The sequence below is a fragment of the Micromonospora sp. NPDC005979 genome (assembly GCF_040614415.1).
Lineage (GTDB): Bacteria > Actinomycetota > Actinomycetes > Mycobacteriales > Micromonosporaceae > Micromonospora.
In genome coordinates this window covers 518,582-575,354 of the sequence record NZ_JBEXUR010000001.1, presented here as the reverse complement: position 1 = coordinate 575,354, position 56,773 = coordinate 518,582, and the positions used below count along the sequence as shown (strand labels likewise).

General features: G+C 71.0%; 52 protein-coding genes (2 of these 52 cut by a window edge). 15 read left to right on the top strand and 37 right to left on the bottom strand.

Annotated features, from left to right (window positions below):
* Both ABZ272_RS02335 and ABZ272_RS02330 read left to right on the top strand, forming a co-directional pair.
* Positions 1-476: the 3' portion of an SDR family oxidoreductase gene (locus tag ABZ272_RS02335; protein ID WP_355048076.1), read on the top strand. 370 nt of this gene lie to the left of the window's left edge; 476 of the gene's 846 nt are visible here — the last part of the coding sequence; the start codon falls outside the window, past its left edge; the stop codon is at positions 474-476.
* Between the two features lie 219 nt (positions 477-695).
* Positions 696-1,037 (top strand): metalloregulator ArsR/SmtB family transcription factor, encoded by a 342-nt coding sequence (locus ABZ272_RS02330; RefSeq protein ID WP_355048075.1) that lies wholly within the window; start codon positions 696-698, stop codon positions 1,035-1,037.
* A 34-nt stretch (positions 1,038-1,071) separates the two neighbouring features.
* Here the strand turns inward: ABZ272_RS02330 and ABZ272_RS02325 are convergent, their stop codons facing one another.
* Both ABZ272_RS02325 and ABZ272_RS02320 read right to left on the bottom strand, forming a co-directional pair.
* The gene (locus ABZ272_RS02325) at positions 1,072-1,890 is read right to left on the bottom strand and encodes an SAM-dependent methyltransferase (protein ID WP_355048074.1); all 819 of its coding nucleotides are present in this window, start codon (positions 1,888-1,890) and stop codon (positions 1,072-1,074) included.
* A 77-nt stretch (positions 1,891-1,967) separates the two neighbouring features.
* Positions 1,968-2,960 carry a PaaX family transcriptional regulator C-terminal domain-containing protein gene (locus ABZ272_RS02320; RefSeq protein ID WP_355048073.1) on the bottom strand — a complete coding sequence of 331 codons (993 nt, stop codon included), beginning with the start codon at positions 2,958-2,960 and terminating at the stop codon, positions 1,968-1,970.
* A gap of 276 nt (positions 2,961-3,236) precedes the next feature.
* Between ABZ272_RS02320 and ABZ272_RS02315 the strand changes: the two genes are divergently transcribed.
* Positions 3,237-4,625 (top strand): PHB depolymerase family esterase, encoded by a 1,389-nt coding sequence (locus tag ABZ272_RS02315; protein WP_355048072.1) that lies wholly within the window; start codon positions 3,237-3,239, stop codon positions 4,623-4,625.
* Between the two features lie 67 nt (positions 4,626-4,692).
* Here the strand turns inward: ABZ272_RS02315 and ABZ272_RS02310 are convergent, their stop codons facing one another.
* The 3 genes from ABZ272_RS02310 to ABZ272_RS02300 all read right to left on the bottom strand — a co-directional run bounded on the left by ABZ272_RS02310 (position 4,693) and on the right by ABZ272_RS02300 (position 8,175).
* Positions 4,693-5,307 (bottom strand): dihydrofolate reductase family protein, encoded by a 615-nt coding sequence (locus ABZ272_RS02310; RefSeq protein WP_355048071.1) that lies wholly within the window; start codon positions 5,305-5,307, stop codon positions 4,693-4,695.
* Between the two features lie 139 nt (positions 5,308-5,446).
* Entirely contained in the window at positions 5,447-7,723 is a 2,277-nt protein-coding gene (gene katG / locus ABZ272_RS02305) for a catalase/peroxidase HPI (protein WP_355048070.1), read from the bottom strand.
* Positions 7,720-8,175 (bottom strand): Fur family transcriptional regulator, encoded by a 456-nt coding sequence (locus ABZ272_RS02300; RefSeq protein WP_355048069.1) that lies wholly within the window; start codon positions 8,173-8,175, stop codon positions 7,720-7,722. The genes katG and ABZ272_RS02300 overlap by 4 nt, the downstream gene beginning before the upstream one ends.
* A gap of 515 nt (positions 8,176-8,690) precedes the next feature.
* Between ABZ272_RS02300 and ABZ272_RS02295 the strand changes: the two genes are divergently transcribed.
* On the top strand, positions 8,691-9,737 hold the full coding sequence (locus ABZ272_RS02295) for a glycoside hydrolase family 11 protein (RefSeq protein WP_355048068.1): 1,047 nt from the start codon (positions 8,691-8,693) through the stop codon (positions 9,735-9,737).
* A gap of 66 nt (positions 9,738-9,803) precedes the next feature.
* Here ABZ272_RS02295 and ABZ272_RS02290 read toward each other — a convergent pair whose 3' ends face one another.
* The 3 genes from ABZ272_RS02290 to ABZ272_RS02280 are packed head-to-tail and all read right to left on the bottom strand — an operon-like array spanning position 9,804 to position 12,991.
* Complete coding sequence (locus ABZ272_RS02290) at positions 9,804-11,543, bottom strand: multicopper oxidase family protein (RefSeq protein WP_355048067.1); 1,740 nt, start codon at positions 11,541-11,543, stop codon at positions 9,804-9,806.
* Positions 11,540-11,992: a DUF6220 domain-containing protein gene (locus ABZ272_RS02285; RefSeq protein WP_355048066.1), complete on the bottom strand. Its 453-nt coding sequence runs from the start codon at positions 11,990-11,992 to the stop codon at positions 11,540-11,542. Before ABZ272_RS02285 ends, ABZ272_RS02290 begins: the two co-directional genes overlap by 4 nt.
* A 9-nt stretch (positions 11,993-12,001) precedes the next feature.
* Positions 12,002-12,991 (bottom strand): carboxymuconolactone decarboxylase family protein, encoded by a 990-nt coding sequence (locus ABZ272_RS02280; RefSeq protein WP_355048065.1) that lies wholly within the window; start codon positions 12,989-12,991, stop codon positions 12,002-12,004.
* A gap of 144 nt (positions 12,992-13,135) precedes the next feature.
* Here ABZ272_RS02280 and ABZ272_RS02275 point away from each other — a divergent pair, with 144 nt between their 5' ends.
* Positions 13,136-14,263, top strand: coding sequence for a sensor histidine kinase (locus ABZ272_RS02275; RefSeq protein ID WP_355048064.1), 1,128 nt, complete (start codon positions 13,136-13,138; stop codon positions 14,261-14,263).
* A 16-nt stretch (positions 14,264-14,279) separates the two neighbouring features.
* Positions 14,280-14,942, top strand: a complete 663-nt coding sequence (locus tag ABZ272_RS02270) for a response regulator transcription factor (protein WP_355048063.1) — start codon at positions 14,280-14,282, stop codon at positions 14,940-14,942.
* A 36-nt stretch (positions 14,943-14,978) separates the two neighbouring features.
* Here ABZ272_RS02270 and ABZ272_RS02265 read toward each other — a convergent pair whose 3' ends face one another.
* From ABZ272_RS02265 to ABZ272_RS02250, 4 genes are all read right to left on the bottom strand, one after another.
* Positions 14,979-17,978: a glycoside hydrolase family 95 protein gene (locus ABZ272_RS02265; RefSeq protein ID WP_355048062.1), complete on the bottom strand. Its 3,000-nt coding sequence runs from the start codon at positions 17,976-17,978 to the stop codon at positions 14,979-14,981.
* A gap of 364 nt (positions 17,979-18,342) precedes the next feature.
* A complete protein-coding gene (locus ABZ272_RS02260) occupies positions 18,343-18,534 on the bottom strand; it encodes a hypothetical protein (protein WP_355048061.1) in 192 nt (63 codons plus the stop codon).
* An 80-nt stretch (positions 18,535-18,614) separates the two neighbouring features.
* Positions 18,615-19,805 carry an MFS transporter gene (locus tag ABZ272_RS02255; protein WP_355048060.1) on the bottom strand — a complete coding sequence of 397 codons (1,191 nt, stop codon included), beginning with the start codon at positions 19,803-19,805 and terminating at the stop codon, positions 18,615-18,617.
* 83 nt (positions 19,806-19,888) lie between these two features.
* Positions 19,889-20,380 carry a MarR family transcriptional regulator gene (locus ABZ272_RS02250; RefSeq protein WP_355048059.1) on the bottom strand — a complete coding sequence of 164 codons (492 nt, stop codon included), beginning with the start codon at positions 20,378-20,380 and terminating at the stop codon, positions 19,889-19,891.
* A 109-nt stretch (positions 20,381-20,489) separates the two neighbouring features.
* On the opposite strand from ABZ272_RS02250, the gene ABZ272_RS02245 reads away from it, so the two are divergent.
* Genes ABZ272_RS02245 through ABZ272_RS02235 form a run of 3 tightly spaced genes read left to right on the top strand, consistent with a single transcriptional unit; the run spans position 20,490 to position 23,293 of the window.
* Positions 20,490-21,539 carry an LLM class flavin-dependent oxidoreductase gene (locus tag ABZ272_RS02245; protein WP_355048058.1) on the top strand — a complete coding sequence of 350 codons (1,050 nt, stop codon included), beginning with the start codon at positions 20,490-20,492 and terminating at the stop codon, positions 21,537-21,539.
* Entirely contained in the window at positions 21,532-22,563 is a 1,032-nt protein-coding gene (locus ABZ272_RS02240) for an LLM class flavin-dependent oxidoreductase (protein WP_355048057.1), read from the top strand. The genes ABZ272_RS02245 and ABZ272_RS02240 overlap by 8 nt, the downstream gene beginning before the upstream one ends.
* Before the next feature lie 31 nt (positions 22,564-22,594).
* A complete protein-coding gene (locus ABZ272_RS02235) occupies positions 22,595-23,293 on the top strand; it encodes an NADPH-dependent F420 reductase (protein ID WP_355048056.1) in 699 nt (232 codons plus the stop codon).
* 13 nt (positions 23,294-23,306) lie between these two features.
* Here ABZ272_RS02235 and ABZ272_RS02230 read toward each other — a convergent pair whose 3' ends face one another.
* The 5 genes from ABZ272_RS02230 to ABZ272_RS02210 form a co-directional block, all read right to left on the bottom strand.
* A complete protein-coding gene (locus tag ABZ272_RS02230) occupies positions 23,307-24,032 on the bottom strand; it encodes a tetratricopeptide repeat protein (RefSeq protein ID WP_355048055.1) in 726 nt (241 codons plus the stop codon).
* A gap of 51 nt (positions 24,033-24,083) precedes the next feature.
* A complete protein-coding gene (locus ABZ272_RS02225; RefSeq protein ID WP_355048054.1) occupies positions 24,084-24,842 on the bottom strand; it encodes a GNAT family N-acetyltransferase in 759 nt (252 codons plus the stop codon).
* A gap of 84 nt (positions 24,843-24,926) precedes the next feature.
* Entirely contained in the window at positions 24,927-25,616 is a 690-nt protein-coding gene (locus ABZ272_RS02220; RefSeq protein ID WP_355048053.1) for a TMEM175 family protein, read from the bottom strand.
* A 211-nt stretch (positions 25,617-25,827) separates the two neighbouring features.
* The gene (locus ABZ272_RS02215) at positions 25,828-27,363 is read right to left on the bottom strand and encodes a pectate lyase (protein WP_355048052.1); all 1,536 of its coding nucleotides are present in this window, start codon (positions 27,361-27,363) and stop codon (positions 25,828-25,830) included.
* Positions 27,364-27,454: 91 nt separating this feature from the next.
* Positions 27,455-27,715, bottom strand: coding sequence for a hypothetical protein (locus ABZ272_RS02210; protein ID WP_355048051.1), 261 nt, complete (start codon positions 27,713-27,715; stop codon positions 27,455-27,457).
* A 493-nt stretch (positions 27,716-28,208) separates the two neighbouring features.
* Here ABZ272_RS02210 and ABZ272_RS02205 point away from each other — a divergent pair, with 493 nt between their 5' ends.
* Together ABZ272_RS02205 and ABZ272_RS02200 are read left to right on the top strand one after the other, a co-directional pair.
* On the top strand, positions 28,209-29,942 hold the full coding sequence (locus tag ABZ272_RS02205) for a cellulose binding domain-containing protein (RefSeq protein WP_355048050.1): 1,734 nt from the start codon (positions 28,209-28,211) through the stop codon (positions 29,940-29,942).
* 102 nt (positions 29,943-30,044) lie between these two features.
* A complete protein-coding gene (locus tag ABZ272_RS02200) occupies positions 30,045-30,980 on the top strand; it encodes a hypothetical protein (RefSeq protein WP_355048049.1) in 936 nt (311 codons plus the stop codon).
* A gap of 17 nt (positions 30,981-30,997) precedes the next feature.
* Here the strand turns inward: ABZ272_RS02200 and ABZ272_RS02195 are convergent, their stop codons facing one another.
* From ABZ272_RS02195 to ABZ272_RS02185, 3 genes are all read right to left on the bottom strand, one after another.
* Positions 30,998-32,071 (bottom strand): glycosyltransferase family 2 protein, encoded by a 1,074-nt coding sequence (locus ABZ272_RS02195; RefSeq protein WP_355048048.1) that lies wholly within the window; start codon positions 32,069-32,071, stop codon positions 30,998-31,000.
* A 39-nt stretch (positions 32,072-32,110) separates the two neighbouring features.
* Positions 32,111-33,895, bottom strand: coding sequence for a hypothetical protein (locus ABZ272_RS02190; RefSeq protein WP_355048047.1), 1,785 nt, complete (start codon positions 33,893-33,895; stop codon positions 32,111-32,113).
* Between the two features lie 171 nt (positions 33,896-34,066).
* Positions 34,067-35,530, bottom strand: coding sequence for an endo-1,4-beta-xylanase (locus ABZ272_RS02185; RefSeq protein WP_355048046.1), 1,464 nt, complete (start codon positions 35,528-35,530; stop codon positions 34,067-34,069).
* Positions 35,531-36,130: 600 nt separating this feature from the next.
* On the opposite strand from ABZ272_RS02185, the gene ABZ272_RS02180 reads away from it, so the two are divergent.
* A complete protein-coding gene (locus tag ABZ272_RS02180; protein WP_355048045.1) occupies positions 36,131-36,916 on the top strand; it encodes a hypothetical protein in 786 nt (261 codons plus the stop codon).
* 12 nt (positions 36,917-36,928) lie between these two features.
* Positions 36,929-37,210: a hypothetical protein gene (locus ABZ272_RS02175; protein ID WP_355048044.1), complete on the top strand. Its 282-nt coding sequence runs from the start codon at positions 36,929-36,931 to the stop codon at positions 37,208-37,210.
* Positions 37,211-37,319: 109 nt separating this feature from the next.
* Here ABZ272_RS02175 and ABZ272_RS02170 read toward each other — a convergent pair whose 3' ends face one another.
* The 15 genes from ABZ272_RS02170 to ABZ272_RS02100 all read right to left on the bottom strand — a co-directional run bounded on the left by ABZ272_RS02170 (position 37,320) and on the right by ABZ272_RS02100 (position 51,009).
* On the bottom strand, positions 37,320-37,706 hold the full coding sequence (locus ABZ272_RS02170; RefSeq protein ID WP_355048043.1) for an AtzH-like domain-containing protein: 387 nt from the start codon (positions 37,704-37,706) through the stop codon (positions 37,320-37,322).
* A gap of 40 nt (positions 37,707-37,746) precedes the next feature.
* On the bottom strand, positions 37,747-39,366 hold the full coding sequence (locus ABZ272_RS02165; protein ID WP_355048042.1) for a regulator: 1,620 nt from the start codon (positions 39,364-39,366) through the stop codon (positions 37,747-37,749).
* A 12-nt stretch (positions 39,367-39,378) separates the two neighbouring features.
* A complete protein-coding gene (locus ABZ272_RS02160; protein WP_355048041.1) occupies positions 39,379-40,071 on the bottom strand; it encodes a cysteine hydrolase in 693 nt (230 codons plus the stop codon).
* An 8-nt stretch (positions 40,072-40,079) separates the two neighbouring features.
* Positions 40,080-40,769 (bottom strand): isochorismatase family cysteine hydrolase, encoded by a 690-nt coding sequence (locus ABZ272_RS02155; RefSeq protein ID WP_355048040.1) that lies wholly within the window; start codon positions 40,767-40,769, stop codon positions 40,080-40,082.
* A gap of 38 nt (positions 40,770-40,807) precedes the next feature.
* On the bottom strand, positions 40,808-42,613 hold the full coding sequence (atzF, locus tag ABZ272_RS02150; protein ID WP_355048039.1) for an allophanate hydrolase: 1,806 nt from the start codon (positions 42,611-42,613) through the stop codon (positions 40,808-40,810).
* A 204-nt stretch (positions 42,614-42,817) separates the two neighbouring features.
* Complete coding sequence (locus tag ABZ272_RS02145; protein WP_355048038.1) at positions 42,818-43,606, bottom strand: Ig domain-containing protein; 789 nt, start codon at positions 43,604-43,606, stop codon at positions 42,818-42,820.
* 109 nt (positions 43,607-43,715) lie between these two features.
* A complete protein-coding gene (locus ABZ272_RS02140; protein ID WP_355048248.1) occupies positions 43,716-44,372 on the bottom strand; it encodes a GntR family transcriptional regulator in 657 nt (218 codons plus the stop codon).
* A gap of 144 nt (positions 44,373-44,516) precedes the next feature.
* The gene (locus ABZ272_RS02135; protein ID WP_355048037.1) at positions 44,517-45,440 is read right to left on the bottom strand and encodes a peptidase inhibitor family I36 protein; all 924 of its coding nucleotides are present in this window, start codon (positions 45,438-45,440) and stop codon (positions 44,517-44,519) included.
* A gap of 6 nt (positions 45,441-45,446) precedes the next feature.
* The gene (locus ABZ272_RS02130; RefSeq protein ID WP_355048036.1) at positions 45,447-46,331 is read right to left on the bottom strand and encodes a peptidase inhibitor family I36 protein; all 885 of its coding nucleotides are present in this window, start codon (positions 46,329-46,331) and stop codon (positions 45,447-45,449) included.
* A 34-nt stretch (positions 46,332-46,365) separates the two neighbouring features.
* A complete protein-coding gene (locus tag ABZ272_RS02125) occupies positions 46,366-47,223 on the bottom strand; it encodes a peptidoglycan-binding domain-containing protein (RefSeq protein ID WP_355048035.1) in 858 nt (285 codons plus the stop codon).
* A 185-nt stretch (positions 47,224-47,408) separates the two neighbouring features.
* A complete protein-coding gene (locus tag ABZ272_RS02120; RefSeq protein WP_355048034.1) occupies positions 47,409-48,332 on the bottom strand; it encodes an NBR1-Ig-like domain-containing protein in 924 nt (307 codons plus the stop codon).
* 77 nt (positions 48,333-48,409) lie between these two features.
* Positions 48,410-48,988, bottom strand: a complete 579-nt coding sequence (locus tag ABZ272_RS02115) for a dihydrofolate reductase family protein (RefSeq protein WP_355048033.1) — start codon at positions 48,986-48,988, stop codon at positions 48,410-48,412.
* Positions 48,985-50,184, bottom strand: coding sequence for an RNA polymerase sigma factor (locus ABZ272_RS02110; protein WP_355048032.1), 1,200 nt, complete (start codon positions 50,182-50,184; stop codon positions 48,985-48,987). Before ABZ272_RS02110 ends, ABZ272_RS02115 begins: the two co-directional genes overlap by 4 nt.
* Before the next feature lie 20 nt (positions 50,185-50,204).
* Positions 50,205-50,558, bottom strand: coding sequence for a YciI family protein (locus ABZ272_RS02105; RefSeq protein WP_355048031.1), 354 nt, complete (start codon positions 50,556-50,558; stop codon positions 50,205-50,207).
* 40 nt (positions 50,559-50,598) lie between these two features.
* Positions 50,599-51,009, bottom strand: a complete 411-nt coding sequence (locus ABZ272_RS02100) for a DUF6069 family protein (RefSeq protein WP_355048030.1) — start codon at positions 51,007-51,009, stop codon at positions 50,599-50,601.
* A 313-nt stretch (positions 51,010-51,322) separates the two neighbouring features.
* On the opposite strand from ABZ272_RS02100, the gene ABZ272_RS02095 reads away from it, so the two are divergent.
* Positions 51,323-52,837, top strand: coding sequence for a DUF1996 domain-containing protein (locus ABZ272_RS02095; protein ID WP_355048029.1), 1,515 nt, complete (start codon positions 51,323-51,325; stop codon positions 52,835-52,837).
* A 155-nt stretch (positions 52,838-52,992) separates the two neighbouring features.
* Positions 52,993-54,078, top strand: a complete 1,086-nt coding sequence (locus tag ABZ272_RS02090) for a hypothetical protein (RefSeq protein ID WP_355048028.1) — start codon at positions 52,993-52,995, stop codon at positions 54,076-54,078.
* Positions 54,079-54,150: 72 nt separating this feature from the next.
* On the opposite strand, the gene ABZ272_RS02085 is transcribed toward ABZ272_RS02090, so the two are convergent.
* Together ABZ272_RS02085 and ABZ272_RS02080 are read right to left on the bottom strand one after the other, a co-directional pair.
* Complete coding sequence (locus tag ABZ272_RS02085; protein ID WP_355048027.1) at positions 54,151-55,731, bottom strand: hypothetical protein; 1,581 nt, start codon at positions 55,729-55,731, stop codon at positions 54,151-54,153.
* Between the two features lie 506 nt (positions 55,732-56,237).
* Positions 56,238-56,773: the 3' end of an acyl-CoA synthetase gene (locus ABZ272_RS02080; protein ID WP_355048026.1), read on the bottom strand. It continues 862 nt past the right edge of the window; 536 of the gene's 1,398 nt are visible here — the last part of the coding sequence; the start codon falls outside the window, past its right edge — the gene reads right to left on this strand; the stop codon is at positions 56,238-56,240.

Below are 56,773 nucleotides of genomic sequence, written 5' to 3'. Positions count from 1 at the left end.
CCGGCATCCCCTGGACGATCCTGCGCCCGAGCTTCTTCATGCAGAACCTGCTCGGGTCGCTGGCCGGCGACCAGCTCTACGGTGTCTTCGGCGCGGCCCGGGTCGGCCTCGTCGACGTGCGGGACATCGCCGCCGTCGGGGCCGCGATCCTCGCCGCGCCACGGCCGCACGAGGGCATGATCTACACGCCCACCGGTCCGGAGAGCATCACGCTGGACCAGGCGGCGCAGGACATCGGCCGGACGATCGCCCGCCCGGTCCGGTACCTCCCGCAGAGCCCCGAGCAGACGCGGGACGGGCTCCTCGCGGCCGGTCTGGACGAGTGGTCGGCGGAGGTCCTCACCGAGTACCGGGTCGCCTACGGCAGCGGCTGGGGCGACTTCACCAACGACCACGTCGCCCGGGTGACCGGCCGACCGGCGCGGACCTTCGCCGAGTTCGCGCACGACCACCGCGAGCGGTTCGCGGCGGCCTGAGTCGTCGCGCCCGCGCGCCACGCCCAGCAGGGCTCCGCGACGCGGACGCCGCGGCGGGGCGATGCGCTCTCCGGTGACCGCGCCGGAGAGCGCATCGGCGGTGGCCCGCGCGTCGGTGTCGCGCGAAGCACATCATCGGTCCGGCGATTTGTCCGGTTCAGCCACTCGAACCGTCAATTTGGTGGAACGATGACTGTCGTGGGAACTGCCAATACCGCCATGCCTGCCATCTCGCCCCTCGCCGGTGAGCCGATCAAGCGCGCCGACGCCGAACGGCTTGCGGGGGTGCTGAAGGCGTTCGCCGATCCGGCCCGACTGCGCCTGCTCAGCCTGATCCAGGCCGCCCCGGACGGCGAGGCCTCGGTCACCGACCTCACCGCGCCGCTCAACCTCTCTCAGCCGACCGTGAGCCATCACCTGCGGATTCTCACCGAGGCCGGCCTCATCGAGCGGGAGAAGCGCGGGGTCTGGGCCTACTACCGCATCGTGCCCTCGGCGATCGCGGCGATAGCCGACCTGCTGACGCCGCCGCGCAAGAGGCCGACCAAGAAGACCCGCTGAGCGGTCGATTCGTCGGCGGCGGTGACGCCGGTCGTCAGCGGACGCGGGCGACCGCGCCGTTGAACGACACGTCCCGCACGGACGGGCGCGGCTGCGGCGCGTCGTCGGCGTGCCAGCGCGCCACCGAGACGATGCCCGGCTCGACGAGTTCCAGCCCGTCCAACAGGGCCGCGAACTGCTCGGTGCTGCGCGCCTGGAAGCGGCCGTCGCGGTTGTTGGCGGCCAACCCGGCGGTGACCGCAGGTGGCAGATGTTCCCAGGTCACATGCGAGGCGACCACGTAGCTGCCGGACGGCAACGCGGCGACGAGCCGATCGAGGATGCCCTTGGGGTCCTCGTCGTCGCGGACGAAGTGCAGGATGGCCACCAGCATCAACGCGACGGGCTGGGTCAGGTCCAACGTCGCGCGCAGGTCGGGATGGGCGAGGATCTCGGCCGGCGCGCGCAGGTCGGCGTCGAGGTACGTCGTCCGCCCCTCGGGCGTGCTGGACAACAGCGCGCGGGCGTGGGCGAGGACGATCGGGTCGTTGTCGACGTAGACGACACGGGCCGACGGGTCGACGGCCTGCGCGACCTCGTGGGTGTTGTCGGCGGTCGGGATGCCGGTCCCGATGTCCAGGAACTGCCGGACACCGCGCTGGGCCAGGAAGCGCACCGCGCGTCGCAGGAACATCCGATTCTCGATCGCGGCGAGCCGGATGGTGGGCATCGCCGCCGCGAGGGCGTCACCGGACGCCCGGTCGGCAGCGAAGTTGTCCTTGCCGCCCAGCAGGTAGTTGTACCTGCGCGCCGGGTGCGCGACCGAGGTGTCGATCCGGTCGGTGGCCGCCGGGCGTCCGCCGTGGTACGTCATCCGGCCTCCCCCCTCGCTGCGCGCCCTCCACAAGGTACACACGTCGACGGCGAGGCGGGTGCCCGCCGACGCCGCGCTCAGGAGGCGCAGCCCTCGCCCGCCTCGGCCGTCTCGACGTCGCGTACCCCGGCGAGGATGTCGGCGGCGGTGTGCGCGCGGATGCCGGACTGCGCCTCCTCGGCGAACCGGGCGACGACCGCTCGGACGTGCCGCTCGGCGGGCGCGGCGAGGCCGTCGTAGATGGCCTCGAAGAGTTCCCGCGCCGGCCGCCGGAGCCATCCGGCCGGCAGGAGGTCCAGGGGCAGCCGCGGGTCGAGGGTCGGAAAGCGGCGGAAGGTGTCCATGACCTCGGTACGCGTGCGCACGGCCGCCGCGCCGTCGACGCGCTCCGACCGCGCCTGCGGCACCAGGGGCGTCCACCGCCGGAGGAACTCCTCGTAGTGCCGGCCGATCGCCTCGATGTCCCAGGCGTCGATCGGTGAGCGCTGGGCGATGGCGTCGAGGTCGGCCTGCCGTCCCCGGAACACCGTGACGGCGCCCCGGGTGAACCGGGCGATCTGGGCTCTGCCCGGTGCGCTCAGCTCGTACGGCGAGATCCACAGCCCGTCGTACAGGGGCGCGTACCCGAGCCAGCGAAGTTGGCCGCGCAGGGCCCGCCGCTGCGCGCCACGGTCCTGGGGCAGAGAGAAGGCGACGATGGTCCAGCAGCCGTCCCACGCGACCACCTCGGTGGTCGCGGCCAGGATCCAACTCCCGCCGCTGGACAGGTTCGCGGCGGCGGCGCGGCTGAGCCGGTAGGAGCTGCGTCGGCCCTCCCGGCTGCCCTCCAGCACGCCGCGCCGGGCCAACCGGCTGATCGCGGCACGCGCGCCGGCCGTGCTCACGCCGGACTCGGCGAGCAGCGCGACGAGGGCCGCGGACGGGACCCGCGCACGGGTCCGCAGCGTGTAGTCGGCCAGCAGGGTCACCGCGAGGTCCTGCGGGGAGCTGCCGGCCTGCCGCCGGGGCAGTCGCGGCGGCTCGTCCCCGTCGTCGGGATAGATCTCCTCGATCGGGAAGGGGTTTGCCACAGGCGCTCCCGGCTCGACTCAGGGACGGTGCACCGACTGTAGACGGACCGCGCGGGCGGCGGCGTCGGCGCCAACGCCTTCTGATCGAGATGCATCGATTGACACTTCGGCGACCGCGAGGAACACTATCTGCTACGCGACGCCGTACGCAGCCGGGCACAGGGCGAGCACACGTAGTGGGCGAGGCGCGATCACCACGGGAGTCGGGCGCACCCGTGACCGCACAGCGCGCGACCCCACACCCACCCCGCACAGGTGATCGAAGGAGCCATCCCCGTGAAAATCCGAAGAAAACTGCTGCTCGGCCTGGTCACGTCACTGGTGGCGGCCGGCCTGGTGGCCCCCGCGCTCCAACCCGCGTACGCCGCCTCCCTCACCGAGGTGACCACGTTCGGCGACAACCCGGGCCGGATGCGCATGCACGTCTACGTGCCGGACACCCGCCCGACCAGGCCGGCGATCGTCGTGGCCATGCACGGCTGCGGCGGGTCCGGTCCCGGGTTCTACTCCGGCAGCGAGTTCGCCGCCCAGGCCGACCGGTACGGGTTCATCGTGATCTACCCGACGGCGACCCAGCAGGCCGGCTTCGGCAACTGCTTCGACACCTGGTCGGACGCCGCCAAGCGCCGTGGCGGCGGCAGCGACCCCGTGTCGATCATCTCGATGATCCGCTACGCGCAGCAGCAGTACGGCGGTGACCCCGACCGGGTGTACGCCACCGGCAGCTCGTCCGGCGGCATGATGACCAACCACATGCTGGCCCTCTACCCCGACGTCTTCAAGGCCGGCGCGGCGTTCATGGGTGTCCCCTACAACTGCTTCGCCAACGCGGCCGACTACCCGCCGGGCAGCAGCCAGTGCACCGGCGGGAACATGAACCGGACCCCGCAGCAGTGGGGTGACGCGGTGCGCGGGGCGTACCCCGGCTACACCGGTCCCCGTCCCCGGGTGCAGTTGTGGCACGGCACCAGCGACACGCTCGTTCCGTTCTCGCTCTTGCAGGAGACGATCGAGCAGTGGACCAACGTGTTCGGGCTCAGCCAGACACCCACCTCCACCGACACGCCGCAGACCAACTGGAACCGCCGCCGGTACGCCGACGCCAACGGAACCGTCCAGGTCGAGGCGTACAGCATCCAGGGTGCGGGGCACAGCCTGCCGGCCGGTGGCATGGCCGCTGCCGCCGTCGCGTTCTTCGGCCTGACCGCCCCGCCGAACCCGACCACCCCGCCCCCGAACCCCACGACGCCGCCGCCCAACCCGACCACGCCGCCGCCCAACCCCACGACCCCGCCGCCCAACCCGACGACCCCGCCGCCGAACCCGACGACGCCGCCGCCGAGTTCGGGCGCGTGCCGGGTGGGCGTCGCGATCAACGCCTGGAACAACGGGCTGACCGAGAACATCACCATCACCAACACCGGAACCAGCGCCGTCAACGGCTGGTCGCTCGTCTTCACCCTGCCCGGCGGTCAGAGCATCACCTCGGGCTGGAACGCGACCTACTCGCCCACGTCCGGCCAGGTGACGGCCCGCAACGCCGCCTACAACGCCAGCATCCCGCCGAACGGATCGGTGACCATCGGCTTCCAGGCCACGCACACCGGCAACACCGCCCGGCCAGGTGCGTTCACCCTCAACGGCGCGACCTGCGCGATCGCCTGACCGACAGCGAGCCGTTCCGACCAGGTCGAGCCGGCCCCGTCGCCCACGGCGGCGGGGCCGGTTCGACTCAGTTCCCGGACGGCACCTGGTCGACGACCTCGTCGTAGCCGACCGCGCCGGGCGCCGCCGTCGGCGCGTAGATCACGCGGAGCACGCCGGTCGGGAACGCCTCGGTCGCGGTGACCCGCAGGTGGTACGGCGTGTCGCCGTCGTCGAAGAGCCGCCGCCCCTTGCGGGCCGCCACCGGGTGTACCAGCAGACGCAGCTCGTCGACCAGCCCGGCGGCGAGGAGCTGCTGGACGACCGAGATCGACCCGGGGATGAGGATGCCCTTGATCCCGGGGTCGGCCTTGAGCGCGGCGACGGCCTCGGCGAGGTCGCCGGCGACGAGCTCCGAGTTGCGCCAGGAGAAGTCCAACGGCTGGCGGGAGACGACGACCTTACGGACGTCACCGAGCTGCTTGGCGAACCCGGCGTCCTCGCCGCCGGCGGCCTCCCGGTCGGGCCAGGCCCCGGCGAAGCTGTCGTAGGTCACCCGGCCGATCAGCAGCACGTCGGACGTGTCGTAGTCCTCGGTGACCGCGCGGCCCATGTTCTCGTCGAAGTACGGGAAGTGCCAGTCCGGGTCGATCTCGGCCACGCCGTCGGCCGAGATGAACAGCGTGGAGATGACCTTCGCCATCGCGGTGCTCCTTCATGTGAGGTGCTGTCGGGCTCATAGACGGGCACAGCATCGCAAACTCGTACGACGGTTACCGCCCTCCGCGCCGAACGCGGACGAGCCCCGGCCGATCGGCCGGGGCTCGTCGGGTGAAGCGGGATCAGGCGATGTCGAACCGGTCGAGCTCCATGACCTTCGTCCAGGCGGCCACGAAGTCACGCACGAACTTCTCGCGCGCGTCCTGGCTGGCGTAGACCTCGGCGAGGGCGCGCAGCTGGGAGTTGGAGCCGAAGATGAGGTCGACCGCGGTGGCGGTCCACTTCACCTCGTCCGTGGCCAGGTCGCGGATCTCGTACACGTGCTCGTCGGTCTCCGACGCCTTCCACCGGGTGCCCGGGGAGAGCAGGTTGGCGAAGAAGTCACCGGTGAGCACGCCCGGCCGGTCGGTGAGGACGCCGTGCGACGCGCCCCCGACGTTGTTCCCGAGGGCGCGCAGGCCGCCGACGAGGACGGTCATCTCCGGCGCGCTCAGGTTCAGCATGTAGGCACGGTCGATGAGCAGCACCTCCGGCTGGGTCTTCTCGCCGGCGCGCAGGTAGTTACGGAAACCGTCCGCGCGCGGCTCGAGGACCCGGAAGGAGTCGACATCGGTCTGCTCCTGGGTGGCGTCGGTGCGGCCCGGCCGGAACGGCACGGTCACCTCGACGCCCCCGTCGCGCGCCGCCTTCTCGACGGCGGCCGAGCCGGCCAGCACGATCAGGTCGGCAAGCGAGATCTTCGCCCCACCGGCGGCGTTGAACTCCTGCTGGATGCCCTCCAGCGCGCCCAGCACCGTCGCGAGCTGCTCGGGCTGGTTGACCTCCCAGTTGCGCTGCGGCTCGAGCCGGATGCGCGCGCCGTTGGCGCCACCGCGCTTGTCGGTGTGGCGGAAGCTCGCGGCGGAGGCCCAGGCGGTGGAGACCAACTGCTCGACCGTGAGGCCCGAGTCGAGGACCTTCGCCTTGAGGGCGGCGATGTCGGCGTCGCCCACCAGCTCGTGGTCGACGGCCGGCACCGGGTCCTGCCACAGCTGCGGCTCGGCGACCCACGGCCCGAGGAAGCGCTCGATCGGACCCATGTCGCGGTGCAGCAGCTTGTACCAGGCCTTGGCGAAGGCCAGCGCGAACTGGTCGGGGTTCTCCAGGAAACGGCGCGAGATCTTCTCGTACGCCGGGTCGACGCGCAGCGACAGGTCGGTCGTGAGCATCGTCGGCTTGTACTTCTTCGACGGGTCGAACGGGTCCGGGATGATCTCCTCGGCGTCCTTCGCGACCCACTGCTTCGCGCCACCCGGGCTGGTAGTCAGCTCCCACTCGTAGCCGAACAGGATCTCGAAGAAGCGGTTGCTCCACTGCGTCGGCACGTCGGTCCAGGTCACCTCGAGACCGCTGGTGATCGTGTCACCGCCCTTGCCGCTGCCGTGGGTGCTCAGCCAGCCGAGGCCCTGGGCCTCGATCGGGGCGCCCTCGGGCTCCGGGCCCACGTGGTTGTCCGCGACACCGGCGCCGTGGGTCTTGCCGAAGGTGTGGCCACCGGCGATGAGGGCGACGGTCTCCTCGTCGTTCATCGCCATCCGGCCGAAGGTCTCCCGGATGAAGTGCGCCGCCGCGGCCGGGTCCGCGTTGCCGCGGGGCCCCTCCGGGTTGACGTAGATGAGGCCCATCTCGGTCGAACCGACGCCGGTCGCCATCTCCTTCTCGGAGGCGTACCGCTCGTCGCCCAGCCAGGTGTCCTCCGGACCCCAGAAGATCTCCTCGGGCTCCCACACGTCCTCGCGACCGAAGCCGAAGCCGAAGGTCTTGAACCCCATCGACTCCAGGGCCACGTTACCGGCGAGCACCAGCAGGTCCGCCCAGGAGATCTGCTGGCCGTACTTCTGCTTGACCGGCCACAGCAGGCGGCGGGCCTTGTCCAGGTTGGCGTTGTCCGGCCAGCTGTTGAGCGGGGCGAACCGCTGACCACCGTCACCGGCGCCGCCACGGCCGTCCTCGATGCGGTAGGTGCCCGCGGCGTGCCAGCTCATGCGGATCATCAGACCGCCGTAGTGACCGAAGTCGGCCGGCCACCAGTCCTGCGAGGTGGTGAGGACCTCGGTGATGTCCCGCTTGAGGGCCTCGACGTCGAGCTTGGCGAACTCCTTGGCGTAGCTGAAGTCCGGCCCGAGCGGGTTGCCCTTGGACGAGTGGGCGTGCAGCACCGAGAGGTCGAGCTGGTTGGGCCACCAGTCCCGGTTGGTGCGCGGGCGACCACCGGTCTTCGGGGTCGGCGAGTCGATCGCCGGGTTCTCGCTCTCGCTGCCCTGCGCGGTCACCGAGTCGTGCGCGACCGGGCAACCGGCCGCAGCCTTCTGGTCCACGCCCTGCGCGCTGGTGGGGACGTTGTCCTGGGTGTCGCTCATGTACTTCCTTCCGAACTGGCGGATCGCTGGGAGATGCGGTCGGCCGCGCAACCGGGGCAGGTGCCCCAGTAGACGACCTCCGCCTCGTCGACCACGAAGCCGTGGTCGTTCGGGGCGGTGAGACAGGGTGCGTGGCCGACGGCGCACTCGACGTCGGCGATGGCGCCGCAGGAGCGGCACACGACGTGGTGATGGTTGTCCCCCACCCGCGACTCGTAGCGGGCGGTCGCGCGGGCCGGTTGGATGCGCCGCACCAGACCCGCGTCGGTGAGCGCGCGCAGCACGTCGTACACCGCCTGGTGGGAGATGGTGGGGTGGTCCGCCCGGACCAGCGCGATCACCGTGTCGGTGTCGACGTGGGGGTGATCCCGCAGCACCGCGAGCACGGCCAGCCGGGGTCGCGTCACTCGCAACGAGACCCCTCTCAGCTGCGCTTCGAGGTCGGACATCACGCGCTGCACACTAGCTCACTTTTTTGGAACGGATCAAGTTTTCGACCACCGGCGCGTCGGTGTGGCGCACGTTTCACCCCCGGTTCACCCGGCAGGATGTGCGCGGACGCCGCCACGGGCCCGATGCCGCCCTGCCTACGCTCCGGAAAGTCTCCGGAAGTTCCGAGCGATATTCGTCTGATGATGTTCGGGGAGCGACCCCGCCAGCCCCTCGCTCCCGCCACCCCTGATCGACTACTGACCTCGTCAGATGTCGCCATAGCCGAGCAGGACGGCGGGGCTGTGACCGCCTTGCCGCTTCCGGAAAATGTTGACAAGTGGACGACCGGCTCAATACCGTCCCCATCGACGACACTCAATTGCCGTCACCACTCGCGCCGCGACTGCCGCCTCCGGTCGTCGGGCGGGACAACCGGTCTACCACCACCATGCGGTACGACTCCGTGGTCGACAGTCCGCCGGGTCGCACCGCACCGCTGGCTACGCGCCAGCCGTGACGAGGAGGAAACACCTACATGATCGACACCGACCACACTCCCACCGCAGCACCGCGGCGCGGCCGGATACGGCTGCTCCTCGGCGCCGCCTGTGCGGTCGTCCTGGCCGTCACAGGCACGGTCGCGGTCACGGCCACCAGCGCGTACGCCGAGGCCGACCGGACGCTCACCTCGAGCCTGACCGGCACGCACAACGGCTACTACTTCTCCTTCTGGAAGGACGGCGGCAACGCCAGCATGACGCTGCGCGAGAACGGCCGGTACTCCAGCAGTTGGGACCGCAGCACCAACAACTGGGTCGGCGGCAAGGGCTGGGCCACCGGCTCGCGGCGGACGGTCAGCTACTCGGCCAACTACAACCCGGGGAACAACAACACGTACCTCGCCCTGTACGGGTGGACGCGCAACCCGCTCATCGAGTACTACGTGGTGGAGAACTTCGGTAGCTACAACCCGAGCAACGGCGCCACCCGACTGGGCACGGTCACCACCGACGGCGGCACCTACGACATCCTGCGCAGCCTGCGGACCAACGCCCCGTCGATCGACGGCAACCAGACGTTCTACCAGTACTGGAGCGTCCGTCAGAACAAGCGCTCGAGTGGCACCATCACGACCGCCAACCACTTCGACGCCTGGGCCCGCGCCGGCCTGAACCTCGGCACCAACCACGCGTACCAGATCATGGCCACCGAGGGCTACCAGAGCGCCGGCAGCTCCGACGTGACCGTGCAGGAGGGTGGCGGCGGCAACCCGACCTCGGGGCCGACCTCCGGGCCCACCACCGGCAACCCGGGTGGCGGCAACTGCAACGCGACGCTGTCGGCCGGCCAGCAGTGGGGTGACCGGTTCAACCTGAACGTCGCGGTCAGCGGTACCAACAACTGGATCGTCAGCCTCAACCTCAACGGCGGTCAGTCCATCCAGAACAGTTGGAACGCGTCCGTCAGCGGCACCAGCGGCACGGTGACCGCCCGACCGAACGGCAACGGCAACAACTTCGGAATCACGATCATGGCCAACGGCAACTGGACCTGGCCGACGATCAGCTGTCGCACGAGCTGACCCGCACCACCGCACCACGTACCGGCCCCCGTCGCCACGCGACGGGGGCCGGGCGCCGCCCGGTGCTCACGAGTACACGAGGTGCAGCATCATCCCGGCGTCGGCGTGCCCCAGGTTGTGGCAGTGGTTGGCCCACATCCCCGGGTTGTCGGCCCGGAACGCCACCTCCCACACCTCACCGGGCCGGACGTCGAACGAGTCCAACCAGAGTGGGCTTCCGGTGGCCGGTCTCCGGTCGCGGGACAGCACGAGCACGTGATGGCCGTGCAGATGCCACGGGTGCACGGTCTGCGACCGGTTGACGATCGTGAACCGGACGACGTCGCCGGAGCGGACGACCTGTGGCGGGATGTCCGGATCGGCCGCGCCGTTGACGGTGTGGGCGTAGCGCGGAAGCAGTCCACGCAGGTCGAGACCGCGATCGAGGACGAGCGTGAACGTCCGGTCGAACCGGGACCAGGGCGTCGGGACCGGCCGGCCGTAGGTGAGCGGGTCCAGTACGGGCCACCCGTCGGTCGCCGTCGACTGCGCGCCGGTCGAGTAGACGCGGCGTCCGTCGACGTACAGCGCCACCGGTGTGGCCGGGGCGCTGAACGCCAGGTCGTAGCGACCTCCGGCCGGGATCAGCACGGCGGTGTCCCGCAGCGGCGTCGGCCCGCCCAGCTCGTAGCCGTCGATCGCGGCGACCCGGAAGTCGGTGCCGGCCAGCGCGTAGCGGTGCGTGGTGCTGTCCGTGTTGATCAGACGCAGCCGGACCGGAACGCCGGCCTCGACCTGCTCCACCCGCGCGTCCGGCAGCGGACGACCCCCGAGGGTGTGCACCGGCACCGTCACGTCGAGGCCGCTCGTCGGCCCGGGACGCACCACGAGGACGCCGTAGAGGCCCATCCGCACACCGACGTCGGACACCGAGTGGGTGTGGTACCAGTACGTGCCGGCCTGCTCGGCCCGGAACCGGTAGACGAACTCCTGGCCCGGCAGCACCGCCGACTGCGTCACCCCGGGCACCCCGTCCTGACTGTTCGGCACGTCGTACCCGTGCCAGTGCAGGGTGACGCCCCGCCCGATGTCCCGGTTGCGCAGCGTCACCTCCACGACGTCGCCGACGGTGGCGGTCAACTCCGGCCCGGGTACCTGCCCGTCGAACGCCCACGCCGCGACGTCATGGCCGCCGACGCGCACCGTGGCGGTACCGGCCGTCAGGGTGAACCGCCGGGTGGGTTCGTCGGAGATCCGGGACTGCGGGTATCCATGCTCGTGCGGTGCGGCGGGCGCCGGGCCCGGGGCGACGGCCAACCCGGTGCCGGCCAGCAGCGCCGCCACCGCCACCGCGACCGCAGCCCGGGACACCGCCCGGGACGGGCGCGCGTCGAGCAGACGCCACGAGAGGGCCGTCGCCGCGACGACCCCGGCGACCGCGAGCAGCCCCACCGACGCCGACACCGGGTAGCCGTGCAGGACCGTGACGAGCAGGGCGGCGCTCAGGGCGTACCCCGCGAAGAGGAGCGGCAGCGCGACGGACCGGATGTCGCCCGCGGCCCGCAGCAGCCGCGGCCCGGCGACGGCGACCGCCGCGAGCGACAGCGGCGCGGCGACGACGACCTTCTCCGCGGCGAACCACCAGCCGACGCGCGCGAGCGCGAGCACGGTCGTCGCGCGGGCGAGCGTGGCGAGCAGCGCGACGGTGGCCAGCGCGAGCGCCAGCGGCCGACGACGGGCGGCCGCCGCGACCCCGCCACCCAGCCATCCGGCGGCGGCCAGGACCGCCAGCAGGAGGTCCGCCGCGAGCAGCGAGGCGGTGGTCATGCCGGCTCCCCCTGGGGTACGACCACCGGCGCGTCGCCCGTCGGCGTCCCGGCGGCCAGCCGGCGCGCGCCCCGCATGACGCCGACCACGACGTGCACCGCGACGATGCCGTTGACCGCATGCAGCCCGCCGATGACCAGGCCGAACGGCGTGCTGACGCCGACGGCGTCGGTGCCGGCGTTGGCGAGCATGGCGAGCAGCGCCTGTACGACGACCAGGCCCAGCGGCAAAACCGCCAGCCCGACCAGCCGACCGGGCGCCCTGGCCAGCGCCGCGAACAGGACGGTGAGCAGGGTGAGGACGGGGATGACCGCCATGCCGTTGACGCTGTGCAGGGCGTACGCGCCGTCCCCGGCGGGCTTGGTGAACCCGCCGACGGCGGCGAAGACGAATTGGAGGGCGAACGCGGTGAGCAGCACGCCGCTACTGATGACGAATGCCTTTCGCATGCTGGGCTCCTAGAGCTGCGCCGAGGTCAACGCCCGGGCGACGTGGTCGGTGGCGGTGATCGCGCCGTACGCGACGATCCGGACGAGGTCGGCGTCGGCGGGGTGCGACAGCCTCCACAGGGCGACGTCGCCCGGGCTGACCGCGCTGGGCGTGAACGCCGCCAGCAGCGCGATCCGCGTTCCGACCCGGTCCCGGCCGGGCACGTCCCGGACCAGGTCGACGGCCCAGTCCGCGGGCCGGGTCGGGAACCGCCCGTCCTCGGCGCGCACGGTGGCCGTCACGGTCTGGCGGGCGACGTCACCCAGCAGCTCGCCGCCCCGGTTGGCGGCGTCCCGCAACGACGCGTACGCGACCCCGATCGGGCTGTCCCCCGCCCAGGCCGGCGGCGGGGTCGTACCGGCGGGCAGGAGCCCGAGGCTGCGTCCGGGCTCCTTCGGTTCCCGGGCCGATCTGGCGTACAGCCGGCCACCGACCGACCGCACCAGCGGGGCGCGTTGCAGGCCGCCGGGGAGCAGGTCGGGGTCGAGCAGCGCCGAGACCACCCGGTTGACGAAGTGGAACGCGAGCAGGGTGCCGGTGAGCTCGGGGCCGTACGGGCTGGTCCAGTCGCCGGTGCGGGGGCTTCGACTGGCCCGGGCCCAACGGTCGAGTTCGGCGTGCCTCGGGTCGGCGGGTGTCTCGCCCCGGGCGACGACCTCGGCCAACCCGTGCTCGCCCAGGGCGTGCAGCAGCAGCACGTGGGCGTCGAGGCAGAACTGACAGCCGTTGGCCCGGGACACCACCGCCGCGACGAGTTCGCGGTCGACCCGGGACGTGTCGCCGGCGAGCAGGGCCTCGCGCATCAGCGACCAGGTCGCGGCCAGCACCTCGGGCACGGCCGAGAGCGCCTGGAAGGTGGGCAGCGGTCCGAGGAAGTCCTCGCGTAGCTGCTGGTAGACCTCCGCGGTGCGGCCGGTGGCCGCCCTCGTGGGTACGGGGGTGAAGAAGCGGTATGTCATGCGGTCGATGCTCGTGGCGACGGCGGCGGAAGACGTCGTGCCGGCGCAGACACTTCGCGCCGCCGGGATACCACGACCGTGGTACGCCTGATCTACCGCGCGCGCGGGATGCTCCACGAACGACGGCCGTTCTACAGTGCGACCATGCGCCGCGACCTGCCGTACGTCCTCAGCGGCCTCGCCCTCGGCGGTCTCCTGCTCGGCAACGCCGCGCTCGCACCGGACGCCGCGACGGTCGGGGCGCTCGACGTCGCTCTGGTCCTCGTCATGGCCGCGGCGCTCGGGGTGTGCCGGCGGCATCCGGTGCTCGCGCTGGGCGTGGTGACCGTCGCCATGCTGGCCCTGCACGTCCGGGTGCACTCGGGGGTGTCGGCCGCCTTCCCCGTCCTCGGCGTGGTCTACGTGACCGCCTGGCGGGGGCGCCGGATCGCCGCCGTCGTGGCCAGCGTCGCCTTCCTCGGCGGCTTCCTGGCCCGCGACGTCTCGGTGGCCCCGGTCGACCGTCCCAACCAGTTGATCGCCGAGCGGACGGCCCTGCTGCTGGGCTGGTTCGTGGCGGCGAACGTAGCCGGGCTGGTCGGCCGGCAACGCCGCGCCTACCTGGAGCAGGTCGAGCAGCGGGCCGTCGAGGCCGAACGCACCCGCGAGGAGATGGCGTTGCGGCGGGCCGGCGAGGAGCGGCTGCGCATCGCCCGCGACCTGCACGACTCCCTGACGCACAGCATCTCGGTGATCAAGGTGCAGGCCGGGATCGCCGTACACCTGGCCCGCAAGCAGGGCGACGAGCCCTCGGCCACGCTACTGGCGATCCAGGAGGCCAGCGCCGCCGCGATGCGCGAACTCCGCACCACCCTCGACGTCCTGCGCGCGCCCGACGACGACGGCGTCGGGTTGGCCCGCGTCGACGAACTCGCCGAACGGACCCGTGCGGTCGGCGTGCCGGTCCAGGTGACCGTCACCGGTCGGCCACGGCGTCTGCCGGACGAGGTCGACCAGGCCGGTTACCGGGTCGTCCAGGAGGCACTGACCAACGTGGCCCGCCACGCCGGTGCCGCGACCGCACGCGTGCACGTCGAGTACGCGCCGGCCGGGCTGACCGTCGCGGTGAGCGACGACGGGCAGGCGTCGCCGGCCCGTCCCCCGACGCCGGGGGTGGGACTGCGCGGTATGCGCGAGCGGGTCACCGGACTGGGCGGCACCCTGCTGGCCACCGCGAACGACGACCACGGGTTCACGGTGCGGGCCACGTTCCCGCTGGACGAGCCGGCATGAACCGACGGTCGCACCGATGATCCGGGTCCTGCTCGCCGACGACCAGGCGCTGATGCGGGCCGGCTTCCGGGCCCTGCTGGCCGCCGAGGACGACCTGGAGGTCGTGGGCGAGGCCACCGACGGCGCGTCGGCCGTGCAGCTCGCACGACGCCTCCGCCCGGACGTCGTGTTGATGGACGTGCAGATGCCCGGCCTCGACGGGATCGAGGCGACCCGGCGCATCGCCGCCGATCCCGACCTCGCCGCCACCCGCGTCCTCATCCTCACCAACTACGGGCTCGACTCGTACGTCTTCGCCGCCCTGCGCGCGGGCGCGAGCGGTTTCCTCCTCAAGGACGCCGACCCCGCCGACCTGTTGCAGGCCGTCGCCGTCGTGGCCGGTGGCGACGCGCTGCTCGCGCCGGCCGTGACCCGTACGCTGATCAGCGAGTTCGTGGCCGGGCCACCGCCGGCCGTGCCGAAGGCCGGTCGGGACGTGCTGACCGCCCGGGAGCAGGAGATCGTCGAGCTGGTCGCGCGGGGGCTGACCAACGACGAGATCGCCCAGCGCATGGTGATCAGCCCGTTGACCGCCAAGACGCACGTCAACCGGGCCATGACGAAGCTGCACTGCCGGGACCGCGCCCAGTTGGTCGTGTGGGCGTACGAGTCGGGACTGATCACGCCGCGCCGCCGGTGACCGTGCCGTCACCGGCGGCGCGACGCGAGCTGAGTGTCAGGACCCGATGGCGATGGCGAAGACGTGCATCGTCGGCACGTTGGCCGCCGCCCGTGCGCTGATGTTGGGCAGCACGACCTGGGTCACCGCCTTGTTCTGTAGCGCGACGCCCACGTAGTAGATGCACGCGGCCGTGGCCTGTCGACCGTTGTTGGGCCGGTTCTGGTACGCGGACACGATGGCGGCGGTCGCGCCGGACACCGGGCCGCCGTACCAGTCGGGCGTGCTCAGGGTGAACGTCTGGCGGGTCCCGTCCGCGTACACCACCGTGCCGGTGCCCGACACGGCCCCGTACGTGCCGGTCACGAGGAAGCCGAGCGTGCTGCCGGTGCCGCTGATGCCGAGGGTCTGGCCCGAGGCGATGGCGTTGTCGGCCGTGCCGGGACTGACATTGGGCCAGCGGAAGTTCACCCCGTTGCGGCTCACCGTGCTGCCCGGGCTCGCGCCGGCCTGCGCCAGGGCCTGCGCCGACAGGGTGGCACCGTTGCCGTCGAAGTTGCCGACGTTGGTGTTGCTGTCGTTGGTGATGCCCGCGTTGGTGAAGCTCTGCTCCAACGTCGGCGTGGTGGCGCCCGTGCTGGTGACCCGGTAGGTGCGTCCCGCCTGCACGCTGACCTCGACCAGGTCGGACTCGACCCGGGTGACCTGGCGCGACGTGCCGTCGGCGGTGTCGACGACGCTGACGGTGCCGGTCAGGAACCGCGACCGCAGGCGGACGGTGCCGGCGCGGTCGGGTCGCACCAGCACCTCGGTGGCGGCGCCGCTCGCCCACGTGATGCTGACCGTGTGCCCGCCACGACCCCGCAGGCCGGTCACCCGGCCGCTGGGCCAGGCCGGCGGCAGCGCGGGCAGGATGTGCAGCTCACCGATGTGGCTCTGGAGCAGCATCTCGGCGATGCCGGCGGTGGCGCCGAAGTTGCCGTCGATCTGGAAGGGCGGGTGCAGGTCGAACATGTTCGGGGCGAGCCGGGCGGTGGTGGCGAGGTAGCGGATCAGGTCGTGGGCCCGCTTGCCCTCCTCCATCCGCGCCCAGAAGTTGATTTTCCAGGCCAGCGACCAGCCGGTGCCGTCGTCGCCGCGCAGCGCCAGCGTACGGCGGGCGGCCTCGAACAACTGCGGGGTGCCACGCTTGGTGATCTGGTTGCTGGGCGCGAGACCGTACAGGTGCGAGATGTGCCGGTGGTTGGGCTCGGTCTCCACCCAGTCGTAGAGCCACTCCATGATGTTGCCGCGCGAGCCGACCTTCATCGGGGGGAGGCGGTCCCGGGTGGCACGTACCTGCGCCCGGAAGGTGCTGTCCACGTCGAGGATCTCACTGGCCCGGGCGACTCCGTCGAAGAGGTCCCGCAGGATCTGGTTGTCCATCGTGGGCCCGGCGCAGACGCTGGCGTTCGAGTGGTGGCTCAGCTCCGGCGAGTTCGACGGGTTGGTCACCAGGTAGCCGAGGGTCGGCTCGGTCACGAGGGTGTTGAGGAAGAACTGCGCGGCGCCCTTCATGGCCGGGTAGTTCGTCCGCAGGAACTCGATGTCGCCGTTGAACAGGTAGTGGTCCCAGATCAACGTGGACAGCCAGGCGCCGCCGGTCTGCCACATGCCCCAGAACGCGCCGTCGACGACGGCGGTGGCCCGCCACGCGTCGGTGTTGTGGTGGGTGACCCAGCCACTGGCGGAGCCGTACTGCACCTGGGCGGTGCGCGCCCCGGTGACGGCGAGCTCCCGGACCATGTCGAAGACCGGGTTGTGGCACTCGGCCAGGTTGGTCGTGTTGGCCGGCCAGTAGTTCATCGGCAGGTTGGCGTTGATCGTGTACTTCGAGTCCCAGGAGGGGGTCAGCGAGTCGTTCCAGATGCCCTGGAGGTTCGCCGGCTGGGTGCCGGGCCGCGACGACGAGATCAGCAGGTACCGCCCGAACTGGAACAGCAGCGCGGAGAACTGCGGGTCGTTGACGCTGTTGTGCTGGGCGATGCGGACGTCGGTCGTCTGGTCGGCGGCGGAGGTGCGGCCCAGGTCGAGGGTCACCCGTCCGAACAGCGCCTGGTAGTCGGCGACGTGCCGGGTGCGCAACTGGTCGTAGCTGTAGGCGCGCGCCGCGCTCAGGCGCTGCCGGGCGATGCCCCCGTAGTCGCCACCGACGTTGCGGTAGTTGACGTAGCTGGAGCCGATCGAGATCAGCAGGACGACGCTGGTGGCGTTGGTGACCCGCAGGGTGCCGCCCGAGCTGGACACGCTGCCGCCGGTGACGGTCGCGTTGGCCAGGGCGAGGAAGCGGACCTGCCCGGTGACGCCCTCCTGGCTGCCGGAGACCCCGTCGAGGCCGATCGTCGTGCCGTCCGGGCTGGACACCGTCGTACGCTGCGGGCTGTCGAAGGTGGCCGTGAAGCTGATCGAGGTGGCGCGGTCGGCGGTCAGTCGCATCGCGATGACCTGGTCGGGCGCGCTGGCGAAAACCTCACGCTGGTAGCGGATGCCGTTCAGGACGTACGAGGTCGTGGCCGTCGCGGTGGTGAGGTCGAGCGTGCGGTTGTGCTGGGACGCTCCGCTGGCCGACCCGAAGGCGAGTCGGAGGTTGCCGACGGTCTGGTACGCCAACTGCCCGCCGGGGTTGCCCATCATCGTCTGGTTGATGAGGTCCTGGGCCTGGGTCCACTGGTTCGCGTTGACCAGCCGCCGGATCTCCGGCAGCGCCGCCGCGCCCCGGGTGTTGCTGGGGTCGTGCGGGCCGCCGGCCCAGACGGTGTCCTCGTTGAGCTGAAGCCGTTCGGTGTCGACGTTGCCGAACACCATGGCGCCGAGCCGGCCGTTGCCGATCGGCAGGGCCCGCAGCCAGTCCGTGCCGGCGCCCTCGTCGTACCAGAGGGCGAGGTCGTTGGCCGCCAGCACCTGCGGCGGCGCGACGGAGTCGGCGTTGGCGGTCGCCGTCCACGGCAGCGGCAGCAGGGCGCCACCCGCGCCGGCCGCACCGATCTTGAGAGCCTGCCGCCGGGTCAGGTCTGACATCGATCCTCCAAACGGTGACCGATGCGGCCACCCAAGCGCGACAACGACGACCCCCGATAGTGGATCCGCGCGGTGACACCGACCGTGCAGCGCAGGTCGTAGGCAGACCCGTGGACGACCAAACGTCCGATGTGTTTCGGGAAGATTACTCCGACGTCACGCAATAGGCAACGGTCGATCGCTGGTGAATCACCGGTCGGCGGCGACGTGTGGCGACCCGGATGCGGTCCAGGTGGCGGCGGGGCGGAGCGGCGCGCTCACCACGGCCGACACGAGCGGGACCAGGGACGAGAATACGTCCGATGAATGGCGGCAGCCGCGCCGCGTCGGCCTCGTGGACCGGCGGGCGCGGCTGGGCGCGGGCTCACTCCGGCAGCGTCGCCCCGGACTGCTCGGCCACCAGGTACCTCGCGTACCAGTCGGGCCAGTTGTCGTCCCGCTGGCCGGTGCGCTTCTCGTGCTCGTCGTGGGCGGCCGCCGCGCGCCGCAGCGCGTCCGCCAGGTCGGTCGCCGACCGATACGACGTCAGCTCGCCCTCACCGGCGTTCGGACTCAACGCGACCTCCCGGGTTTCTCGCCCCACCGTCGACGACCACGCTACGTCCTGCCCACCGGTCAGGTGCGGCCTTCGGGGCATCAGCCCGGCGCCGCCCTCGTCGCCCGGCGCAGCCCGAACAGGGCGACCAGCGCGAGCAGGATGACGGCGACGGAGTACTCGTCGGCGGTCCGCGGGAGGCCCCCGGCGTACACCACGAGGAAGCCGGCGATCACGGTGGGAAGGCCGAAACCGACGTAGCAGACCACGTAGAGCAGCGACAGCACGCTGGCGCGTTCGTGCGCCTCGACCAGCGGCATGATCGTCTTGAGGCTGCCCTGGAACCCGCCGCCGAAGCCGACACCGCCGAGCGCGAGACCGACGAAGAACCCGGGTACGGACTCGGCCATGACCGCGACCACCGTGACGACCATGCCGAGGATGAGGGCGACGATCCCGGTCAGGATGACCGTCCGGGCGGCGGTGTCGCGCAACAGCAGGACGGCGACCGACCCGAAGAGCGCGAAGACGAAGAGCACCAGACCGGCGACCACGATCGACGTGTCCATGAGACTGCGTACGAGCGCCGGGCCGAGCGCGCCGAAGAAGCCGGCCAGCGCCCAGACCGCGAACAGCACCGGAGCGACGACCAGCACCGGCCCGCGCACCGGGCGCGGCAGCCTGATCTCCGGTCGCAGGCTGCGCCGCGCACCTGGCATCCGGGTGACGGTCTCCGGCATCAAGGCGACCCCGACGGCCTGGATCAGCAGGACCACGACGAGGACGACGTACACCAGGCGGGTCGGCGCGGGCAGGTAGCGGATGAACAGCGCCGAGAGGAGCGCCCCGCTGCCGGTGCCGAGGCCGGGTGCGATCGAGTTCGCGAGCGTCCCGCGGGCACGGTCGATGTCCAGCAGGGCCGCGCCGACGGCGCCCGTGGCGGCGCCCGCCGCGAGCCCCTGCACGAGGCGGGCGACCAGCAGCGCGGGTACGCCGTTGGCGAGGATGAACACCAGCAGGGACAGGATCTGCACGGCGATCGCGGCGGCCAGGACCGGACGCCGGCCGACGTGGTCGGAGAGCTTGCCGAAGGTGAGCAGCGACGCCAGCACCGCGAGCGCGTAGACCGCGAACACCACGGTGGTCGTGACCGGGGAGAAGTGCCAGCGCTCCTGGTAGGTCCCGTACAGCGGGGTCGGGGCCGCCGAGGCGGCCAGGAACGACACGAGGATCGACGCGAGCAGCACCAGGGAGACGTTCGGCGCGAGTCGTACCCGCCCCGCGATCGACATGTCGGTGCTCCTCGGGCTGCGCGGCGCTCGTCGGGCTCGACGGCCGCAGGCGCGTACCCGATGTGCCGTCCTCCATTCCCCGACTACTCGTCGGCGCCGGACCCCAGGTGCTCGCGCAGCGCCCGCGCGATGTCGCCGGCCGCGCGGAGCTGGTCCGGTGTGAGAGCGTCGACGAACAGCTCCCGGATGGTGCGCAGGTGCGGGTAGGTCGCCCGCTGGAACGCCTCGGCCCCGGCCGGGGTGAGGAGCACCTCCGCCCCGCGCGGGACGGTCGCGCACTCCTCGCGGCGGATCAGCCCGCGTCGTTCCATCCGACCCAGGTGGTGCGAGAGTCGACTCCGCTCCCACCCGATCTGGGCGGCCAGGGCGGAGGAGCGCATCCGCCGATCCTGGGCCTCGCTGAGGGCGAGGAGGACGGCGTAGTCACCCGGCGAGAGGGAAGAGTCGACCTGGAGACGCGACCCGACCCGGGAGGTGAGCGCCTCTGTCGTCTCGACGAAGTCCCGCCAGATCCGCAGCTCCTCCGCCGTCGGCAACTGCCGGCCCCCGCGCCGTTCGGGTGTGGTCTCGACCATCGAACCCTCCCGGGAATTGACGTGTCAATTCGCAGGTTAGCATCATTGACACGTCAACCGGGAAGGCCACTTCCCGCGTGTCGACGGCGAAGAACGCCGAGGAGGAGACATGTCCGCCGCACCCTTCGAACTGGGGCTCAACTCGTTCGGCGAGGTGGCCACGGACGGCGACCGGATCCTGAGTGACGCCGAGACCGTCCGGCTGCTGGTGGACGAGGCCCGGCTCGCGGAGTCGGTCGGGCTCGACGTGTTCAGCCTGGGCGAGCACTACCGGGAGGGGCACAACGACTCGGCCACCCCCGTGCTGCTCGCGGCCATGGCCACCGCGACCGACCGGATCAAGCTCGGCACCTCGGTCACCGTCCTGAGCACGAACGACCCGGTACGGCTCTACCACGAGTTCGCCACCCTGGACGCGGTCAGCGACGGCCGGGCCCAACTGGTCCTCGGACGGGCCTCCGCGACCGAGTCGTTCCCCCTGTTCGGCTACGACCTGGCGGACTACGAGCGGTTGTTCGAGGAGAAGCTGGACCTGTTCCTCCAGCTCCAACGCGACGAAACGGTCACCTGGTCGGGAACTGTACGCACTCCCCTGGTCGCGCAACGACTCCATCCGCGCATGCGCCCGGGCGGAATCCCCACCTGGATCGGCGTCGGCGGAAGCCCCAACTCGGTGATCCGCGCCGCCCGACACGGGCTCCCGCTCCTGCTGGCGATCATCGGTGGACGCCCGCAGCGGTTCGCCGGCCACGTCGACCTCTACCATCGGGCGCTCGAACAGTTCGGGCAGGCCGCGCAACCGGTCGGGCAACACTCGCTCGGCCTCGTCGCGGACACCGACGAGGAGGCCGTCGAGACGTGGTGGCGGTACTGGCAGCCCACCGTGGCGCGGCTCGCCGAGGAGCGCGGCTTCTACAAGCCGGACCGCGCGCGCTACGAGGCCGAGATCGACCACGGCGCGCTGTTCGTGGGGTCACCGGAGACGGTGGCGCGCAAGATCGCAACCATGGCCCGCGACCTGCGGCTGAGTCGGTTCGACCTGAAGTACGACATCATGCATCTGCCTCGCGAGGCGCGGGCGCGCACCATCGAGCTGCTCGGCAGCGAGGTCGCGCCGCGGGTCCGGGAGCTGTTGGCGAAGGAGACCACCAATGTCTGATCTCGTGTTCGGCCTCGACACCTTCGGTGACGTACCGGAGGACGACTCCGGCAAGCCCGTCTCCCACGCCGCCGCCATCCGGCAGGTCGTCGACGAGGCGGTGCTGGCCGATGACCTCGGCGTCGACGTCATCGCGCTGGGCGAGCACCACCGACCCGAGTACTCGGTGTCGACGCCGGAGACGGTGCTGGCGGGCATCGCCACCCGTACCTCGCGGATTCGGCTCTCCTCCGGCGTCACCGTGCTGAGCTCGGACGACCCGGTCCGCGTCTTCCAGCGTTTCGCCACGGTCGACGCGCTGTCCAACGGTCGGGCCGAGGTGATCCTCGGCCGGGGCTCCTTCACCGAGTCCTTCCCGCTGTTCGGCTACGACCTGGCCGACTACGACGTGCTGTTCGAGGAGCGGATCGAGCTGTTCGCGAAGCTGCTCGACGAACAGCCGGTCACCTGGAGCGGCACCACCCGCGCCCCGCTCACCGACGTCGACGTGTTTCCCAAGACGGAGTCGGGACGCCTCACCACCTGGGTGGGCGTCGGCGGCTCGCCGCAGTCGGTGGTGCGGACCGCCCGGTACGGCCTGCCGCTCATGCTCGCCATCATCGGCGGCGCTCCGGAGCGTTTCGCGCCCTACATCGACCTCTACCGCCGGGCCGCCGACCAGCTCGGCACCACCGCGCATCCGGTCGGGATGCACTCGCCCGGCTTCGTCGCCGACACCGACGAGGAGGCGAAGGAGCTGTTCTGGCCGTACTACCGGGTCATGCGCGACCGGATCGGCGCGCTGCGCGGCTGGCCACCGATCCGCCGCCAGGAGTTCGACTCGGAGGTGGAGCACGGCTCGCTCTACATCGGCTCGCCGGAGACGGTCGCCCGCCGGATGGCCGCCGCCATCAAGGGTCTCGGTGTCGGCCGTTTCGACCTCATCTACACCGCCGGGGCGCAGCCCGTGAGCGCCCGGATGCGCGCCGTGGAGCTGTACGGCTCGCGGGTGATCCCCATGGTCCGCGACATCCTGGCCAGCTGACCACCGGCCGATCATCCTCGGAGAGGAAGACATGAACGACAGCGGTACCGACCGACCACGGACCCTCGCCATCCTCGGCGCCGGCAAGGTGGGCACGGTCCTCGCCCGGCTCGCGCTCGCCGCCGGCTACCGGGTGCTCGTCGCCGGCTCCGGCGATCCGGCGAAGATCGCCCTGACCGTCGAGGTGCTGACGCCCGGAGCGGTGGCGACCACCGCCGTCGACGCCGTGGCGGACGCCGACATCGTCGTGCTCGCCCTGCCGCTGGGCAAGTACCGCGCGCTGCCCGCCGAGGCGCTGCGCGGCAAGCTCGTCGTCGACGCGATGAACTACTGGTGGGAGGTCGACGGCATCCGCGACGACCTGACCGATCCGCGCACCTCGTCCAGTGAGATCGTCCAGGCGTTCCTGGCCGGGTCGCGGGTCGTCAAGGCGTTCAACCACATGGGCTACCACGATCTCGAGGACGGCGCCCGGCCGGCGGGCACGGCCGGCCGCAAGGCCATTGCGATCGCCGGCGACGACGAGGCCGACCTCGCTCCGGTGGCCTCGCTGGTGGACGCCCTCGGCTTCGATCCGGTCGTCGCCGGCCCGCTCGCCGAGGGCGTACGCCTCGAACCGGGCAGCGAGTTGTTCGGCGCCAACGTCAGCGCCGACGAGGTACGGGCCATGCTCCGGCGCTTTCCCGAATCGGAGCGCGGCCAGGCCGTCGCCGCCGCCCGGTCGGCCTGACCCGCTGGTCCTCTCAGTCCTCGTCGTCGAACGCCGTACGGGGATCGAGGTGGCGACCCCGCTCCTGCGCGGCGGCGTAGGCGGCGGGGCCGAGCGCCCCGACCGCGGCGTCGCGCACGGCGGCGAGGTCGGCCGCGTCGTCCGGGTCCGGCACCTGACTGATCGCCGCGAACGCCGCCTCCGCCAGGCCGACCATGAGCGCCGCCCGCGAATGGTCACCCTCGGCGGACGCGAGCGCCGCACCCGCCACGCAGACGTATGGCACGAAGTCGTCCCAGCCGTGCTGGAACACCCGGGTACGACTCAGGGCGAACAGCCGCCGCGCCTCGGCGAGGTTACCGAGACCCAGCTCGCAGAAGGCCAGGTTGTGCGTCTCGGAATTCACCGTCTCCGGTCGGCCCAGCGACTCGTTCAGCGCGATGCTGTCGCGATACAGGTCCCGCGCCCGGTCCAGGTCGCCGGCCATCCGCGCCACCGCCGCCAGCACGTGCCTCGGCCGCTCCTGGAGCGCGCGGTCACCTGAGCGCACCGCGACGTCGAGGGCCTCGCGCGCCCGCGTCTCCCCGAGCGCCAGGTCGCCGCCACGAATCGCCACCCGGGCCAGGCTGTAGCGGGCCTCCACCTCACCCGCCGCGTCGCCGACGGCCCGGGCACGCTCGATCTCCGTCGTGCTCATCCGTACCACCGCGTCGCTCTCCCCCCGCCGGAAGGCCGAACGGACGTCGTCACTGAAGCTCACGGTTACTCTCCCCCTCGTGCGTCGCGGCTCTCCGGGCCTGACGGCGGCTGCTCAGGCATGGAAGGCGATCCAGTTCTCCTGGAAACGGAAGCCCATCGACTCGTACAGCGGCCGGCCGAGCGCGCTGGACTGCAGGTACGCCGCGTCCGCGCCGGCCGCGACGCCGTCACGTAGCACCTTCTCGGTGATCGCGCGGCCCAGGCCGCGACCACGCGCGTCCGGAACGACGGCGATGTTGAACACGCCGACCACACCGCGGGTGCGCATCCCGAGACCGGTGCCGAGAACCTGGCCGGCCTCTTCGTACAGGTAGCCGTCGATCCGCTCGGCGTCGAGCACCGCGCCCCCCATCAGCGACCCGAACAGACCGTCCGGCGCCTCGAAGCCCCTGGTCAGAACGTCCGTGTACCGATCGCTGTCCGCCGCGCCGACCCGCTGTACGCGCTGGCGCTGCGCCTCGTCCGTCCGGAACACCAGCTCGTCGACCATGGCGGCCAGCAGGGGCAGCTCGCTGCGCGCGGCGAGCCCGTGGCGCGCGGCGAGATCGGCCACCGCGCCGTCGACGTCGCCCCGGACCATGATCGACCAGGCCTCGACCTGCCCGGACACCTCGGTGGCCAGCTCGTGCAGGGCTTCGAGATCCGGCTCCCGCGACAGGTCGTACGCCACGTTCAGCGTCGCCGCTCCCGAGTGGGTCACCGCCGCACGGGCGGTGCCCCGCCGCGCGTAGTAGCCCTTCGGTGTCGCTCCGCACAGATCCTCGATCGCGTCGTCGTACGCCGCCGCCATCCGATCGCCGATGATGTTCATGCCCTCGTCCCCCCTGACGCTCCCCCGAGCGTGCGCAAACATAGCCGCAACGCCGCGACCTGCGCGAACCGAGGTGCGGCGGGGTCAGCGCCGGTGGGTGTCGCGCCCCGGCCACCACCGCCCGGAACGGAGCCCCTGACTGGTGGCGCCATGGAAAATGATCATCACGACCACGCCGATCAGGCCGAGGAACGGGTTCACCAGCCAGCCGAGCAGACCGGTCAGGCCGTAGAGGACCAGGCCGACGATCGGGCGGAGCTCCTGCACGCGTACCTGGTCCTGGCCGACGGTGTCGGCCCGCAGCGCCGGGTGGCGGCGGACATAGGAGAAGAGCACCCACCACGGCGCCGACATCAGCGAGGCGGCGAACGCGTACAGGACGACGGCCACCCGGAGGTCGTCGGTGTTGCCGTCGGCCAGCGCCGACGCCAGGACCGCGGTGGGGAAGGGAATGATCACCACGCCGAAGAGAATGCCGAGGTTGATCGAGCTGAACGCCGGGGTGGTGCCCCGCACCAACTGGAGCACGGCGTGATGGTTCAGCCAGAGAACGCCGACGTAGATGAACGACACGACGAAGGCGAGGTACGACGGCCCCTCACCGAGAAGCCCCTCGGCCAGCTCGCCCTCGTGGAAGTCCGGCACCCGCAGGTCGAGCACCAGCAGGGTGATGACGATGGCGAACACACCGTCGCTGAACGCCGCCAGGCGACCCGCGTCGGTCACCGCGGGATCGCCGTCGCCTGCCTGGATCCCCCGTTGACCTGCGGACATTGCCGCATGCTAACAGCGACGCCGCGACAACCGAACGTGATTGCGGATCGGAGCACCGGCCTGAGCCGGTCGTCGCTCTTCGGCACGGCGACGGGCCGTTGCCTGGCGCGCGACGGCGACGGGTTGAAGAGCGGCATTCCTCAGGGTCATATTCATACCTCTGCGGAATACCGCTCCTCACCGCGTGCCCGACGCGCCCGCCACCGGACGGTCAGCTGGCGTACGTCTCGAACTCGCCGACCCGGGGCGTACCGCTGGAGCTGTTGATCTTAAAAGTGATCTTGCTCAGCGTCGTCGCGGCGAACGTGATCGCACCCGCACCCGCACCGGCGGCCAGGACGGCGCCGGTATCGTGGTTGACGAGCTGCCAGGCTCCGATGGAGCCCTGGGTGCCGGAGGGCTCCCGAATGATCACGCGGGACACCCGTGTGGCGGATCCCCACTTGATCGAGATCGAACCGGTCGAGCCGGCCGGCGACCAGTAGGTGGCGATGTCGCCGTCGCGCACGTTGCCGTAGCTGGTCCCGCTGGCCTTGCTGGAACCGTCCGCGCCGGCGCCCAGGCTGAGATTCGTTCCGCTGGGTGGCGTCGTGGTCGGCGGTGGCGTGGTCGGCGCTGGCGTGGTCGGCGCTGGCGTCTGCGGCGAGCAGCTTCCGTCGGACACCCGCAGGCCCGTGTTGGCGCCCGCCGTCTGGCCGACGACGTTCGGCACGCAGCTCGCGCCGTCCAGCCGGTACGCGTACGGGATGCTGACGGTGGTGGTGGACGTGGGATTGGGGCCGGCGGGGTAGTTGTCACTACCGGGGGTGGACCAGGTGACGTTGTCGAAGATGTTGCCGCTGACCTGCCAGTAGCCGCGCTGGTCGGTGTAGAAGGTGCCCAGGACGTCCTTCGAGTTGCGGAAGTGGTTGTTCTCGACCTTGGCTCGGGCACCGGCCCGGGAGTTGATGCCGGACTCGTTCAGGCTCACGTAGCTGTTGTTGTAGATGTGGGCGACGCCGCCGCGCAACAACGGCGTACGGGAATCGATGTTCTGGTACAGGTTGTGGTGGAACGTGACGAAGCCGTTCGACAGGTCGCTCTCACTCGACCCGATGAGACCACCGCGCCCCGAGTTGCGCAGGATGCTGTACGACAGGGTCACGTACTGGGTGTCGTTCTTCATGTCGAAGAGGCCGTCGTACCCCTCCGACTCCCCGCCGGACGCCTCCAGCGTGACGTGGTCGACCCAGACGTTGCGGACGGTGCTCTCCATGCCGATGGCGTCTCCGCCGTTGGAGGTCGGCGAACCCGACTTCTTGACGTTCCGGACCGTGACGTTCTGCACGATGATGTTGCGGGAGTCGCGGATGTGGATTCCCACCTGGTCGAAGACGGCTCCACTGCCGACCCCGATGATGGTGACGTTGCTGATCTGCTTCAGCTCGATCACGCCGTCCGCCGTGCTGCAGCTCGATCCCGACACCTTGCTGGTGTTGCCGTGGTTGATCGTCCCGGTGACCTCGATGGTGAGCGGGGTGCTGCTGCTGGCCCGTCCGCACAGGGCCGCGTGGATCGCGGTGCCCGTACTGGCGCGCACCGTCTGCCCTCCCGCGCCACCGGTGGTCCCGCCGTTCTGGGTGGCGTAACCGGTGGCGGCGCCCACCGCCGCCGCCGGCCGGGGACCCTGGAGAGCCACGCCGGCCGCGACCCCGACGGCCACCGTCACGAGTGCCGCCGGAAGACGGCGTACGAGTGTTCGTCTCATCTCGCCTCACTTTCGAAGAATCGAGTGACGCGTCGATGCCGGAAGGCGTCAGACGACCGCCGTCACCCGACCCGGAATAGGCGACAATCAATTACGCATCGATCGTCGGCAATACCGCCACCCTGACGTCCGAGGCGGAGCCGCTGGCCAAGCGGCACGCGACCGGCAGCACCCCGAGGCGCACCCAATCGATCCGGGGACGAAACATCGACGTGACACGATCGTAGGAAAGCGTTTTCCGTGAAGCAACACCTACCGCTTGCAGGTTTGTTGCAGCACACCCCCAGGCTCCGGTGATCATGAAGTTATCGCCACGACACGCCGACAACCACGACAACAACTTCATGATCACCGGGGTGAAGTCGGAGAGGGCGGGTGGGTGGGGTGGCGTTGACAAGGGAGGTTGAAAGAAATAAATTCCTGGTTACGAGAAACTGTTTCGCGCGCTTGCTGTGCGGCACTCACCCGTGAGCCGCGAATGAGCAGAGCGGCCGCCCCACGAGCCGGTCGACAAAGGAGGGTGCCGCAGCCCCGCCGGACCCGCCCGTCGCATCGTCACTCGTCGCGCCCCCGCAGCACCGCCGGCGCGCGGGCCGATCCGGCGTCGACTCCCGGCCGCCGCACCGGCGTTCCCCCGGTAACCCCCTCCGCGAATCGTCGCGGCGTCGGGCTCGGCGACCGGCAGGTCGAGGGTGACCGGCCCGGCTGATCTCGACAGCAGATCCGACAGCCCCGCCTCGCGTGCTTGGGAGCGCTCCCGGGGACGCCTGACGTACCGCCCGACGCTCTCCGGACCGACCAGCCCGGACGCGTCGGCCGCCACCACCCACCTCGGGAGAAGTCTGATGAGAAAACGAAGGGTCACCAACGCCGCCCTGGTGTCGGCGGGCGCCGTCCTGCTGGCGTCGACGGCGGTCGCACTGGCCGCGCCCGCCGGCGCCGCAGCCGCCGGCTGTGCCGTGAACTACACCGTGTCATCGCAGTGGCAGGGCGGCTTCGGCGCGAACGTCGCCGTCACCAATCTCGGCGACCCGGTCAGCAGTTGGACGCTGACCTGGTCCTACAGCGCCGGACAGACCGTCACGCAGGCCTGGAACACGACACTGACCCAGAGCGGCGCCGCGGTCACCGCCCGGAATGTCAGCTACAACGGCGCCATCGAGACCAACGGCACCGTGTCGTTCGGCTTCAACGGCTCGTGGACGGGCAGCAACCCCGATCCGTCCAGTTTCGCGCTCAACGGCGTGACGTGCACCGGCGGGACGACGCCGACGACACCGGCCCCCACCACGCCGGCCCCGACGACACCGCCGCCGACGACGCCGCCACCGACCACACCACCGCCCACCGGCCCGGCCGACATCACGGTGAACAGCAACACCAGGTACCAGACCGTCGACGGGTTCGGAGCCGCCCAGTCCATCTGGGGTAGCGCCTGGTCGACCACCGACACCCAGACGCTGGTCGGGCTGGGCGCCAACCAGCTCGGCCTGTCCATCGTGCGTACCGGCCTCTCGCCGGAGTCCAGCGAATGGGCGACCCACGTCAACTCGTTGAAGACGGCGAAGGCGTACGGGTCGAACGTGAAGATCCTCGCCTCGCCGTGGACCGCGCCCGCCGCCTGGAAGACCAACAACAGCAGGGTCAACGGCGGCAAGCTGAAGACCGACTACTACGACGACTACGCGAACCATCTGAACAGCTATGTGCAGTACATGCGAGGTCAGGGGGTGACCATCGACGTCACGTCCGTGCAGAACGAGCCGGACTGGCACCCCGACTACGACTCGATGGACTGGAGTGGCACCGAGCTGCGTACCTTCGTCCGCGACCAGGGTTCGAAGGTGCAGAACAGCAAGCTGATGGTCGCCGAGGCGGTCAACCTGAACTACGGCTACACCGACCCCACCCTGAACGACGCGACCGCGCGCAACAACATCGGTTACATCGGCGGGCACCTGTACGGCACCGAGTCCGCCGGACGGCTGGCCCCGTACAACCTGGCCGCCCAGTACAACAAACCGGTGTGGATGACCGAGTGGAACCTGCACGCGGCGGACGGCGGCGGCTCGAACATCTGGGGCAACCCCAGCAACCTGGCCGTCTGGAACGAGACGCTCGACGACATCATGCGGACGGTGCACCGGTCGATGGAGGCCAACTGGAGCGCCTACATCTGGTGGTACGGCAAGCGCTACTACTCCTTCATCGGTGACGGCGAGGCGGCCTACGGCACCACGGCCGGCGCGCCGCTCAAGCGCGGGTACGCGTTCTCCCAGTACGCGAAGTACGTCCGGCCGGGCTACCAGCGCGTCGCCCTGACCAAGAGTTCCAAGGCGTCCCCGCTGGAGGTGACGGCCTACCAGGGGGACGGCAAGATCACGCTGGTCATCCTCAACCGGTCGAACAGCGCGGTCAACAACGCCGTGATCCAGGCCCCGCAGAACGTCAGCAAGGCGGAGTACTACCTGACCTCGCAGAACGCCAACGCGGCGAGCCAGCCGACGAGCGTGAACGGAGGCCAGGCCACCATCAACGTCGGCGCACGGAGCATCTCGACCCTCGTGTTCACGCTCTGACCGCCGGGAGGCGGCAATCGTGAGCCACTTCCCTCCGGTCGGGGAGCGCCTTCCCCGACCGGAGGGAAGCCCCGCGGCGTGGACGCCGCGAGGATCACAGGCATGACGACGACGGCACCCCGCACGCGTGGCAGCGGCCACGGCCTGACGTACGCCGTGCTCGGCTGGGCCGTGGCCTACGGCGGCCTACGCCTGGTGTGGACGGTCGGCGAGACACCGGAGTTTCCGCCGTTCGGGTCCGACCTGCTCGGCTTCACGGGCTGGCGGTCGGTGGCGTTGTGCCTGGTCGCGGGCGCGGCGGCGGTCGCCCTGGACCGTACGGCGACCTGGCGACCGGCGCTCGCGGCAGTGGGCTGGATCGTCGCCGGCGCGCTCGTCGCGGCGGCGGCGATCCTGCTGCCGGAGCTGGTGAGCCTCCTGCTGTTCGCGCCCGGCCCGTCGTTCGACCCGGTGGCGTTCGCCAGCCGGCTCGGCTGCGCCACCGGAGCGGTGCTCCTCGGCCTGGCCGTCTTCGACTATCAGCGCCGCACCCGGGGTGACTGTGCCGAGTGCTGCCGCACGGTCCGGCCCGGCCACCGACGCTCGACGCCCGCGCCATGGGCGCGCCGGGCGGCGTACGTGGCGGTGGCCGGGCTCGTGACCCGCTTCGCGGCGCAGGCCGTGGTGGGCTTCGACGACGTGGCGCAGGACGCCTCCATCATCGGGTTGGAGATCGGTCTGGTGCTGGCCGGTGTGCTGTTGCCGCTGGCCCTGGTGCACCACTGGGGTGAGGTCTGGCCGGGGTGGGTGCCGTTGCTCGCCGGCCGTACGATTCCCCGCCGGCTGTTGCTGGTGCCGGGATTCGGGCTCGGGGCGGCCATCGTCGTGTACTTCGGGATGGGGATGGCGCAGGTGGCGTCGGGTTCGGCCAGCGAATTCTCCGACGCGTTCCTCTGGGTGGCCATGTCGGCGTACTGCCTCCTGGGGCTCGGCCTCCTCGCCGCGTCCAGCGACTACCACCTGCGTACCCGCACAGCGTGCCGGGCCTGCGGGCGCTGACCGCCCGCAGGCCCCGCTCAGCTCAGCTCGCGGTCGTCAGGGCGACGGGACGCCGGCCGGGAGAGCGGATTCTCCCGGGGCAACGTCACCCGCTGGCCCCGTACCGGTGAGCGCGGCGCGGGCGGCACCGGCCGCCGCGACGCCTCGCCGGTCTCCGCCAGGAGGTACTCGGTCTCCTGCACCAGGTAGTGCGGTCGACGTTTGGTCTCGTAGTAGATCCGGCCGATGTACTCGCCGATCACGCCGAGGATCGTCATCTGGATACCCCCGAGCCCGATCACGCTGACGATGATCGTCGTGTAGCCGGGGACGTCGATGCCCTTCTCGACGGCGTCGGCGACGACCCACGCCATGTAGGCCAGCGCGATGAGGGTGAGGAACAGGCCGCCGTAGATGGCCAGGCGCAGGGGCCGGTTGTTGAACGACAACAGGCCGTCGAACGCGTAGTTGAAGAGCTTGCTGAGCGTCCACCTGCTCCGCCCGGCCTGCCGGGTCTCGTTGGGGTGGGCGACCACGGCCGTACGGAAGCCGATCCAGGAGAACAGGCCCTTGGAGAAGCGGTTGTACTCGGGCATCGCCAGTATCGCGTCCACCGCGAGCCGGGACAGCAGGCGGAAGTCGCCCGCGCCGTCCTGGAGGCGCACGTCGATCCACCAGTTGATCACGCGGTAGAAGGACCGGGAGGCGACCATGCGGACGAACCGGTCGCCGCGCCGGTCCCGCCGGGCGATCACCTGGTCGAAGCCCTGCTGGTACAGCGTCACCATCTCCGGCAGCAGCCGGGGCGGATGCTGCAGGTCGGCGTCCATGATGACGACCGCGTCACCGGTGGCGCGCTGCAACCCGGCGAGCATCGCCGCCTCCTTGCCGAAGTTGCGGCTCAGCGACGTGTAGCAGACGGTCGGATCGGCGGCGGCGAGCCGGCGCAGCGCCTCGAGAGTGCCGTCCTCGCTGCCGTCGTCGACGTACACCACCTCGACCTCGACGTCGGGCAGCTCGGCGAGGGCGGCACACACGGTCTCGTGCAGCCGCTCGACCGACGCCTCCTCGTTGAAGCAGGGCACCACGACGGACAGTCGCATGCTCGTCACCTCACCCCGCCCGTACCCGGGCATCCGCCGCCCACGCGGTCAGAGGTGGTAGACCAGCATGCCATCGAGATCCTCCCGGGTGATGCCCAACCCGTCGATGGGTCGGGTCGCGATGCTCTCCCACGGCGTTCCCACGGCCCGGCTCGGCACGACGACCACCGACCGCACGCCGATCCCCCGTAGGTGCGCGACGCTGACCGGATCGGGGAACGACGCCACCGCCGTACGGGTCTGCGCCTGACTGACCGGCTCGAAGCCGGCCAGACCGTTCGTCACGCGGGGGAACCCGTCGGTCGTCCACAACATGTACGTCAGGTCGCCCACTCCCCCGGCCGGCAGCACGAGGATCGGGTCCTGCACCGTCCGCATCGCGGCCGGCGGCTGTGGCACGGTCGGGTGGGGTGTGTTGTTGACACCCTCCAGGGTGACCACCGTCAGGGGAATCAGCAGGACCAGCGGCGTGATGGTCCGCGCCCACTGGCGGGGCGTGGACTGCCGCAGCGACTCGGCCAGCGCGGTCACCGCGCCGGCGGCCAGCACCGCGAGCAGCAGGCTCGTCCAGTGCATCATCCGGCCGGGCGTCCGCAACGCGTCCCAGCCCGGCAGGAGCGTGGACAGGGTCAGATAGCCCGGGTCCCCGTCACCGCCGAGGGTGGCGCCCAGCCCCAACAGGACCGTGCCGACCACGCCGAGGCCCAGCGCGACCCGGTGCCGCAGCGGGTACGCCGAGAGGAACAGACCCGCCGCCGCCAGCCCGATCACCATCATCCCCGGCAGCAGCGCCATCTCCGGGGGCCAGGAGAGCTGTTCGCGTGCGCCGGCGTGCCGCTCACCCCACAGCCACGAGTCGGCGGGCGCGGTGACGAAGCCGATCAGCGGAGGCGAGAACATCTTCGTCCAGTCCAGCGTCCGCTCGGCCTGCGGGTTGAGGTCGACGACGCGCAGGTAGACCATGCCCAGCAGCAGCGTCACCAGACCGAACACGCCGCCGCCGACGAGATCCGCGAGCAGCAGCCGCCGGCCGAACGGAGGGCGTTCCCGCTTGCGCCACCACGACCAGCCGTAGCAGCCGGCCGCCACCAGGACCGTGGCCAGCAGGAAGTAGACGAGCGGCAGGCCGATGCCGAACCCGAGGCTGACCTGCCAGGCGGCGACGAGCCACCCGGCCACCGCCCAGCCCGGCTTGCGCAGCTCGGGCCGGTACCCGTGGCGCAGCGACCAGCCGTGACCACGGGCCAACATGGCCAGCGACAGCGCGATCGCCCCGCTGGACAGGATGTTCAGGTGCCCCGAGTGCGCCAGCCGCCAGGGCGCGTACGCCCAGGCCACGGCGGCGACCGCGCCGCCCCACCGGTTCGAGCCGAGCTGCCGTGCCAGGGCGTACGCCCCGAACGACGCAAGCGCGTGCAGCAGCACGTACAGCAGGTTGTAGTGGATCACGGCGGCCGTGAAGCCGGAGCCGAGCATCCCCATCGGGGCGTACCCGAGCAGCGTGTCGCTGTAGGCGTACGTGTACGTCTCGGGGTAGAACGTGTTCGAGTTCCAGAGGTCGGCCGGGCTGGTCAGCAGGGCGTGCCCCGACCAGGCGACCTGCCACGCCTGCAACAGCGGATCACCCAGGTCGCCGGGGATCGTGGTCGCCGGGTGGCGCAGGGTCGGCCAGGTGAGCACCACCGCCAACAGCAGGCTCGCCGCCACCGCCACGGTCCATTCGGAACGCGCCCAGTTCCAGCGACCCCAGTCGGCCGGCGGCCGATCCTCGGGGATCTCGTCGGGGGTCACGTCTTCCGAGGTTGGTGGTGGGGTGGCGGACCGGATAATCATGAAATCGATGCTCTCCAATAGTTCCGGGCTTGTCCATCTGCTGTCCGAAGCGTGGCGTGTTCTCGCGCACGACGCAACGGCCACGTACCCATAGACGTTTCCAGGAGCGGAGACGGTGGCACGGACGACGAGCGTCCGCGCCACCGCACCGCCGAACCGACCGACGGATGATCAGCCGATCTTGATCAACTGCCACTGCTGGTTGTTGCCGCCCCAGTCCGCGTACTGCACGACGTTGCCGCCGTCGGCGGTGGACGCCCCCTGCACCTCGACGGCCTTGCCGCTGTTGCGGTTGATGAGGCGCACGTAGCCCCCGGAATCCGCCAGCCGGAACTGCTGGTTGGTGCCGTTGCCGTCGGTCCACTGCACGACCGCCGCGGAGTCGGCAGTCGAGCGGTTGTAGACGTCCAGCACCTTGCCGGAGTTACGGGACTTCAGTCGGTAGTAGCCGCTACCCGAGTCGACGAACTGCCACTGCTGCCACGCGCCGTCGTTGCGGGTCCACTGGTCGATCCGGGCGCCGTCGGTGGTCGACCGCTCGTACACGTCCAGGGCCTTGCCGCTGTTGCGGTTGATCAGGACGTACCAGGCGGTGGTGTCGACCCCGGAGCCCGGGGGCGGGGTGGTCGGGGTGCCGCTGCCCGCGTTGAGGGCGTTGAGGACGGAGGTGTACGCCGCCTTCTTGTTGCCCGACCGGTCGAACAGCAGGGCGTTGTCGGAGCCGCGCCAGGAGTCGCTGTCCCGCACGCCCCAGGTGGTGATGCCGGTGCAGCGCGCGACGGCGAGGCAGGCCCGGGTCACGGAGGCGTAGATGTTGGCCTGGTTGGAGCCGGTCATCACGTCCAGCTCGGTGATCTGCACGTCCACGCCGAGGTCGGCGAAGCGCTGCAGGTTGGCCTGGTAGTCGCTCGCCAGCGTGGTGCCGAGGTGGGACTGGAAGCCGACGCAGTCGATCGGCACGCCGCGGGACTTGAAGTCGCGGACCATGTTGTAGATGCCGGTGGACTTGGCGTTGATGCCGTCGGTGTTGTAGTCGTTGTAGCAGAGCTTGGCGCCCGGGTCGGCGGCGCGGGCGGCGCGGAACGCCGCTTCGATCCAGTCGTTGCCGGTGCGCTGCAGGTTCGAGTCGCGTCGCCCGCCGGAGCCGCCGTCGGCGAACGCCTCGTTCACCACGTCCCACGCGTAGATCTTGCCCCGGAAGTGGGTGGCGACCTGGGTGACGTGGTTGATCGCGGCGTTGCGCAGCGCGGTGCCGGACATGCCCTGCGCCCAACCCGGCTGCTGGGCGTGCCACAGCAGCGCGTGTCCGCGCACGCTCATGCCGTTGGCCTGGGCATGGCTGACGAGACGGTCACCACCCGTGTAGCTGAACCGACCCTGCTGGGGCTCGGTGGCGTCCCACTTCATCTCGTTCTCGGGGGTGACGCTGTTGAACTCGCCGTTCAGGATGCTGACGTACTGGCTGTCGGAGAGCTTGCCCGTCGCGACGGCGGCGCCGAAGTAGCGGCCCTTCTCGGCCGCCGACGCCTTCAACGTCGTTCCGGCGCTGGCCATGGGTGCCAGCGCGACCGTCATACCCGCGGTCAGCGCGACCGCGAGGGTCGCCGTCGCCAGCAGAGCTTTTCTAGGTCTCATGTCGATCCTTCTCAGTGGGTGCATCGGCGGTGGTGAGGTGCCACTTCGCTCAGGACGACCTGTTCCCGGCGGCGCGCGCCGGCTGGGCCGAGGAATCCGGGACGGTCATCCTGGGCCACCTCGCACCGGCACACGCGGAATCGGCCGGCGTTCGCCGGGAACCGCACGAGTCCTGAGCCGGCGTCCGTTGCCCGGAGGGACGCCGCGCGTCGAGGCGCGACCACGGGACCCGCCCGGTGAGCCACCGACGCCGCCGACCTCTGCATCGAGAGTGAGCGATAACATGCTGTTCGTCAAGATGTAACGAGCCGGACATACGCCGCGGTGGCCGCATTGACTCACGACGATGCTGCTACGGGGTCACAGCCGCCGGACCGTGCGGCGGTACCGATGGAAGCGATCCTTGTTATCGCTCACAGGGCCAGCCCGCCCCGCCCCTTCACCGCGCGCGACGTCGATCGGCCGGCGACAGGTGTAGCCGGAGTGCCCGAGGGGCAACACTCCGCGCATGGGTGGGACGCCGCGGGTCGAGGAGCGACGGCTCCGTCCGGGGCGTCTACCTGCCGGGGCCGATCCGACCCGGCGGTCGGCGGCATCCACGTGACGCCGCCGAAGCACTGCCCGCCACCGGTGGCCCTCGGCGCGGTGGCACTCGGCGCGGCCGCGCTCGCGGCCGCCCTGGGCGCCGAGCCCGCCTCCGCCGAGCCGACCCCGACCGGACCGGTGGAGACCGCCACCGCTGGCGGCATCGTCGGATCGCGGGCGCGGGACCTGCCCGACACTCCACCGCACATCGACCTGCCCCTGCCGACGGCGCTCCCCCTGCCCCTGCCGACGACTGTCCCGGTGCCGACGGCAGTCCCGCTGCCGACCGCCAGTTCGCTGCCGCTGCCGATCCTCACCGCGCCACCGATTTCGACGGCCGAACCGACGGCTGCCACGCCCACCCGGGCACCCCGTACCCGGCGATCGTCCCCGCCACCCGACGCGGGGACGCCGGTCACGACCTCGACCACGCGCGCCACCCCGCCGTCGTCGGCACCGCTGACGGTGCGAACATCCCGCGTCGACTCCGCCGACCGTCGCGTGCCGATGCGCAGGCGGGCGGCGATGACGGCCGAACCGTCACCACCGCCGATCCCGACCCCCCGTCCACTACCGGCGCAACCCGCGCTGGCACTGGCATTCGTGTCCGCGCCCACCAGCACCGGTGCCGGGGGCGCCGACCTGACCGCGTCGGCGACCGACGCGCCGCCGTCCGTCGGGCCGCTGCGCCGAGGGCATGCCGTCGGCCCCTTCGACAGTCGGGCCACGAGTCGACCCGTCCAGCGGGGTCCCCCGCCACCCCGGCAGCTCCTGATCACCCATCCACGTCCACGACGTTGATCAGGAGAGATCATGGAGCTAGCCATCATCTGGGTACCCGCCGACATCGAGCCGTCGGAACACGCCATCGCGACGTGTCTGACCCACCTGCGCCGACATGACTACCGGCTGAACGGGATCATCCGCGCACCGTGGGAGACCGTCGAGCAGAAGATGGTCGACGGCGAGGTGGACGTGGTCGTCATCGCCGACCCCGCCCACCTGCCGCCGGACCGGTCACCCCGGATCGAGGTGGCCGCGCCGCTGCCCCGTGGCGACGAGGACCCTCCGACGCCCGGCACGCCGTCCGGCTGACGCCACGAAGCGCCCCGTCCACCGCGGACGGGGCGCTTCGCCGTGCGGTCGATCGTCGGGCCGCGCTGGGGCTGCGACCACGTCCGGCCGGTGCCGGCTCGTCGACCGGTCAGTCGAGGTTCGGCGCGGGCTCCGAGACGTGGGCGGTGACGATCCGCCAGCCGTCGGGCAGGCGTACCCAGGTCTGGGTCTGCCGTCCCATGGCGGAGCTGTCGGCGTACCCGAATCGGGTCGTCACGACCGCGAGGTCCGCGCCGAACGTGCTGACCCTCGTCTCGACCAGCCGACGGCCGGCCGGCAGCGGCGGCTGCGCGGCCCGCCACTTGCGCTGCTCCTCCAGCCCGTACTGATGGTCGGCGAGGCCGAACCGCACCGTCCGGTCGGAGTCCCAGAAGTACCCGCAGATCGCCTCGGCGTCACCGTCGACGAGCGCCCGTTCGTATCCGGCGAAGGCCGCCGCCACCTCGGCGACCACGTCCGCGCGATCGATCTCCATCCGGTCCGTCCTCTCCGTCCGGTCGGGTCGGCCCGGCGGCTCAGCCACGCGCCGCCGCGGTCTGCTGCTCGTCGGCCGCCCGATCGTTGGCCGGCGCGGACGCCTCGTCCAACTCGGCCTCCTCCGGGTCCGGTTCGCGTGGCGTGGGACGACCGAGCGCGAAGACCGCGCAGATCACCGCGACGAAGAGGTAGCCGAGCGCCACCTGACCGTTGGCGTTCCACTCGACCCGCTCGCCGTGGATCAGCCCGACGAACGACAGCACCGCGCCCGAGCCGGCGAAGATCGCGGCGCGGACGAACCGCTTGTCGATGACGAAGACCACCACCGCGCCGAGCACCAGGCCGGCGAGGATGGCGCCCTGACCCAGCACCAGCAGCCCGTCGTACACCACACCGGCGCCGTTGAGCGCGTCGTCGCCCACCGCGGCGGCGCTGGTGCCGGCCGCCGCCAGCGCGTTGTCGATCTGCCCGGTCGCCCAGGCCGCGATGTTCGGCACCAGTGCGGCGACCACGGCCGCGGCGTGCGCCCGCGGCGTCGCCTGGAACGCCTGCGCCCCGATCAGCAGACCGATGTAGAGCAGGATCGGCACGATGGCCGCCGTTGGGAAGATCGCCGCGAGCAGTCCGAACATGCCGAGGAAGCAGAGCACGGCGATCACCACGCCGGTCGCCATCGAGTAGCCGCTGCGGCCACCCGCGGCCTTCCAGCCCGGGTGGCCGACGTAGACGGCGGGCGGGAACGGCGACCCGAGCGCCGCGCCGACCACCGCGCCCGCGCCGTCGGCGAGCAGCACGCTGCGCAGGTTGTAGTTGTCCCCGGCGGTCGCCGCGCTCTCCACGTTCGTCATGCCCTCGGTGAAGTTGTAGACACCGAGGGGGATGGCCGTCGCCAGCAGCGGCGCCATGTCGGACAGCCCGGTGAACAACAGGTCCAGCTTGAACGAGGGTACGGCGACCGCGATGTCCCGGGCGGCCGCCGTCACGTCCGGCACCGACATCGCTCCGCCGGCCCAGCCGATCGCGGTGCCCACCAGCAGGGCCGCGAGCCCGATCGGGAAGTTGAACGGCAGCTTCACGTCGGTGAGCAGGCCGATCAGCAGCAGCGCGAAGACCGGCAGGGCGACCCAGGCCATCCGCCACATCTGCCCGGCCGGGTTCATCGAGATGAAGGTGATCGAGATCCCGGCGAGCGTGCCGAGCAGCGCCGCCCGGGGCGCGTACCGGCGGATGTACGGCCCGACGAACGCGCCGATCAGCACGATCACGCCGATGATGAAGGCCCACGCCAGCCCGGCCTCCCAGGCGCGCAGCGGGTCCTGGGTGCGCAGGTAGATCGGGAGCATGATGACGAAGATGACGATGAACATGTGCGGCACGCTCGGCCCGTACGGCAGGGCCGTCACGTCGGTGCGGTTCTCCCGACGGGCCAGGCGGCGGGCCAGGTAGGTGTAGTAGATGTTGCCGGCGACCAGGGCGATGCCGAGCGCCGGCAGGATGGTGCCGAACACCTCCCCCTCGGGCAGCTTCACCACCCCGATGCAGAGCCCGGTCAGGGTGAGCACGTTGACCAGGACGTTGACGCCGAAACCGAAGAACGCGTTGGTGTCACCGCGCACCCAGAACGGGAGCGGGACGACGGTGGGCTTCGTGGAGACCATGGCTGCTCCCGGTCAGGAGGAGGGTTGCAACGCGGACGTGGTGGGCAGCACGGCGCGGACCTGCGTCGAGTCGGCGACCCACCCGAAGATCCCGCCCTGGGCGGCGATCATGTCAAGCCCGACCCGGTGGAACTCGGGAAAGTAGGACCCGACGCAGTCGGCGAGTACGAGGCACTCGTACCCCCGGTCGTTGGCCTCGCGGACGGTGGTGTGCACGCACACCTCGGTGGTGACCCCGGCGACCAGGAGGCTGCGGATGCCCCGCTCGGCGAGCAGGACGTCCAGGTCGGTGGCGTGGAACGCGCCCTTGCCGGGCTTGTCGACGACCGGTTCGCCGGGCAGTGGCGCGAGTTCGTCGATGATGTCGTGGCCGTACTCGCCACGGACCAGGATCCGGCCGGTGGGCCCGGGATCTCCGATCCGCTTGCTGGGGGCGCCCCGGTTCAGCTTGGCGGGCGGGCAGTCGGACAGGTCGGGCAGGTGTCCCTCGCGGGTGTGCACGACGGCCAGGCCGACGGCGCGGGCGTCGGCCAGCAGGGCCGCGAGCGGCGCGATGGTACGGCGGAGCTGGCTCACGTCGTTGCCGAGGCTCTCACCGAATCCGCCGGGCTCCAGGAAGTCCCGCTGCATGTCGATGACGAGCAGCGCGGTGGTCGGGATGTCGAAGGAGTAGGGGCCGGGTCGCGCGGCGGCGATGGTCGGCATGGCTCACCTCACTTCGCCGTGGCGGCGATGACGTCGTCGGATGTGGCGACGCAGCCGAAGACGCCGCCCTGCATGGTGACCATGTGCAGCGCGGCCTCGTGGTTGGCCTTGTCGGTGGCGCCGGTGCAGTCGGCCAGGATCAGGCACTCGTAACCCCGGTCGTTCGCCTCGCGCATCGTCGTGTGCACGCAGACGTCGGTGGTGATGCCGGTGAGGATCAGGTGGGTGATGCCCCGGGTCCGGAGCACGAGGTCGAGATTGGTGGCGTAGAAGGCGCCCTTGCCGGGCTTGTCGATGATCACCTCGCCGGGCAGCGCGGCGACTTCGGGCACGATCTCCCACCCGGGCTCGCCCCGGACCAGGATCCGGCCGGCCGGACCGGCACCGCCGATCTCCGCGCCGATGCGGGCCGAGCGCCAGCGCTTGTTCGCCGGCAGGTCGGACAGGTCGGGGTCGTGCCCCTCGCGGGTGTGCACGATCAGCATCCCGAGCGACCGGGCGTGCTCCAGCAGCCGGGCGGTGGCCGGCAGGCCGGCCCGGGTGAGGCCGATGTCGTAGCCCATGGCGTCGACGTAACCGCCCGGCCCGCAGAAATCGGTCTGCCAGTCGATGCAGAGCAGCGCGGTACGCGCGGTGTCGGCCACACCGTCGTACGGCCACGGGTAGGGGTTGGCCGGTACCGGCCCGATGTTTCCCATCCTCTCGCCTCCTGTCGTGATCGCTGGTGCGGCCCGCTTCACCGCCGGGTGGCGGCGGAGCGGCGGTAGGCCCGCCACCCACCACTGGCGCTGATGTCCTCGGCGGGCGGGCTGACGGCGTACGCCTCGCAGAGGAAGCCGAGCACGTCCCGCCCGTCGTGCAGGCGGACCCAACCGAGCGAGAGGGGCGCCGGCACGCCGGCCAGCAGCCCACCGAGCGCGGCGCTGGGCAGCCGCCACAGCTCGACCTCGATCGGGTGACCGGCCGAGGTGTCCGGAGCGACCCGGACCAGCCCCGGCAGCCCTTCGCCGTCGGCGGTGTCCATCCGGTAGAGCCGGTAGAGCGGGGCGGTACGGGCGGCTCCCGCGAAAGCTCCGCCGTATCCGAGCAGTTCGCCGTTGCGGGACTCGCCCCTCAGGTGCCGGCCGACCACGGCGATCAGCACGTCCGTCGGCCGTTGAGCCGGCGGCGGGACGGGCTCGACGTCCGGGTTGGCCGCGCCGCCCGTGGTGAGGTCGGCGGCCAGCCGGGCCAGGGTGGTGTCGCTGAACGCCGGACCGAGCAGGGTGAGGCTCGCCGGCCGGCCGGCGGGGGTGAAGCCGTTCGGCACGGTCACCGCGGCCAGGTCGAGCAGGTTCGCGAACTGGGTGTAGCGGCCCAGCATCGCGTTCCGCCCGATCGGGTCCTCGGCGATCTCGTCGAGCGTGAACGTGGTGCCGACGGTGGGCACGACGAGCACGTCGACGTCCTGCCAAAGCTTGTCGACCTGGGCGCGCAGCTCACGCAGGCGGTGGTGCCCCCGGAAGGCGTCGACCGCGTCGTAGCGCCCGCCGGTCTCCAGCACGGCCCGGGTGACCGCCAAGACCGACTCCGGGCGCGACCGCAGGAAGTCGCCCAGACCGACGAGCCGCTCGGCCACCCACGGCCCCTGGTAGAGCAGGTCACCCGCCGCGAAGAAGGCGCCGAGCGGCACCGACCGCAGAGATCCGACGAGGGTACGCAGCAGTTGCACTCCGGCGGCGAAGCGGGCCTCCTGCCCGGTGTCACCGAAGAACTCGAGGTCTTCTGCCCAGGGCACCCCGAGGCGTAGCGTGCCCGGCATGCGGGCCACCACCCGCTCCGCCGGTAACGGACGGCCCCACGGGTCGGCCGTGGTGACGCCACGGGCGATGTGCAGCACGTCGACAGCGCCCGCCACGTCGGGCGTGAAGACCGACACGCAGTCGAGCGAGCGGCAGGCGGGCACCACACCGGCCGTGCTGAGCAGACCACGGGTGGGCTTGAGACCGACGATCCCGTTGAGCGCCGCCGGCACCCGGCCGGAGCCCGCGGTGTCCGTACCGAGGGCGAAGCTGACCTGGCCGGCCGCCACCGCGACCGCGGAGCCGGAGCTTGAGCCGCCGGAGATGAGGCCGCCGCCGAAGACGCTCTCGCACCTGCCGTACGGCGAGCGGGAGCCGGTCAGGCCGGTGGCGAACTGGTCCAGGTTGGTCTTGCCGACGAGCAGCGCGCCGGCGTCGAGCAGGCGGCGCACGACCGGGGCGTCCTCGGCGGCCTCGTATCCGAAGTCGGGGCAGCCGGCCGTGGTGACCATGCCGGTCACGTCGATGTTGTCCTTGACCGCGAACGGGATTCCGTACAGCGGGGACGTGGGGTCACCGTGGCGGGTCAGCGACTCCGCACGGGCCCGTAGCTCGTCGGCCGGCACGGTGCTGATCCAGACCGGCCCGTCGCCGCTTCCCGCGAGCCCGTCGAGGACGCGTTCGACCTGGTCCGCCGGCGTCAGACGGCCGTCGCGGTACGCCGTTCGCAGGTCCGAGATGGATCCGACTGACTCTGGCATACAGTCGATTGTCGACCGTTCTGTTACAGCGGGCGGCGCGTTCTGTAACGGGGACATGACGGCTGGCCTGCCCGGCCGGCCGCCGGCTGGGGCTGTTTCACAAGGGCGGCCGAGCCGAGGCGAAGTCCGGGCGGCGATCCGGCAGGAGGCGGTGGCGCGGCCAGGCGGCGCCCGTCCGGCCCGGACGGGTGCCGCCGGCGTTGATCAGCAGCGCGTGCAGGGAGAGTCCTTGCGGACGCTCCAGGTGAATGTGGTGCTGCCCAGGCTGCCGAATCCGTCATCGGCGGTGACCGTGACGTTGTAGGAGCCGATGTGGCTGAGCGTGCCGCTGATCCGGCCGGTCCCGGGGTCGATTGTCAGCCCGGGCGGTAGGTTGACCGCTGTCCAGGTGTACGAGTAACTGCCGCCGGTAGCCTGCATCTGCAGCCCCCCATTGTCCCCCTTGAGCGAGCTCTGGGTGCCCGGGTTGGTGACCGTCACCGTGCTGGGATTCGGGCCGCTGGGCGGAATTTCCGGAAACGAGCAGGTCAGCGACACCTGCTGCGACGCGATTGATCTGGTGATGTACTCCGGTTCGCCCGAGCGGTACTGGACGGTGGCGGTCGCTCGACCCGAGTAGAAGCCCGAGTCGCAGAGCGTGTTCGGGGTGGTGACGCCGAGCGCGACCACGGGGATCGAGGTGCCGTCGGTCCACAGTGTCGTCCGGCCGTTGACGGTCGTGCCGGCGCCGCCGCTCGTCCCGTGGTACAGCAACTCCACCGAGAGGTCGACGCGCCGCACCGCGCCGTCGCACGTGACCGTCGCGGTGTAGTTGACGATGTTGTTGGCCGCCTTCCACGGCACGCTGTCCGGCAGGACGTACCAGCAGTAGTGGCCATCGGGGGTCGCGGCGACGGCCGGCGTGCCGAGGCCCAGGGACGCGATGGACATGGCCGCTGCGGCCATGGTCAGCAACAGGCGGAACCTGTTGCGACGTAAGAGCTTCACACTCATCGATGGATGTTCGCACGGACCAGTCGGGAGCGGCAATGGCCTCGTACAGCTGACGGGAAGCGGGTGAAGTCGACGTCGACGTAGGTCCGCACCCCTTGAATTAGATCGTCTAGTCCAGGTAGGAGCGCGCGCCGTGCCCGGAGAGCACGGCGAGGACCTCCTCGGGGTCTCCCCCGGCGACCGCCTCGAACAACCGCTCGTGCCGGTGGACGCCGTCCAGGGGCTGCGCCACCTCCGCCTCACGCCGCAGGTTGATCGCCATGTAGAGCTGCAACTTCACCAGGATCGAGCCGTACACGTCGGACAGTTGGCGGTTTCCGGCGAGCGCGACGAGCGCGACGTGGAACGCCCGGTGCGACTCGGCAACCGCCATCCGGTCGCCGGCCCGGGTCGCCTCCCGCATCTCGTCGAGCGTCGCCCGCAACCCCGCCAGGTCGCCCTCGCGACCGACCGGGATCCCCGCCCGCACCGCGAATCGTTCCAGGACGTCCCGCAGCTCGTACAGCTCCCGCACGTCCCGGTCCGAGAGGGTGGCCACCCGTACGCCTCGCCGGGGCACGTGCTCGACCAGCCCTTGCTGGGCCAGCAACCGCAGCGCCTCCCGCAGCGGCGCCCGGCTGATCCCGAGCCGACGGGTGAGCTGCTCCTCGACGAGGCGTTCCCCCGGATCGCTCCTGCCGCTGAGAAGCTCCCGGGTCAACCGGGCGACGGCGAGGTCCACCAGACTGACGCTCTCCAGCTCACCGTCCATCGTCGGTGCGGCCATGTCGTTCACTCCGCCGAGTCTGCCACCTGTCGCCGTCGGAGCGGCGTCGACGCGTCCCGGCGGCCCGGCGACCCGTCCGGGCCGCCCACGAGCGTGCCGCCCGCCGCGCGGGGGCGCGGCGGGCGGCACGGTTGACGCGGGCCGTCAGGAGATGACCACGTCCCGGTAGTAGTGGCGCAGGATCGCCTGGTAGCCGCTGCCCGAGTTGGCGAGGTCACGCGAGCCGTACTGCGACATCCAGTCGCCGTCCACCCAGGCACCGCACGCGGTGGTGGTCGCGCAGTAGTGCGCCTGCATGATGTTGCCGCTGCGGGTCATCCGGGTCGACCAGGTCCGGTCCACCGCCGCCGACGTCGAGGACTGCGCCGACGACGGCCGGTAGACCTGATCGCCCGTGTCGTCCCGGACGTCGTAGCACTGGCCGCCGGACGTCTTGCGGGTCGAGTGCAGCGCCCAGTACCAGCCGTAGCTCTTCACGGCCATCGCGCCGCTGTCCAGCGAGGCGGCCGGCCAGCTCGTGATCCACTCGTTCGGGAGGACGTTCTTGACGTACGTCTTGAAGTCGACCCGGTCGACGCGCCCGAGACCGACCCGGTAGACGAGGATCGTGCTCGGCAGCTTGCTGTTGGTGCCGTCGGTGCTACAGCCCGTCGGCCCGCTCAGCAGTTCGTGCGAGGCGTTGTTGTTCTTCAACGTGGCGTTGAGGTTGCCCTTCGACCCGGCCGCGAAGTCCTGCGTCGCACCGGCGAAGTTGCTGTTGAAGTAGACCCGCACGGTCTTGCCGGTCCGGTTCCACACCGACGCCGCGTTGTTCTTCACGCACAGGCCCTTGCCGGCGCCCGCGCCCTTGAAGTCGTAGCAGGTCGGTTGGGTCGTGCCGTAGTCGTCAAGCGAGTCGGTGAAGTCGGAGAGCGAGCCGGCCTGGTTGCTGTTGTAGTAGTAGCAGAACTCGCCGCTGTCGCAGGTTCCGTCCCGTTCGGCCGCCGCTGCCGGCGAGGCGACGCTCAGGATGGAGGTGGACATGGCGAGGACGGCGCCGACGACGGAGAGGCCTTTACGGATGTTCACAGCGGCCTACTTCTCGTTGTAGCCCTGGGAGTTCCAGAACGCGGTCGGATCGGCGTTGTCCAGGGTGGGGTCGCCGACACTGACGGCCGCGTGGGTCTGCCGACCGGCCCGGACCTCGACGTGGGTGTGCGCGCCCGAGCTGGAGGAAACTCCGTGCCACGACTCGTCGGCGATGACCTGGCCCTTGCTGATCGCGTCGCCCACGCTCACCCCGGACCTCGGCGCGGTGTGCAGGTAGATCACGGTCTTGTTGGACGAGGAGTTGTAGACCGAGATCGTGGACAGGCCGCCGCTGCCGGTGCTGCCCTGCGCGACGTAGGTGACCGTTCCGGAGACCAGGGCGCGCACGTCCGAACCGACGCTGCGGGCGATGTCGATGCCCTCGTGCCGGCCGGGCGTGGTGGTGTAACCGTCGAAGCCGCACGTGACACTGCCGCCGCTGGCCTGGTACAGGGCGTACGACAGGTTCGTGCGCGTCGACGGCGAGAACTGGTGCGAGGCGTTGTTGTTCTTCAGCGTGGCGTTGAGGTTGGTCTTCGCACCGGCCGCGAAGTCCTGGTACGAACCGGCGTATCCGCTGTTGTAGTAGACGCGTACCGTCTTGGTGCTGCGGTTCCAGACCGAGGCGGCCTCGTTCTTGATGCACAGGCCCTTGCCGGCGCCAGCGCCCTTGAAGTCGTAGCACGAGGGCTGCTCGGTGCCGTAGTCGTCGAGCGACCCCGTGAAGTCCGAGATCGATCCCGCGTTGTCGCTGTTGTAGTAGTAGCAGAACTCGCCGCTGTCGCAGATCCCGTCCCGGGCGGCCGCCGAGGCGGGCGATGCGACGCTGAGGATCGAGGTGGTCGCGGCCAGCGCGACGCCGACGGCGGCCAGGCTCTTCCGAATGTTCATGGGTGTCCTTTCGGGGGTGGTGAGGGGGTGCGGGTCACTGCCCGCGCTGGTACTGCTCCCAGGTCTTGATCGGGATCTGGGGTCCGTCGTCCGGGCCCTGGTTGGCCAGACCGTTCATGCCGAGGTAGTAGTCGCCGACCTGGTGCTGCGCCGGACTGGACAGGTCCGTGTCGCTGATCGCCACGGCGTGGATGTGCCACGGCCAGTCGCCCTGGTTCGGGTTGCGGACCCAGGCGGCGAAGCCCACCTGGCGCAGGGCCCGGGCGACGGCGGTGCGCCGGGTCGCGGTCATGCCGGTGACCGCGATGTCGACCACACCCCCGCCGTCGTGTGTGCCGGCCGAGGTGGGGTCACCCCCGGGGTTGTACGAGCCCTGCTCGAGCACCAGGGTCTGGCCCAGCAGGCGCTGTGCCTCGGCCAGCATCGCCTGGGTACGGGCGTTGACCACGTACCCGTCGCGCGGGACCTTCGCGCCCGGACCGATCGTGTTGGCGACCGTGTAGCGGTTCTGCCCGAGCTTCGTCAGCGACGTCGTGCCGGGCAGCCCGTTCGCGGCCAGCCCGGTGTAGCCGAGTGAGCGCTGGTACGCCGCGTACGCCGAGACGGTCACCGTGCCGAAGTAGCCGTCGACCCACTGCGCGTTCAGCAGGCCCTGCGCCTGCAACGCCTGCTCCACGGCGAGCACGGAGCTCTTCGCACCGGGAGTCAGGGTGTTGTCCGCCCGACGGGGGTCGATCTGGGCGGCCAGGACGGTGGCCTCCATGTCCACGATCGGCCGCGCGGCCGCGGTGGCGGTCCGCCGCGCCGCGGCGCCGGATGCCGCCGCGTGGGCCGGGGCGCCGACGGCCACGCAGAGCGCGGCGAGTCCGACGGTCAACCAGGGACGTCGCAAGATGGGTCCTCCTCGTAGCCGGTGAGTCGTTCTCGGTTCGACATCACCCTGCGAGAAGCGCCCTGCTGTTCGGTACCCCCGGTGTCCTGTCAGATCCGTCAGACCATCACCGACCTCGATGAATGCGGTGTTGTCAGGTTGATTCGAATTGATTCGAAGCCCGTGTCTGACATCGCGACCTGACCTCAGGCGGTCACGGTGACCATGAAGTACACCGGCCGCCGGGTCGGGAAGTACTCCCGGCCCGCCTCGTCGACCATCTTCCAACTGACCCAGCACCTGCCCGGGCGGCTCGGCGCGGTGACCCGAACACGGATCATCACCTGTTCGCCGGGCGGCGTGTCACCGATCGGCACGCGATCCGGTGTCCGGCAGCCGGCACCGTCGGCGGCGGGGTCCATCCGCGCCAGGTACCGGTTGTGCCAGTCGACCTTTCCCACGTTCGCGAGCGCCCACACCTTGTCGAACTGAGCGTTCACCTTCACCTGGGTGCCGTCGGGGATGGTGACGTCGGCGACGAACCTGCTCGAGTCTCCGGGGATCAGGGAGTCCGAGAACGCCGTCGCGGTCGGCGACGCGGACGGTGACGGTGACGCCGTCGGCGCGCTGGAGCCGTCGGCCCCCGACCGGCCACGAACCGTCGCGCCCAGGACACCGGCCACCGCCACCACCAGCACCACCGCCGCGATGTTCAGCCACGGCAGACGGCGTCGCCGCGTCGTCACGACGCGATACTCGGCCCCCGGATGCTCCACGACCCGCACCACGCCCTGTTCCGCCGGCGCGGACGCGGTGACGACCGGCGCGGGGTCACCGTCCCCGCTGAACCGGGCGGCCGTCACCGGGCGCTGCGCCTCCTCCCATCGACGCCGCCACAGGGCCTCGTCCGCCTCGCAGGCTCGGACGAACTCCCGCGTGGTCTCCCACGAGGGAAACCGGGTGCCGGCGGCGGCCTCGTGCAGGGTCGTGTGCGAGATCCGCCCTGATCGTCCCGCCATCTTGCGGAACGAGGGGTCGCCCGCGGCGCTGCGCAGCGCCCGCAACTGCTCGGCGAACCTCTGCGCGGGCCGTCCGTCCTGACTCGACTCCCCGGCACGCTGGTCCTTCATCAGTCCCCCATGTCAGACGACTTTGTCAGACGTTGTCAGAGCGTGTCAGAGGCTACCGAACGAGCCGCGGGGAGGGCTCAGGTGTGCGGGGTGGGTCGGTAGATGAGCTCCTGGGTCCGGCCGTCGAGCGTGCGGCCCTCGACCAACTCCAGGTCGAAGTCGGCCGCACCGTGGAAGATCGGCTCGGTCCCGGTCTGACCGGTGACCACCGGGAAGAGCGTCACCTGGATTAAGTCGACCAGGCCGGCGGCCAGCAGTGCCCGGTTCATCGACAGGCTGCCGTGCGACCGCAGCGGCACCTCGGACTCCTCCTTGAGCCGGGCGACGACGTCGACGGCGTCACCGCGGACCAGGGTGACGTCCGGCCAGTCGAGCGGTTCCGCGAGGGTGTTCGACACGACGGTGGCCGGAAGGTTGATCATGCGGGTGACCCAGGCGTCCCGAACGTCGGACTCCTCGGTGCTGTCGGCGAGCATCTGCTCGAACAGCTCGATCGTGCGCCGACCGAAGACCATGCGGTGGTCATCCGTGTACGTGCCGAGGCGGCGCTGGAGCAACTCGGGGCCCTGCTTGCCCCAGTAGCCTCCCCAGTTGCCGGTGGTGCTGCCGAAGCCGTCGAGGCTGGTGAAGACGTCGAAGGTGTACGTCGCGGTCACGCCGGTCTCCTCGGTTGGGTGAGTTCGCTACGACGCGCCTCGAGGAAGGCGCGCTCGGTCTCGTTGCCGGCCAGCGCGATGGCCTCGTCGTAGGCGGCGCGGGCCTGCGCGTCACGTCCGAGCCGGGCCAGCAGCTCGGCCCGGGTGGCGGGCAGCCGGTGGTAGCCGGGAAGGTCGACCGTCTCCAGCGCGGCGAGAGCCGCCTCGGGGCCGTGCGCCTCGGCCACCGCGACCGCGCGGTTGAGCGCCACGACGGGGTTCGGCGCGAGCGCGAGGAGCTGGTCGTACAGCGCCAGGACCTGCCTCCAGTCGGTGGCCGCGCCGTCGGTGTGCACCGCGTTGATCGCGGCCTGGATCTGGTACGGGCCGGGCCGGTTGCGTCGCAGACACCGGCGGACCAGATCGTGCCCCTCGGTGATGAGCGTGGTGTTCCACAGTGACCGGTCCTGGTCGGCCAGGAGCACCAGCTCACCCTTCGGGCCGAGCCGGGCCGGACGACGCGCCTCGATCAGCAGCAGCAGAGCGAGCAGACCGAGGACCTCGGGTTCGTCCGGCATCAGCGCCGCCAGCTCGCGGGCGAGCCGGATCGCCTCGGCGCACAGGTCCGTCCTGATCAAGGGTCCGGCGGTGGACGTGTAGCCCTCGTTGAACATCAGGTAGAGCACGGTGAGCACGGGCGGCAGCCGGTCCGGCAGCTCGTGGTCGGCCGGTACCCGGTAGGGAATGGCGGCTTCCCGGATCTTCTTCTTCGCGCGCACGATCCGCTGGGCGATGGTCGTCTCCCGGACCAGGTAGGCCCGGGCGATCTCGGGGACCTCGAGGCCACCGAGCAGGCGCAGCGTGAGGGCCGTCCGCGCCTCCGGAGCGAGCGCCGGGTGGCAGCAGGTGAAGATGAGTCGTAACTGGTCGTCCCGCACGGGTCCCACCTCCTGGGGCGCGTCCTGGTGCTGGAGCAGGAGGGCCTGGGCGTGCCGGGCCTCGCGGGTCGACTCGCGGCGGAGCCGGTCGATCGCCCGGTTGCGGGCGGTCGTCACGATCCAGCCACCCGGGTTGGGTGGCGGCGTCCGCCACTTCTCGAGCGCCGTGGCGAAGGCGTCCTGAACCGCCTCCTCGGCGAGGTTGATGTCGCCGAGGAGACGGGCCAGGGTGGCGACGCAGCGGCCGTACTCCGCGCGGTAGATGCTCGCCAGATCCATGTCGGCCGGCCGGCTTCGGGTCAGGCCTGGGACAGGTCGTCGAAGGGGCGTACCTCGATCGGTCCGCAGGCCGCTGCGCACTTCTCGGCCCAGGCGAGCGCCTGGTCCAGGTCGGCGCACCTGAGGACCCAGAAACCGGCGAGGTGCTCCTTCGTCTCGGCGAAGGGTCCGTCGCTCATGGTGGTGGACCCGTTCTCGATCCGCACGACGGTGGCGCTCTCCGACGAGACGAGCCCGCCGCCGAAGACCCAGACGCCCGCGGCCCGCATCTCGTCGTTGATGCGGCCGGTCTCGGCGAACACGACCTCGGTCTCCTCGTCGGACATGGCGGGCTCGCCCTCGACGACGTGTACGGACAACAGGTACTGCTTCATGACGATCCTCTCGAGAACTCGACGGTCCGATGGTGACAGCTCAGGCGGCCAGGCGGCGTGCGACAGCCGGGATGACGATCGCGGCGGCGACCAGGTGGGTGAGCATCAGCAGCGCCTTGGTGGCCGTGTCGGCGTCGGCGATGACATCCGGCACCACCGACAGGACCGTCAGCGCCACCGTCGTACGGACGAACGCCCGCCGCGGTCGCCGGGCGAACCGGGACAGCAGCGCCGCGAGGACGACGCCGATCAGCGAGAAGACGGCGGTCAGGACACCGAATCCCGCCACCGGTATCGGAGCGCCGCTCACCTCGAGGCTCACGCCCGCCGCCTGGCCGACGGCGGCGACGATCATGGTGGCCGCACTCGCGGCGACCGTGGCGACGACACCGGTCCGGACCAGCGTGCCGAGGGTCGACGTGGCGCGGGTGGCGTGCGGGGTCGTGGTCATCGTGCCCTCCAGCGGTTGGCTCGCCCGGCTCGATGCCGGGCTCTCACCAGGGCTACGAACGGACCCGGCCCCGATCGACAGCCACCGCCAAGATTCTTTCCGGCCCCGCCGCCGCGTCGGTCACCGCCGACGGATTTAATGCAGAATTAAGGATACGAGGGCAAAAAATTGTTATCCGAAGCCCGCTCGACGGCTACCAGGACAATTACTCGGCACCCTCCTTAATTCTTTTTCCGCAGATTGCCGCAAGCCTCCGACGTGCACATACTTCATCCGACAGAGCGTTATCGTCGACTCGAAGGAATCACTGGTAATGCGGACTCCTCCCCCCGCGCACGTCGCACCGCCGGACCGGGCGCGCAAGCGCCGCCGCATCGCTCGCATCACGCTCGCCTCGGGGGTCGCCGCCGCCCTGGTGGGCAGTGGCATCTACATCGCCGGCGCCCAGGCCGAAGAGGTCGCCGTGGCGGGCCGGATCCAGGCGGAGGCCTTCGCGGCCCAGTCCGGCGCGCAGACCGAGAGCACCGGCGACGCCGACGGCGGCCGGAACGTCGGCTGGCTCGGCAACGGAGACTGGCTGCGGTACGACGGCGTCACGATCGCCGCCGCCGACCTGAAGGCCCGGGTCGCGGCGAACAACACCGACGGAGGCGCCGTCGAGCTGCGCCTCGGTACGCAGACCGGCGCCCTGCTGGCCAGCTTCCCGATCGCCCACACCGGCGGCTGGCAGAAGTGGACGACGGTGACCGCCACGGCGGCCAGCGTGCCGGCCGGCCCGCAGACCGTCTTCGCCGTCATGAAGAGCAGCTCCCGGTCGGACTTCGTGAACCTGAACTGGTTCACGTTCGGCTCCGCGACGGGCACGACGCCGAGCGCCTCGCCCTCGCCGAGCGCCAGCCCGGCGACGCCGACCACCCCGGGCACCACCCCGACCACCCCGGGCGCCACACCCACCACGCCGGGCACCGCGCCCGCAGCCGGCTGGATACCTGTCGACCAGGCCAGGTGGGACCGGGAACTGGCTGCCTTCAACGCGATCACGCCGAAGCCGGTGACGCCGGGAACGACCCGCGTTCCCGAGTTCCACACGGACTGCGAGCTGGCGAACTCGGCGCCGGACGACCCGATCGTCGTCCCCGGCCTGCCGGGCGCGTCGCACATGCACACCTTCTTCGGCCCGAAGATCGACGCGTTCACCACGACCGACAAGCTGCTCTCCTCGACGACCACCTGCAACGCCCCCGGTGACCTGAGCGCCTACTGGACCCCGGAGCTGCGCAAGGACGGCAAGCCCGTACCGATGAAGAGTTTCCGGGTCTACTACGGCTCGCGGGTGAAGGACCCATCGACCGTCAAGCCCTTCCCGCCGGGCCTGCGGATGGTCGAGGGCGACGCCAAGAAGCAGGTGGACACCCCGAAGAACGCCGGTAGCAACCAGTTCTGGTGCGCCGGCAGCGCCGAGACCGGCCGCAGCTCGGACGGCAACTGGCCAATCTGCGCCTCCGGCGGCAACCTCATCTTCCAGCTCGTCTTCAAGGACTGCTGGGACGGCAAGAACATCGACTCGCCCGACCACAAGTCGCACATGGGCGACCCGGTCAACGGCGTCTGCACCGGCAAGTACCCGGTGGCGGTGCCGAACCTGTCCTTCATGGTCAATTACCAGTCGCTCGGCGGCGACGGCCTGAGCCTCTCCTCCGGCAAGCCGTCCTCCATGCACGGTGACTTCATGAACGCCTGGGACCCGGCGCACATCGGACCCCTGGTGAAGTCCTGCCTGAACCAGAAGGCCAAGTGCGGCACCGAGGTGACCTTCGCTGGCGGCTGACCCCACACGCAACCCGAGAGGCGGCCCCACGCACAGGCGTGGGGCCGCCTCTCGTTGGCCGACACCCGACACCGAAGCGTGCAGTAGCCGACTGTGACCATGTCATCACCCAAAGCACACTCCTCCCCGACACGTCCCTGTCGAGTGGAGGAACCATGCGTCTCCGAACGATCGTCACCGCCGCGCTGGCCGCCGTCCTGGCCGCCAGCGCGCTCGCACCACCGGCGCCGGCGGCCGCCGCCACCGCCGACCGCTGGGGCTTCGCGTACGTCAAGGACCCCACCGTGGCGGTCTGGACCGTGCTGGACACCAGCCGGCAGTGGGGTAGCTGGAAGACGGCGTTCCCGGCCGCCTGGGCCGACGGCGTCAAGCTCGCGCCCGGCCGCTTCCAGGTGCGCTTCCCGCAGGTGGGCGCGGGCGCGCGGGGCGTGCCACACGTGACGCCGGTGAACCGGACCGGGCACTACTGCGAGGTGGTCCGCTGGTTCCAGTCCGGCACCGACGAGATCGTCGACGTGCAGTGCCACCGGCCCGGCGGCACCCGCGAGGACACCCCGTTCACCGTGCTCTGGACGACCAGCTCGGGCGTCGTGGCGGCCGGCACCTCCCACGCGTACGTGCAGTGGACCAGCGGCGCGGTGGCGCAGTCGTACAACTCGACGGGCGCGGTGAACACCGCCGGGCCGGTGGGCATCGGGCAGTACCTGGTGCGGCTGCCCGCCGTCGGACTGGCCGGCGTGCTCGCCGGTGATGTGCAGGTCACCGCGGTGCAGCCGAACGCCGGACCCCGCCGGTGCAAGGTCTACTCGTGGGCGCCCGTCGGCACCGAGGTGCAGGTCTACGTCTTCTGTTACGACCAGGCCGGGATCGCCGTGAACACCGACTTCGTCCTCTCGTACCACCGTCGCCGACCGGTGATCGGCTCCCTCGGCCCGCCGTCGTACTTCGGTTACCTGGGTACCGCCGTCGGCGGGCCCACCAACGACAACTCGGTGCTCGGCGTCGGCGCGAACACCGTCGTGGCGATCGCGCCCGCCGGCCGCTACCTCGCGACGTTCCCGCAGATCGGTCTCAAGGAGACGCACGCGCAGGTGGTGGCGCAGGGCGCCGGCAACAACTACTGCCACCTGACCCAACCGTGGACGTACACCACCAACGCCGACGTCGACGTCATCTGCTTCGACAACGCCGGCGTGGTCACCCCACACCGCTTCCTGGCCACCTTCACCTCCCGGCTCTGACCGCACGCGGCCGGTCCCGCCCACGCTCCGATCTGGTGATCGGAGCATGGGCGGGACCGGGTGCCGCGGTGGTCAGCCGAAGCAGTTGGGTACGGGTGGTGCGCTGGGCGTGCAGTTGGTGGGCCGGTTGCCGCTGATGGCCGACTTGTCGTCCACCGTCACCTGACCACCGTCGTTGAAGACCCCACCCGGCGCCACGACGGAGACGTTCTCCGTGACCTTGGTCTGGGTGAGGGTGAGGGTGGCGTTGTTGTAGATTCCGCCGCCGCGTGAGTTCGTGCCGAAGGCCTTGTTGCGGGCCACGACGGTGCGCCGCAGGACGACCACGCCGCTGCCGTTGTAGACGCCGCCGCCGTTCTCGATGGTGCTCCTCGTGCTGGCGGCGTTCTCACTGATCTGGCTGTCCTCGGCCACGAACTGGCCGATCTGGTTGAACACACCGCCGCCGCGTTGGCCGGCGTCGTTACGAACGATCTTGCCGTGCTGGAGCTGGAAGGTGCCGTCGGTGAAGATTCCGCCGCCCTCGCTACCGGCCGCGTTCTCGGTGACCTCGATATTCCTGGCCGTGGTGTTGCCGTTGATCCCGGTGCGGATGCCACCACCCCGGAAGCCGGCGCTGTTGTGGTGCACGCGGACGTCGTCGAGCACGGCGACGCTGGAGTTCGACAGGCCGCCGCCCGCTCCGCCGATCGGCAGGATGACGACGGTCCCGATCGTGCTGTTGTCGCTGAGCCGGGTGTTCCGCACCGTGAGGTTGCCGTTGTTGTAGACACCACCACCGTCGTACAACGCGCCGTTGTCGCTGATCCGGCTCTCGTCGTCGCCGTACCGCTCCCGGTCCTTGCCGTCCTTGCCGTCCTTGTCTTTGTCCTTGCCGCCGTGGTCGCTGCGGCCGAGGATCCTGGTGTCGCCGAAGTTGGCGATCCCTCCACCGGGGCCGTTGGAGTGGTTGAAGACGACGTCGATGTTCTCCAGGGTGGCCCGACCGCCGACGTCGACGCGGATGCCACCACCGCCACCGCCGAGTCCGCTGGTGTCGTCGCCGCCCTTGACGGTGGCGTCGCGCAGCTTCAGGTCGCCGCCGGCCCCCACCTCGAGGATCCGGAACGGCGTGGCCGAGGCCGCCCGGACGATCGTGGAACCATTGCCGTCGATCGTGATCGGCTGGGTGACGATGGGCAGGCCGACGGGGCCGAACGGCACGGGCGGCTGAGGCGCGGACGCGGAGAGCGTGTAGGTGCACCCCTTGGCGAGCCGAAGCTTCGCCCCGTGACCGGCGTTCGCGCGGACGATCGCCGCGATCAGCTCGTTGGCGCCGCACGGCACGTCCCAGGCGTCCCGGCCGCCACCGCTCCAGTCGTCGTCCCCGCGCTCCTTGTCGCCCCCGCGCTCCTTGTCGCGACCACCCGGATCGTGCTTGCCGCTGTCGTCGTCCGCCGCCCGGCTGCTGCCGGCGAGGACCTGTTTCCCGAACAGTCCTCCGCCCGCTCCGAGCGCTCCGGTCGGGCCTTCGGGCACGCCGACGGCCGCCAGACCGGCGACCCCGGTCAGTCCGGCCACCCCGGCGACGAGCCAGCGGGCCCTGCGCCTCTTCGGCGGACGTGGCTGGTCTGCCGCCGCATCGCTGACGTTCGGGTGTCGATGGTTGGACATATCTGGCCCTTCTCCGTACCCCGTGTCTCTGCACGCCACAGTCGGCGCAGAAAGCGACAAATCGGTTGTCGCTCCCACGGGGAACGTAGCCGAGTCGAACTCACATCAACGGGACTTATGCGAAAAAGTCCTACGTTCGACGCGGTACACGCATAACGCGCATGCCGCCGTGGTGGCCGAGTGCCCCGTGGCCGGGGAATCGTTGGCGTGTCCGGCCGTCGTGACCCCGGACGATCACAGGAGCCCAGGTCAACGCGCGCTGCCCGTCAGGTCGGGCCCCATCACCGCGTGTCCTTTGCTCTGCTTCAGCCCAGGAGACACCCAGTGTCCGATTATCGGACGGCAGGTGTTTCCTCGGTTGAAGCAGAGCAAAGGCGGGTCACCGCCCTTGCCCTCGGCCCCCGGGAATGACACCGAGCCGCCGCTCGTCACACGCGCAGCGGCGTAGCCCTGCCCGGCACGGGTGACGGCTGGGGGCCAGGACCGAGCCTCCGACGTGCTGGTCGTCAGTCGGCGAGCAGGTGCTTCTGCACCTTGCCCATCGCGTTGCGGGGCAACGTGTCGAGAAACCTGATCTGGCGCGGCCGTTTGTGGACGGACAGCGTCCGCGCCACGAAGTCGACGAGCTCGGCCGCGCTCACCTGGTCCGCGACGACGAAGGCGGTGACCTCCTGGCCGAGGTCGTCGTTCGGCGTGCCGACGACCGCGGCCTCGCGAACACCCGGGTGGGCCAACAGCGCATCCTCAACCTCACCGGCGCCGATCCGGTAACCACCGCTCTTGATCAGGTCGGTCGACCGACGGCCGACCAGTCGGTGCACACCATCGGGTGACACGCTCGCGATGTCTCCGGTGCGGAACCACCCGTCCCCGTCGAGCAGCCGGGCGGTCACGTCGGGCTTGCCCAGGTAGCCGTCGAAGAGCATCGGTCCGCGAACCCACAGCTCCCCGATGGCCGTCCCGTCGGCGGGTACCGGCCGCCCGTCGTCGTCGAGCACCCGTGTCTCCGCGCCCGGCACCGGCGTGCCGACCATGCCGGGCC

Bases quoted from the DNA above. Each gene is read 5' to 3' on its own strand.
- ABZ272_RS02330 (WP_355048075.1), top strand. From the start codon at position 696: ATGCCTGCCATCTCGCCCCTCGCCGGTGAGCCGATCAAGCGCGCCGAC.
- ABZ272_RS02325 (WP_355048074.1), bottom strand. From the start codon at position 1,890: ATGACGTACCACGGCGGACGCCCGGCGGCCACCGACCGGATCGACACC.
- ABZ272_RS02310 (WP_355048071.1), bottom strand. From the start codon at position 5,307: ATGGCGAAGGTCATCTCCACGCTGTTCATCTCGGCCGACGGCGTGGCC.
- katG (WP_355048070.1), bottom strand. From the start codon at position 7,723: ATGAGCGACACCCAGGACAACGTCCCCACCAGCGCGCAGGGCGTGGAC.
- ABZ272_RS02295 (WP_355048068.1), top strand. From the start codon at position 8,691: ATGATCGACACCGACCACACTCCCACCGCAGCACCGCGGCGCGGCCGG.
- ABZ272_RS02290 (WP_355048067.1), bottom strand. From the start codon at position 11,543: ATGACCACCGCCTCGCTGCTCGCGGCGGACCTCCTGCTGGCGGTCCTG.
- ABZ272_RS02285 (WP_355048066.1), bottom strand. From the start codon at position 11,992: ATGCGAAAGGCATTCGTCATCAGTAGCGGCGTGCTGCTCACCGCGTTC.
- ABZ272_RS02280 (WP_355048065.1), bottom strand. From the start codon at position 12,991: ATGACATACCGCTTCTTCACCCCCGTACCCACGAGGGCGGCCACCGGC.
- ABZ272_RS02275 (WP_355048064.1), top strand. From the start codon at position 13,136: ATGCGCCGCGACCTGCCGTACGTCCTCAGCGGCCTCGCCCTCGGCGGT.
- ABZ272_RS02270 (WP_355048063.1), top strand. From the start codon at position 14,280: ATGATCCGGGTCCTGCTCGCCGACGACCAGGCGCTGATGCGGGCCGGC.
- ABZ272_RS02265 (WP_355048062.1), bottom strand. From the start codon at position 17,978: ATGTCAGACCTGACCCGGCGGCAGGCTCTCAAGATCGGTGCGGCCGGC.
- ABZ272_RS02255 (WP_355048060.1), bottom strand. From the start codon at position 19,805: ATGTCGATCGCGGGGCGGGTACGACTCGCGCCGAACGTCTCCCTGGTG.
- ABZ272_RS02250 (WP_355048059.1), bottom strand. From the start codon at position 20,380: ATGGTCGAGACCACACCCGAACGGCGCGGGGGCCGGCAGTTGCCGACG.
- ABZ272_RS02245 (WP_355048058.1), top strand. From the start codon at position 20,490: ATGTCCGCCGCACCCTTCGAACTGGGGCTCAACTCGTTCGGCGAGGTG.
- ABZ272_RS02240 (WP_355048057.1), top strand. From the start codon at position 21,532: ATGTCTGATCTCGTGTTCGGCCTCGACACCTTCGGTGACGTACCGGAG.
- ABZ272_RS02235 (WP_355048056.1), top strand. From the start codon at position 22,595: ATGAACGACAGCGGTACCGACCGACCACGGACCCTCGCCATCCTCGGC.
- ABZ272_RS02225 (WP_355048054.1), bottom strand. From the start codon at position 24,842: ATGAACATCATCGGCGATCGGATGGCGGCGGCGTACGACGACGCGATC.
- ABZ272_RS02220 (WP_355048053.1), bottom strand. From the start codon at position 25,616: ATGTCCGCAGGTCAACGGGGGATCCAGGCAGGCGACGGCGATCCCGCG.
- ABZ272_RS02215 (WP_355048052.1), bottom strand. From the start codon at position 27,363: ATGAGACGAACACTCGTACGCCGTCTTCCGGCGGCACTCGTGACGGTG.
- ABZ272_RS02205 (WP_355048050.1), top strand. From the start codon at position 28,209: ATGAGAAAACGAAGGGTCACCAACGCCGCCCTGGTGTCGGCGGGCGCC.
- ABZ272_RS02200 (WP_355048049.1), top strand. From the start codon at position 30,045: ATGACGACGACGGCACCCCGCACGCGTGGCAGCGGCCACGGCCTGACG.
- ABZ272_RS02190 (WP_355048047.1), bottom strand. From the start codon at position 33,895: ATGATTATCCGGTCCGCCACCCCACCACCAACCTCGGAAGACGTGACC.
- ABZ272_RS02185 (WP_355048046.1), bottom strand. From the start codon at position 35,530: ATGAGACCTAGAAAAGCTCTGCTGGCGACGGCGACCCTCGCGGTCGCG.
- ABZ272_RS02175 (WP_355048044.1), top strand. From the start codon at position 36,929: ATGGAGCTAGCCATCATCTGGGTACCCGCCGACATCGAGCCGTCGGAA.
- ABZ272_RS02170 (WP_355048043.1), bottom strand. From the start codon at position 37,706: ATGGAGATCGATCGCGCGGACGTGGTCGCCGAGGTGGCGGCGGCCTTC.
- ABZ272_RS02165 (WP_355048042.1), bottom strand. From the start codon at position 39,366: ATGGTCTCCACGAAGCCCACCGTCGTCCCGCTCCCGTTCTGGGTGCGC.
- ABZ272_RS02160 (WP_355048041.1), bottom strand. From the start codon at position 40,071: ATGCCGACCATCGCCGCCGCGCGACCCGGCCCCTACTCCTTCGACATC.
- ABZ272_RS02155 (WP_355048040.1), bottom strand. From the start codon at position 40,769: ATGGGAAACATCGGGCCGGTACCGGCCAACCCCTACCCGTGGCCGTAC.
- atzF (WP_355048039.1), bottom strand. From the start codon at position 42,613: ATGCCAGAGTCAGTCGGATCCATCTCGGACCTGCGAACGGCGTACCGC.
- ABZ272_RS02145 (WP_355048038.1), bottom strand. From the start codon at position 43,606: ATGAGTGTGAAGCTCTTACGTCGCAACAGGTTCCGCCTGTTGCTGACC.
- ABZ272_RS02140 (WP_355048248.1), bottom strand. From the start codon at position 44,372: ATGGCCGCACCGACGATGGACGGTGAGCTGGAGAGCGTCAGTCTGGTG.
- ABZ272_RS02130 (WP_355048036.1), bottom strand. From the start codon at position 46,331: ATGAACATTCGGAAGAGCCTGGCCGCCGTCGGCGTCGCGCTGGCCGCG.
- ABZ272_RS02120 (WP_355048034.1), bottom strand. From the start codon at position 48,332: ATGAAGGACCAGCGTGCCGGGGAGTCGAGTCAGGACGGACGGCCCGCG.
- ABZ272_RS02110 (WP_355048032.1), bottom strand. From the start codon at position 50,184: ATGGATCTGGCGAGCATCTACCGCGCGGAGTACGGCCGCTGCGTCGCC.
- ABZ272_RS02105 (WP_355048031.1), bottom strand. From the start codon at position 50,558: ATGAAGCAGTACCTGTTGTCCGTACACGTCGTCGAGGGCGAGCCCGCC.
- ABZ272_RS02100 (WP_355048030.1), bottom strand. From the start codon at position 51,009: ATGACCACGACCCCGCACGCCACCCGCGCCACGTCGACCCTCGGCACG.
- ABZ272_RS02095 (WP_355048029.1), top strand. From the start codon at position 51,323: ATGCGGACTCCTCCCCCCGCGCACGTCGCACCGCCGGACCGGGCGCGC.
- ABZ272_RS02090 (WP_355048028.1), top strand. From the start codon at position 52,993: ATGCGTCTCCGAACGATCGTCACCGCCGCGCTGGCCGCCGTCCTGGCC.
- ABZ272_RS02085 (WP_355048027.1), bottom strand. From the start codon at position 55,731: ATGTCCAACCATCGACACCCGAACGTCAGCGATGCGGCGGCAGACCAG.